39 protein-coding genes are annotated in these 44,463 nt (G+C 71.7%); 20 read left to right on the top strand and 19 right to left on the bottom strand.

All coding sequences use genetic code 11. The features are described 5' to 3' along the window. Nucleotides 1-63: 63 nt before the first annotated feature. Nucleotides 64-3,090, bottom strand: coding sequence for an excinuclease ABC subunit UvrA (uvrA, locus tag ACFV6E_RS37495; RefSeq protein ID WP_385467828.1), 3,027 nt, complete (start codon nt 3,088-3,090; stop codon nt 64-66). 221 nt (nt 3,091-3,311) lie between these two features. On the opposite strand from uvrA, the gene ACFV6E_RS37490 reads away from it, so the two are divergent. From ACFV6E_RS37490 to ACFV6E_RS37470, 5 genes are all read left to right on the top strand, one after another. Continuing rightward, nucleotides 3,312-4,001 (top strand): maleylpyruvate isomerase family mycothiol-dependent enzyme, encoded by a 690-nt coding sequence (locus ACFV6E_RS37490; protein WP_385171560.1) that lies wholly within the window; start codon nt 3,312-3,314, stop codon nt 3,999-4,001. A 9-nt stretch (nt 4,002-4,010) separates the two neighbouring features. Next, nucleotides 4,011-4,667, top strand: a complete 657-nt coding sequence (locus ACFV6E_RS37485; RefSeq protein WP_385171557.1) for an MBL fold metallo-hydrolase — start codon at nt 4,011-4,013, stop codon at nt 4,665-4,667. Between the two features lie 584 nt (nt 4,668-5,251). Continuing rightward, a complete protein-coding gene (locus ACFV6E_RS37480) occupies nt 5,252-6,136 on the top strand; it encodes an ABC transporter substrate-binding protein (protein WP_385171554.1) in 885 nt (294 codons plus the stop codon). Then, complete coding sequence (locus ACFV6E_RS37475) at nt 6,133-7,050, top strand: amino acid ABC transporter permease (protein WP_385171551.1); 918 nt, start codon at nt 6,133-6,135, stop codon at nt 7,048-7,050. The genes ACFV6E_RS37480 and ACFV6E_RS37475 overlap by 4 nt, the downstream gene beginning before the upstream one ends. 20 nt (nt 7,051-7,070) lie before the next feature. Beyond that, on the top strand, nt 7,071-7,799 hold the full coding sequence (locus ACFV6E_RS37470) for an amino acid ABC transporter ATP-binding protein (RefSeq protein WP_385171602.1): 729 nt from the start codon (nt 7,071-7,073) through the stop codon (nt 7,797-7,799). A gap of 138 nt (nt 7,800-7,937) precedes the next feature. On the opposite strand, the gene aroQ is transcribed toward ACFV6E_RS37470, so the two are convergent. Then, nucleotides 7,938-8,411, bottom strand: coding sequence for a type II 3-dehydroquinate dehydratase (gene aroQ / locus ACFV6E_RS37465; RefSeq protein WP_385467826.1), 474 nt, complete (start codon nt 8,409-8,411; stop codon nt 7,938-7,940). 183 nt (nt 8,412-8,594) lie between these two features. Between aroQ and ACFV6E_RS37460 the strand changes: the two genes are divergently transcribed. After that, nucleotides 8,595-9,914, top strand: a complete 1,320-nt coding sequence (locus ACFV6E_RS37460) for an MFS transporter (RefSeq protein WP_385467823.1) — start codon at nt 8,595-8,597, stop codon at nt 9,912-9,914. Between the two features lie 33 nt (nt 9,915-9,947). Here the strand turns inward: ACFV6E_RS37460 and ACFV6E_RS37455 are convergent, their stop codons facing one another. The 6 genes from ACFV6E_RS37455 to ACFV6E_RS37430 all read right to left on the bottom strand — a co-directional run bounded on the left by ACFV6E_RS37455 (nt 9,948) and on the right by ACFV6E_RS37430 (nt 18,446). Next, nucleotides 9,948-11,048 (bottom strand): calcium:proton antiporter, encoded by a 1,101-nt coding sequence (locus ACFV6E_RS37455; protein ID WP_385467820.1) that lies wholly within the window; start codon nt 11,046-11,048, stop codon nt 9,948-9,950. A 262-nt stretch (nt 11,049-11,310) separates the two neighbouring features. Then, complete coding sequence (locus ACFV6E_RS37450) at nt 11,311-12,288, bottom strand: TerC/Alx family metal homeostasis membrane protein (RefSeq protein WP_385166670.1); 978 nt, start codon at nt 12,286-12,288, stop codon at nt 11,311-11,313. Nucleotides 12,289-12,572: 284 nt separating this feature from the next. After that, complete coding sequence (locus tag ACFV6E_RS37445; RefSeq protein ID WP_385467817.1) at nt 12,573-14,606, bottom strand: TerD family protein; 2,034 nt, start codon at nt 14,604-14,606, stop codon at nt 12,573-12,575. 48 nt (nt 14,607-14,654) lie between these two features. After that, the gene (locus tag ACFV6E_RS37440) at nt 14,655-15,233 is read right to left on the bottom strand and encodes a TerD family protein (RefSeq protein ID WP_385166667.1); all 579 of its coding nucleotides are present in this window, start codon (nt 15,231-15,233) and stop codon (nt 14,655-14,657) included. A 149-nt stretch (nt 15,234-15,382) separates the two neighbouring features. Beyond that, nucleotides 15,383-17,515, bottom strand: coding sequence for an excinuclease ABC subunit UvrB (gene uvrB / locus ACFV6E_RS37435; protein WP_385467814.1), 2,133 nt, complete (start codon nt 17,513-17,515; stop codon nt 15,383-15,385). A gap of 40 nt (nt 17,516-17,555) precedes the next feature. After that, on the bottom strand, nt 17,556-18,446 hold the full coding sequence (locus tag ACFV6E_RS37430) for an MHYT domain-containing protein (protein WP_385166664.1): 891 nt from the start codon (nt 18,444-18,446) through the stop codon (nt 17,556-17,558). 277 nt (nt 18,447-18,723) lie between these two features. On the opposite strand from ACFV6E_RS37430, the gene ACFV6E_RS37425 reads away from it, so the two are divergent. The 5 genes from ACFV6E_RS37425 to ACFV6E_RS37405 all read left to right on the top strand — a co-directional run bounded on the left by ACFV6E_RS37425 (nt 18,724) and on the right by ACFV6E_RS37405 (nt 23,683). Continuing rightward, complete coding sequence (locus tag ACFV6E_RS37425; RefSeq protein ID WP_385166663.1) at nt 18,724-19,593, top strand: glycerophosphodiester phosphodiesterase; 870 nt, start codon at nt 18,724-18,726, stop codon at nt 19,591-19,593. Between the two features lie 108 nt (nt 19,594-19,701). Further along, nucleotides 19,702-20,256: a methylated-DNA--[protein]-cysteine S-methyltransferase gene (locus tag ACFV6E_RS37420; RefSeq protein ID WP_385166661.1), complete on the top strand. Its 555-nt coding sequence runs from the start codon at nt 19,702-19,704 to the stop codon at nt 20,254-20,256. A 146-nt stretch (nt 20,257-20,402) separates the two neighbouring features. Further along, a complete protein-coding gene (fdhA, locus tag ACFV6E_RS37415) occupies nt 20,403-21,629 on the top strand; it encodes a formaldehyde dehydrogenase, glutathione-independent (protein ID WP_385166659.1) in 1,227 nt (408 codons plus the stop codon). Between the two features lie 123 nt (nt 21,630-21,752). After that, complete coding sequence (locus ACFV6E_RS37410; RefSeq protein ID WP_385467811.1) at nt 21,753-22,658, top strand: pseudouridine-5'-phosphate glycosidase; 906 nt, start codon at nt 21,753-21,755, stop codon at nt 22,656-22,658. Between the two features lie 95 nt (nt 22,659-22,753). Continuing rightward, nucleotides 22,754-23,683 carry a carbohydrate kinase family protein gene (locus tag ACFV6E_RS37405; RefSeq protein ID WP_385467836.1) on the top strand — a complete coding sequence of 310 codons (930 nt, stop codon included), beginning with the start codon at nt 22,754-22,756 and terminating at the stop codon, nt 23,681-23,683. A 92-nt stretch (nt 23,684-23,775) separates the two neighbouring features. On the opposite strand, the gene ACFV6E_RS37400 is transcribed toward ACFV6E_RS37405, so the two are convergent. After that, complete coding sequence (locus ACFV6E_RS37400; RefSeq protein WP_385166655.1) at nt 23,776-24,570, bottom strand: methyltransferase domain-containing protein; 795 nt, start codon at nt 24,568-24,570, stop codon at nt 23,776-23,778. 228 nt (nt 24,571-24,798) lie between these two features. On the opposite strand from ACFV6E_RS37400, the gene ACFV6E_RS37395 reads away from it, so the two are divergent. Continuing rightward, nucleotides 24,799-25,926, top strand: coding sequence for a magnesium and cobalt transport protein CorA (locus tag ACFV6E_RS37395; protein WP_385166653.1), 1,128 nt, complete (start codon nt 24,799-24,801; stop codon nt 25,924-25,926). Nucleotides 25,927-25,960: 34 nt separating this feature from the next. Here the strand turns inward: ACFV6E_RS37395 and ACFV6E_RS37390 are convergent, their stop codons facing one another. Then, the gene (locus ACFV6E_RS37390; RefSeq protein WP_385467808.1) at nt 25,961-26,593 is read right to left on the bottom strand and encodes a uridine kinase; all 633 of its coding nucleotides are present in this window, start codon (nt 26,591-26,593) and stop codon (nt 25,961-25,963) included. 154 nt (nt 26,594-26,747) lie between these two features. On the opposite strand from ACFV6E_RS37390, the gene ACFV6E_RS37385 reads away from it, so the two are divergent. Beyond that, nucleotides 26,748-27,461, top strand: coding sequence for a DUF2293 domain-containing protein (locus ACFV6E_RS37385; protein ID WP_385467833.1), 714 nt, complete (start codon nt 26,748-26,750; stop codon nt 27,459-27,461). A gap of 125 nt (nt 27,462-27,586) precedes the next feature. Then, nucleotides 27,587-28,066 carry a DUF1772 domain-containing protein gene (locus ACFV6E_RS37380; protein ID WP_385166650.1) on the top strand — a complete coding sequence of 160 codons (480 nt, stop codon included), beginning with the start codon at nt 27,587-27,589 and terminating at the stop codon, nt 28,064-28,066. A gap of 10 nt (nt 28,067-28,076) precedes the next feature. On the opposite strand, the gene ACFV6E_RS37375 is transcribed toward ACFV6E_RS37380, so the two are convergent. Next, the gene (locus ACFV6E_RS37375) at nt 28,077-28,571 is read right to left on the bottom strand and encodes a carboxymuconolactone decarboxylase family protein (RefSeq protein ID WP_385166648.1); all 495 of its coding nucleotides are present in this window, start codon (nt 28,569-28,571) and stop codon (nt 28,077-28,079) included. Between the two features lie 47 nt (nt 28,572-28,618). On the opposite strand from ACFV6E_RS37375, the gene ACFV6E_RS37370 reads away from it, so the two are divergent. Then, complete coding sequence (locus ACFV6E_RS37370) at nt 28,619-30,037, top strand: PLP-dependent aminotransferase family protein (RefSeq protein ID WP_385166647.1); 1,419 nt, start codon at nt 28,619-28,621, stop codon at nt 30,035-30,037. 108 nt (nt 30,038-30,145) lie between these two features. Here the strand turns inward: ACFV6E_RS37370 and ACFV6E_RS37365 are convergent, their stop codons facing one another. The 3 genes from ACFV6E_RS37365 to ACFV6E_RS37355 all read right to left on the bottom strand — a co-directional run bounded on the left by ACFV6E_RS37365 (nt 30,146) and on the right by ACFV6E_RS37355 (nt 32,241). After that, entirely contained in the window at nt 30,146-30,949 is an 804-nt protein-coding gene (locus tag ACFV6E_RS37365; protein ID WP_385467805.1) for an SAM-dependent methyltransferase, read from the bottom strand. 174 nt (nt 30,950-31,123) lie between these two features. Next, nucleotides 31,124-31,381, bottom strand: a complete 258-nt coding sequence (locus tag ACFV6E_RS37360) for a DUF397 domain-containing protein (protein ID WP_385166645.1) — start codon at nt 31,379-31,381, stop codon at nt 31,124-31,126. Next, nucleotides 31,381-32,241, bottom strand: a complete 861-nt coding sequence (locus tag ACFV6E_RS37355; protein ID WP_385166644.1) for a helix-turn-helix domain-containing protein — start codon at nt 32,239-32,241, stop codon at nt 31,381-31,383. Before ACFV6E_RS37355 ends, ACFV6E_RS37360 begins: the two co-directional genes overlap by 1 nt. A gap of 353 nt (nt 32,242-32,594) precedes the next feature. On the opposite strand from ACFV6E_RS37355, the gene ACFV6E_RS37350 reads away from it, so the two are divergent. The 3 genes from ACFV6E_RS37350 to ACFV6E_RS37340 all read left to right on the top strand — a co-directional run bounded on the left by ACFV6E_RS37350 (nt 32,595) and on the right by ACFV6E_RS37340 (nt 36,020). Then, complete coding sequence (locus tag ACFV6E_RS37350; protein WP_385467802.1) at nt 32,595-33,356, top strand: ATP-binding protein; 762 nt, start codon at nt 32,595-32,597, stop codon at nt 33,354-33,356. Beyond that, nucleotides 33,347-33,793 carry a hypothetical protein gene (locus ACFV6E_RS37345; protein WP_385166641.1) on the top strand — a complete coding sequence of 149 codons (447 nt, stop codon included), beginning with the start codon at nt 33,347-33,349 and terminating at the stop codon, nt 33,791-33,793. The genes ACFV6E_RS37350 and ACFV6E_RS37345 overlap by 10 nt, the downstream gene beginning before the upstream one ends. 331 nt (nt 33,794-34,124) lie before the next feature. After that, on the top strand, nt 34,125-36,020 hold the full coding sequence (locus ACFV6E_RS37340) for an ABC transporter ATP-binding protein (protein ID WP_385166676.1): 1,896 nt from the start codon (nt 34,125-34,127) through the stop codon (nt 36,018-36,020). Between the two features lie 71 nt (nt 36,021-36,091). Here ACFV6E_RS37340 and ACFV6E_RS37335 read toward each other — a convergent pair whose 3' ends face one another. The 3 genes from ACFV6E_RS37335 to ACFV6E_RS37325 all read right to left on the bottom strand — a co-directional run bounded on the left by ACFV6E_RS37335 (nt 36,092) and on the right by ACFV6E_RS37325 (nt 38,624). Beyond that, entirely contained in the window at nt 36,092-36,265 is a 174-nt protein-coding gene (locus ACFV6E_RS37335; protein WP_385166640.1) for a hypothetical protein, read from the bottom strand. 122 nt (nt 36,266-36,387) lie between these two features. Further along, complete coding sequence (locus ACFV6E_RS37330; protein ID WP_385166638.1) at nt 36,388-37,080, bottom strand: DUF899 domain-containing protein; 693 nt, start codon at nt 37,078-37,080, stop codon at nt 36,388-36,390. A gap of 104 nt (nt 37,081-37,184) precedes the next feature. Then, nucleotides 37,185-38,624 carry an amidohydrolase gene (locus ACFV6E_RS37325; protein ID WP_385166636.1) on the bottom strand — a complete coding sequence of 480 codons (1,440 nt, stop codon included), beginning with the start codon at nt 38,622-38,624 and terminating at the stop codon, nt 37,185-37,187. 173 nt (nt 38,625-38,797) lie between these two features. Here ACFV6E_RS37325 and ACFV6E_RS37320 point away from each other — a divergent pair, with 173 nt between their 5' ends. Next, on the top strand, nt 38,798-39,754 hold the full coding sequence (locus ACFV6E_RS37320) for an endonuclease/exonuclease/phosphatase family protein (protein WP_385166634.1): 957 nt from the start codon (nt 38,798-38,800) through the stop codon (nt 39,752-39,754). A gap of 501 nt (nt 39,755-40,255) precedes the next feature. On the opposite strand, the gene ACFV6E_RS37315 is transcribed toward ACFV6E_RS37320, so the two are convergent. Next, entirely contained in the window at nt 40,256-42,010 is a 1,755-nt protein-coding gene (locus tag ACFV6E_RS37315; RefSeq protein ID WP_385467831.1) for an FUSC family protein, read from the bottom strand. Nucleotides 42,011-42,542: 532 nt separating this feature from the next. Here ACFV6E_RS37315 and ACFV6E_RS37310 point away from each other — a divergent pair. Continuing rightward, on the top strand, nt 42,543-43,532 hold the full coding sequence (locus ACFV6E_RS37310) for an expansin EXLX1 family cellulose-binding protein (RefSeq protein WP_385467799.1): 990 nt from the start codon (nt 42,543-42,545) through the stop codon (nt 43,530-43,532). A 23-nt stretch (nt 43,533-43,555) separates the two neighbouring features. Here ACFV6E_RS37310 and ACFV6E_RS37305 read toward each other — a convergent pair whose 3' ends face one another. Continuing rightward, nucleotides 43,556-44,329 (bottom strand): nucleotidyltransferase domain-containing protein, encoded by a 774-nt coding sequence (locus ACFV6E_RS37305; protein ID WP_385467796.1) that lies wholly within the window; start codon nt 44,327-44,329, stop codon nt 43,556-43,558. Between the last annotated feature and the right edge of the window lie 134 nt (nt 44,330-44,463).

Below are 44,463 nucleotides of genomic sequence, written 5' to 3'. Positions count from 1 at the left end.
GCGCCCCACGGGAAGTTCCCGTGGGGCGCCGTGCGTGCCGAACCCGGTCGGTGACCGGGCCCGTCAGGCCTTGCGTGCCCGCGTGGTCTTCTTCGCGGGAGCCGCCTTCTTGGCCGTGTTCTTGGCCGACGCCGTCTTCTTGGCGGTGGCGATGGCCTTGGTGGCCGTCTCCTTCGCCGTCGCGCCGGCGGCCACCGTCTTGGCGGCCTTCTTGCGCGTGGCCTTCACGGGCGCGCCGTCGCTGACCCGGTCGGCGCCCAGGACCTCGCGCAGGAACTTGCCGGTGTGGCTGGCCGGAACCGCCGCGACCTCCTCGGGCGTGCCCTCGGCGATGACGAGGCCGCCGCCGCTGCCGCCCTCGGGACCCATGTCGACGACCCAGTCGGCGGTCTTGATGACGTCGAGGTTGTGCTCGATCACGATGACCGAGTTGCCCTTGTCGACCAGGCCCGAGAGCACCTTGATCAGCTTGCTGATGTCCTCGAAGTGCAGACCCGTGGTCGGCTCGTCGAGCACGTACACCGTGCGTCCCGTGGAGCGCTTCTGGAGCTCGCTGGCGAGCTTGACGCGCTGTGCCTCACCGCCGGACAGCGTCGGCGCGGACTGGCCGAGCCGGACGTAGCCGAGGCCGACGTCGTTCAGCGTCCTCAGGTGACGGGCGATCGCCGGGACGGCCTCGAAGAAGTCGAGGCCCTCCTCGATCGGCATGTCGAGGACCTCGGCGATGTTCTTGCCCTTGTAGTGGACCTCCAGGGTCTCCCGGTTGTAGCGCGCCCCGTGGCAGACCTCGCAGGGGACGTACACGTCCGGCAGGAAGTTCATCTCGATCTTGATGGTGCCGTCACCGGAGCAGTTCTCGCAGCGGCCGCCCTTGACGTTGAAGGAGAAGCGGCCGGGCTGGTAGCCCCGCACCTTCGCCTCGGTCGTCTCGGCGAACAGCCTGCGGACGTGGTCGAAGACTCCGGTGTACGTCGCCGGGTTCGAGCGCGGTGTGCGACCGATGGGCGACTGGTCGACGTGCACGACCTTGTCGACGAGGTCGTCGCCGTCCACGCGCGTGTGCCGGCCGGGGACACTGCGCGCACCGTTCAGCTCGCGGGCCAGGTGCGTGTACAGGATGTCGTTGACCATGGTCGACTTGCCGGAGCCGGAGACGCCGGTGACGGCCGTGAGCACGCCCAGCGGGAACGACACGTCGATGTCCCGGAGGTTGTTCTCCCGGGCGCCGTGCACCGTGAGTCTGCGGCCCGGGTCGACCGGGCGGCGGACGTCCGGGAGCGCAATCTCCTTCTTGCCCGCCAGGTACTGGCCGGTCATCGAGTCGTCGTTGTCGAGCAGCTCCTTCAGGGAGCCGCTGTGCACGACCTTGCCGCCGTGCTCGCCGGCGCCGGGGCCGATGTCGACCACCCAGTCGGCGACCTTGATCGTGTCCTCGTCGTGCTCGACCACGATCAGCGTGTTGCCCATGTCACGGAGCCGGACCAGGGTCTCGATCAGACGGTGGTTGTCGCGCTGGTGCAGGCCGATGGAGGGCTCGTCCAGAACGTACAGGACGCCGACGAGTCCGGAGCCGATCTGGGTGGCCAGGCGGATGCGCTGGGCCTCGCCGCCGGAGAGGGTGCCGGCCGCGCGGTTGAGCGACAGGTAGTCGAGGCCGACGTCGACCAGGAAGCGCAGCCGCTCGTTGACCTCCTTCAGGACGCGCTCGGCGATTTTCTTGTCACGGGCGTTCAGCGTCAGCTCGCCCAGGAAGTCCGCGCAGTCGCTGATGGACATGGCGGAGACCTCGGCGATGGACTTGTCCATGACCGTGACCGCGAGGACGATCGGCTTCAGCCGCGTGCCCTCACAGGTGGGGCAGGGCACCTCGCGCATGTAGCCCTCGAAGCGCTCGCGGCTGGCGTCGCTCTCGGCCTCGCTGTGCCGCCGCTTCACGAACGGGACGGCGCCCTCGAAGGGCGTCGTGTAGACGCGCTCGCGCCCGTACCGGTTGCGGTAGCGCACCTCGATCTGGGTCTTGTGGCCGTACAGCAGAGCCTTCCTGGCGCGCTGCGGCAGGCCCGCGAAGGGGATGTCGGTGCGGAAGCCCAGCGCGTCCGCGAGGGCCCCGACGAGCCGCCCGAAGTATTCCTTCGTGTGCCCATGGGACCACGGGTGGATGGCGCCCTCGTCGAGCGACTTGTCCTCGTCGGGGACGATCAGCTCGGGGTCGACCTCCATGCGCGTGCCGATGCCGGTGCAGTCGGGGCAGGCACCGAAGGGCGAGTTGAAGGAGAAGGAGCGGGGCTCCAGCTCCTCGAACGACAGGTCGTCGTACGCGCAGTACAGGTGCTCCGAGTACATGCGCTCGCGCTCGGGGTCGTCGGCGGGGAGGTCGACGAAGTCGAGGACGACCATGCCGCCGGAGAGCCCGAGGGCCGTCTCCACGGAGTCGGTCAGGCGGCGCTTGGCGCCCTCCTTGACCGTGAGGCGGTCGACGACCACCTCAATGGTGTGCTTCTCCTGCTTCTTCAGCTTCGGCGGCTCGGTGAGCTGGATCGTCTCGCCGTCGACCCGGGCCCGGCTGTATCCCTTGGTCTGGAGGTCGGAGAAGAGGTCGACGAACTCGCCCTTGCGCTCGCGGACCAGCGGCGACAGCACCTGGAAGCGGCTTCCCTCGGGCAGCTCCAGGACCTTGTCGACGATGGCCTGCGGGGACTGGCGGGAGATCGGGCGCCCGCACTCGGGACAGTGCGGCTTGCCGATGCGCGCGAAGAGCAGACGCAGGTAGTCGTAGACCTCGGTGATGGTGCCGACCGTCGAGCGCGGGTTGCGCGAGGTCGACTTCTGGTCGATGGAGACGGCCGGGGAGAGACCCTCGATGAAGTCGACGTCCGGCTTGTCCATCTGGCCGAGGAACTGCCGGGCGTACGACGAGAGGGACTCGACGTAACGGCGCTGCCCCTCGGCGAAGATCGTGTCGAAGGCGAGGGAGGACTTGCCCGACCCCGACAGGCCCGTGAAAACGATGAGCGAGTCGCGCGGAAGATCGAGCGAGACATTCTTCAGGTTGTGCTCGCGCGCTCCACGGACGATGAGACGGTCGGCCACGCCGGTCCGCACCTTTCTTGAGAGAGATGACAGGGGCGAGGCCCCGTCTTCTTCAGACTAGGGGGAGCCACTGACAACGCCGGTCGCTTTCCCTGGGTGGTAACAATCCCGGCCCATCCAGCATGCCCGACGCCGCACCCGACCTTATAGCACGCGCATTCGATTTGCGGACCGGCTCGGCCACCTTCACCCGTTCGTATGGCGGGACTATCGTCGGACCCATGAACGATCATGTGCGCGACCTGGCGTCTGTACGTGACGCGACCGAGCGGCTGCTCAGCGCAGCCGCACATCTGGACAACGGATCAGTGACCGAGTCGTCACGGCTGCCCGGCTGGAGCCGCGGCCATGTCCTCGCCCACCTCGCCCGCAACGCGGACGCGCTCGTGGAGGTGCTTGCCGGGCGCCCCATGTACGCCTCCCCCGCCACCCGGGACGCCGACATCGAGCGGGACGGACCGCGCCCCCTGGACGTGCAGCTCGCCGATCTGCGTGAGAGCTCGGCCCGCTTCCAGGAGGCGGGGGCCGCACCCGCGGACTGGTCACGGACCGTCGAGCTGCGCAACGGCGTCACGGACGCGGCGTCCCGGGTGCCGTTCCGGCGGTGGATCGAGGTCGAGCTGCACCACGTGGACCTGGGCATCGGGTACGAGCTCGAAGACCTTCCCGCGGAGTTCACGGAGCGGGAGATCGGCTTCCTCGCCGAGCGCTTCACGGGCCACCCCGAGGTGCCCGCCACGCGCATCACCGACTCCACGCGCGCGTGGCGCACGGGACGCGACGTCCAGGGCGCCGCCGAGATCACGGTGACCGGCCCGGCCCCCGCGCTCCTCGGCTGGCTGTCGGGGCGCCGGGACGGGGCCGGACTGACCGTCGACGGCGGCCTGCTGCCCGGCCTCCCGCCGCTATAGGCTGCCGTCATGACGTACAGCGGAGCGGTGAAGGTCGGTGGTCCGGCCGACGTGCACGAGCTGCAGGATCTGATCATATCCAAGATCGCGGTCGGGCCGATGGACAACAATGCCTATCTGCTGCGCTGCCGGGCCACGGACGAGCAACTGCTGATCGACGCGGCGAACGACGCCTCGACGCTGCTCTCCATGATCGGCGCCGACGGCATCGCGTCCGTCGTCACCACGCACCAGCACGGCGACCACTGGCAGGCGCTCGCGGAGGTCGTGGCGGCCACGGGTGCGCGTACCTACGCGGGCCGCGAAGACGCCGCCGGCATCCCCGTACCGACCGACGTCCCCCTGGACGACGGCGACACCGTCCGGATCGGCCGGGTGACCCTTACCGCACGGCACCTGGTCGGGCACACGCCGGGGTCGATCGCCCTCGTCTACGACGACCCGCACGGGCATCCCCATGTGTTCACGGGGGACTGTCTCTTCCCGGGTGGTGTGGGCAACACACGTAAGGACCCCAATGCCTTCGCCAGTCTGATCCACGACGTGGAGACGAAGATCTTCGACGTGCTGCCGGACGAGACCTGGGTCTACCCGGGACACGGCAACGACACAACACTGGGCGCCGAGCGTCCCCACCTGCCGGAGTGGCACGCGCGCGGCTGGTGACACGCATGGGCAGGTGACACGCACGGGCAGGTGGGAGGCGAGCCGGTCAACCGGACGCCTCCCGCCGCCCGTTCACCACTACGCACCGCTTGCCGTTCACCATGACGCACCCCCGCCTGTGCACCATTACGCGCCGCTCCCCTGCCCGTGCACCAATACGCGCCGCTCCCCTGCCCGTGCACCATTACGCGCCGCTCCCCTGCCCGTGCACCAATACGCGCCGCTCCCCTGCCCGTGCACCGTTGCGCGCCCCTGCCCGTGCGCCAATACGCATCCCATGCCCGCTCATCACCACGCGCCCCGTGTGAAACAAACGCACACTCCTGTGCCCTGCGCGCCCTCCCGCACCGCCCGCCGATGCGGTCCACTGGGGACGGTTCCGCTCGGGAACGACGGCTCCTGCGCGGAGCGGGCCGCCGGCCATTCGATCCCCGCCCCGGCCGGCGGCCCCGCGAACGCCCTGGCCGGACTCATGGGCCCCTGCCCGCCGCCGTGTTCACACGCGTGCAACACCCGTTCCCATCATGCGGACAGTTGCCCAAATGACCTCGACAAACGGGACACGGCGCTGTCACTCTCCGGCCATGCCTTCCGCCCCGCGCGTTCTGCGCCGCGCCGCGTCCACCGCCACCGTCGCCCTGCTCGCACTCGCCGTGGGCTGCGCTCCGCAACCGGAGCAGAAGCAGGCCGATGCCACCGCCGGGACGACCGGTGCGGCGTGCACGAAGGGCGAGTTGGCGACCCGGACCAGCGGCAAGCTGACGATCGCCACCGACGAACCGGCCTACGAGCCCTGGTTCCAGGACGACGAACCGGCCAACGGCAAGGGCTTCGAGTCAGCGGTCGCATACGCCGTGGCGAAGCGGCTCGGCTACGCCCAGGGAGACGTCGTCTGGCAGACCGTCCCCTTCAACAAGGCGTTCGCGCCCGGCGAGAAGACCTTCGATGTCGACATCAACCAGGTGTCGATCAGCGACGAGCGCAAGAAGGCGGTCGACTTCTCCGCCGGCTACTACGACGTGCGCCAGGCCGTCATCGCGCTGAAGGGTTCCAAGGCCGCGAAGGCGACGGACGTCGCGGACCTCAAAGGCGTCAAGCTGGGCGCCCAGGTCGGCACCACCAGCCTCGACTACATCGACGACGTGGTGAAGCCGGCCGAGGAGCCCGCCGCGTACGCCAAGAACGACCAGGCCAAGTCGGCGCTCAAGAACGGCCAGGTCGACGCCATCGTCGTGGACCTGCCCACCGCCTTCTACATCACCGCGACCGAGGTGACGGACGCGGAGATCGTCGGACAGTTCGAGAACCGGGGCGACGCGGCCGAGCAGTTCGGGCTCGTCCTCGACAAGGGCAGCGCGCTGACCTCCTGCGTGTCGGACGCCGTGAAGGGCCTGCGCGAGGACGGCACGCTGGCGGGCATCGAGAAGCGCTGGCTGTCTGACGCCGTGGACGCGCCGGTGCTGAAGTGACCTCGCTGAAGGACGAGTTCACCGAGGATTCCGGCGGCGGGGACTCCGGTTCAGGAGATGCGCGCGACGCGTACGTCCCCTCCCAGCGGCGGATCGAGCGGGAACGGTACAAGCGGGCCCGGGCCCGCCGCGCGACGGCCCTCGCCGCGCTGTCCACCCTCGTCACCGGCGTCGTCCTCTACCTCGTGGTCGTCAACGCGCCCGGCTGGCCGCGCACCAGGGAGACCTTCTTCGACGCGCACTACGCGCGCGAGGCACTGCCCAAGGTCCTCGAAGGGCTCTGGCTGAACGTCCGGCTGCTCCTCGTCTGCGGCGCCGCGGTCCTCGTCCTCGGCATGCTGATCGCGGTGGCCCGTACCCTGCGTGGCCCGGTGTTCTTCCCCGTGCGGGCGCTGGCCGCCGCGTACACGGACTTCTTCCGGGGGCTGCCGCTGATCATCAACCTGATGATCGTGGTCCTGGGCGTCCCCGCGCTGCGCCTCCAGGGCGTGACCGTGGACCCGGTGCTGCTGGGCGGCACGGCGCTGACGCTGACGTACTCGGCGTACGTGGCCGAGGTGTTCCGGGCCGGCATCGAGTCCGTGCACCCCTCGCAGCGCGCCGCGGCACGCTCGCTCGGCCTCACCAACCGGCAGGCCCTGCGCTACGTGGTCCTGCCCCAGGCCGTACGCCGTCAGGTGCCGCCGCTCCTCAACGACCTGGTGTCGCTCCAGAAGGACACCGGGCTCGTGTCCATCGGCGGCGCCGTCGACGCCGTGCGCGCCGCCGACATCATCGTCGGCCGCAGCCTCAACTACACGCCGTACATCGTCGCGGGGCTGGTCTTCGTCGCACTGACCATTCCGATGACCCGCTTCACGGACTGGGTGACCGCCCGGATGGACCGGCAGCGTGCCCAGGGAGGGGCCCTGTGAGCGGCACACCAGTACTCCGGATGGAATCGGTCCGCAAGACGTTCGGCGCGTCGGTCGTGCTGCGTGACGTCGAACTGTCGGTCGCCCCGCACACGGTGACCGCCCTGATCGGCGCCTCCGGGTCCGGCAAGTCGACGCTGCTGCGCTGCGCGAACCTCCTGGAGGAGATCGACGACGGCGCGATCTGGCTGGACGACGAGGAGATCACCGACCCACGGGCCGACCAGGACGCGGTACGCCGCCGGATCGGCGTGGTCTTCCAGGCGTACAACCTCTTCCCGCACATGACCGTGCTGGAGAACGTCACGCTCGCCCCGCGCCGCGTGCACGGGGTGAGCCGCCCGGAGGCGGAGGAGCGGGCCCGTGAGCTGCTCGACCGGCTCGGGCTCGGCACCAAGGCGGGCGAGTACCCGGACCGGCTGAGCGGGGGCCAGCAGCAGCGGGCGGCGATCGTGCGCGCCCTGGCGGTGCGGCCCCGGCTGCTGCTCCTGGACGAGATCACCGCCGCGCTCGATCCCGAACTGGTGGGCGAAGTCCTCGCCGTCGTCCGTGACTTGAAGGACGACGGCATGACGATGGTGCTCGCTACGCACGAGATGGGCTTCGCCCGCGAGGTGGCGGACCAGGTCTGCTTCCTGGAGGGCGGGGTGGTCGTCGAGCACGGCACCGCCGAGCAGGTGCTCGGTCGGCCGCGGCACGAGCGGACGCGACGCTTCCTGCGGCGCGTCGTGGAGACGGGACGGCTCTGAGAGCGTGCGCCGGTGCCTGGACGCCGGTCGTTCGAGCACCGGCCGCGAGCCCGGCCGCCCCGTCCCGGAGCCGCTGCCGGTCAGGTGTCCGCCCTGGTACCGCTGCCGGTCAGGGTTCTGCCCTGGTACCGCTGCCGGTCAGGTGTCCGCCCGAGCCGGTCCCGCCAGGGCCGCCACCCGCTCCACCCCGAACACGTACCCCTGCACGCCGCATCCCGCGATGACTCCGTCGGCGCGGGCCGAGACGTACGAGTGGTGCCGGAACTCCTCGCGCCGGTGGATGTTGGAGATGTGCACCTCGATCACGGGCAGCCCGTCGCAGGTGTTGAGCGCGTCCAGGATCGCCACGGAGGTGTGCGAGTAGGCGGCGGGGTTGATGACGATCCCGGCGTGGTTCAGGCGGGCCTCGTGGATCCAGTCCACCAGCTCGCCCTCGTGATTGGACTGACGGAAGTCGACCGTGCCGCCGTGCGCGGCCGCCGCCTTGACGCACAGCGCCTCGATGTCGGCGAGGGTGTCGGAGCCGTAGATCTCCGGCTGGCGCTGCCCGAGGAGGTTCAGGTTGGGCCCGTTGAGGATCATGATCGGGGCGTTGGCGAGGGTGCGGGGCACGGTTCCTCCGGTCCTTGCGGGATCTGCCGGCCCTGGATGGACCGCTGCTCAGCGTCCGGTCTATCACGGTGCGCACGCCCGTTCGGCCCCGGCTTCGGCACGGTGCAATCGTCGTACGGGCCGGCTCACACGCACCTCCACGCGCCCCCGTAACCGGCCGTCACTGTGGGTAGTTGAGGCAGCATGCACGACGCACGCTCCGTGAGGGCACCCTCCATGTTCCGGCTCGCCACTGCGTCCCTCGTCGGCACGGCCGTCGAGTTCTACGACTTCTTCGTCTACGGGACCGCCGCCGCGCTGGTCCTCGGACCGCTGTTCTTCCCGACGTTCTCGCCCCTGGCGGGGACCCTGGCCGCCTTCGGCACGTTCGGGGTCGGCTTCATCGCCCGCCCGCTCGGTTCCGTGCTCTTCGGGCACATCGGGGACCGGCGCGGCCGGCGGCCGGTGCTCATCGTCTCGTTGCTGCTGACGGGCGCCTCGACGGTCGCCGTCGGCTGCGTGCCGACCTACGGGTCGATCGGGATCGCCGCTCCCGTGCTCCTCCTGGTGCTGCGCTTCCTCCAGGGGCTGGGGCTCGGCGGGGAGTGGGGCGGAGCGGTGCTGCTGACCGCGGAGCACGCGCCCGACCACCGGCGCGGGCTGTGGTCGAGCTTCCCGCAGATCGGCCCTTCCCTCGGGTTCCTCCTGGCCAACGGCGTGATGCTGGTTCTGTCGGCTGCCCTGACCGAGGCGCAGTTCGCCTCCTGGGGCTGGCGGGTGCCCTTCTGGGCGGCGGGGGTGCTGGCCGCGGCGGGGCTGTGGCTGCGCGGTTCGCTCGCGGAGAGCCCGCGCTTCCTGGAACTGCGCGAGCACGCGCGCGTGCCGCTCGCCGAGGTGGTGCGCGGCCACTGGCGTCTCGTCCTGCTGACGGCCGGCGGCCTGTCGGTCGGCTACGCGGTCTTCTACGCGGTGACGACCTGGGGCCTCGCCTACGGCGTCGAACAGCTCGGAGTCGGCCGTACCGTCATGCTGGCCTGCATCATGGCCGCCGTCGTGGTGAAGGGGGCGCTGACGCCCGTGGTGGCGGTGCTCGGCGACCGCTACGGGCGGCGCCCGCTGTGTCTGGCGGGCTGTGCCGCCACCGCGCTGTGGATGTTCCCGATGATCGCGCTGCTGTCGACCGGCGAGCCGCTGCTGATGTTCCTCGGCTTCCTGGTGGCGCTGCTCGCCTTCATCACGATGTTCGCCGTGATCGCCGCCTATCTGCCGGAGCTGTACGAGCCCAGGGTCCGCTGCACGGGCGCCGCGGTCGGCTACAACCTGGGCGGCGTCCTCGGCGGCGCCCTCACCCCGATCGTGGCGACCGCGGTGGCACACGGCGAGCGGGTGCCCTGGGGCGTGGCCGCCTATCTGACGGGTGTCGCGCTGCTGAGCCTGGGCTGTTTCGCGCTGCTGCCCGAGACGCGGCCGGTGCTGGCCGCCCCCGTCACGCCGGCCGCCGAGCGACCGGCCGCCAGAGGCTGACCAGCAGGGCGGATCACTGGCTCCCCGCCGCCCCTACGGGTTGACCGCGAGTTCCAGATACGCCGCGAACAGCACCAGGTGGACGCCGCCCTGGAGCAGGGTGGCGCGGCCCGGCACGACAGTGAGGGAACTGACCACCACGGTCAGCGCGAGCAGCACCATGTGCAGGGAGTCGAGGCCCAGCACGAGCGGTCCGGAGAGCCAGACGGACGCCAGGGCGACCGCGGGGATGGTCAGGCCGATGCTCGCCATCGCCGAGCCTAGCGCGAGGTTGAGACTGGTCTGGACTCTGTCGCGGCGGGCCGAGCGCAGTGCGGCGATGGTCTCGGGGAGCAGCACGAGGAGCGCGATGACCACACCGACCACGGCCTGCGGCATCCCCGCCGCCTGCACCGCGGACTCGATGGTGGGCGACACTCCCTTGGCCAGGCCCACCACACCGACCAGGGCCAGGCCGAGCAGGCCCAGGCTGACGGCGGCCGTACGGCCCGACGGGGCGTCCGCGTGGTCGTCCACGTCGATGACCTCGCCCTGCCGGGTGATCGGCAGGAAGTAGTCACGGTGCCGCACGGTCTGGGTGGCGACGAACAGCCCGTACAGGACGAGTGAGGAGATCGCGGCGAAGGTGAGCTGCGCCGTGGAGAACTCCCGGCCGGTCTTGCTGGTGGTGAACGTGGGCAGCACCAGGCTGAGCGTGGCCAGTGTCGCGACCGTCGCGAGCGCGGCGCCGGTGCCCTCGGCGTTGAACACCGCGAGTCTGTGGCGCAGGGAGGCGACGAGCAGGCTGAGACCGACGACGCCGTTACACGTGATCATGACGGCGGCGAAGACCGTGTCGCGGGCCAGGGTGGAGCTCTTGTCGCCGCCGTCCGCCATCAGCGTGACGATCAGCGCCACCTCGATGATCGTGACCGCGACGGCGAGGACCAGTGAGCCGAAGGGTTCCCCGACGCGGTGCGCGACCACCTCCGCGTGGTGCACCGCGGACAGGACGGAGCCCGCGAGGACCAGCGTGACGACCGCCACGACGAGGCCCGGCAGATCGCGTCCCCAGGTGAAGACGAGCAGGACGACGGCGAGGACCGGCACGACGGCCGTCCACTGCGTCGTGAGTGACCGGAGCCTGACGATCATGCAGCGATCGTCCCAGACACACTCGGGGCCCGCACTCCGGTGGCACGGGGACCGGGGCTGGACGACGGGACCCGCCATGGCACGGCGCGGGCGCCGGGCCACTCGGTCTTGTTCTGCATGATCTGCACAGGTACCTCCATCCGGTCCCGCGGTCGGGACCGGCACGCTCCGGACCGGGGCGGGCCCGCGGGCCGCGGTGGCCGGCTGTCCGCCGCCCACCGCTTTGGGGTCCGCTCCCTACGGCTTGCTCCTCTGCTCCGGGTCAGACGTCGACGCTGTCCTTTCCGGCCTCTTCCGCGGCCTGCTTCTTCGAGGCGATCAGGCTGGTGACGGTGGTGACGATCAGGACGGCGCAGATGACGCCGAGCGAGACCGGTATGGAGATCTCGGGGACGTGGACCCCCGACTCGTGCAGCGCGTGCAGCACCAGCTTGACGCCGATGAAGCCGAGGATGACCGACAGCCCGTAGCTGAGGTGGACCAGCTTCTTGAGCAGGCCGCCGATGAGGAAGTAGAGCTGCCGCAGCCCCATCAGGGCGAACGCGTTGGCCGTGAAGACGATGTACGGGTCCTGTGTGAGACCGAAGATCGCGGGGATCGAGTCGAGCGCGAAGAGCACGTCGGTGGTGCCGATCGCCAGCATCACCACGAGCATCGGCGTCATGACGCGCTTGCCGTGCTGCTCTATCCAGAGCTTGGTGCCGTGGTACCGGTCGGCCACGCCGAAGCGTCGTTCGGCGGCTTTGAGCAGCCGGTTCTCCTCGAACTCCTCGTCGTCCTCGTCGGCCCGCGCCTCCTGGATCAGCTTCCAGGCGGTGTAGATGAGGAACGCGCCGAAGATGTAGAAGACCCACGAGAAGCTGGCGAGGATCGCGGCGCCGGCGGCGATGAATATCGCCCGCAGCACGAGCGCGATCAGCACACCGACCAGCAGCACCCGCTGCTGGTACTGCGAGGGCACCGCGAACTTCGTCATGATCAGGACGAAGACGAAGAGGTTGTCGACGCTCAGCGATTTCTCGGTGATGTAGCCCGCGAAGAACTCGCCGGCGGGTGCGCCGCCGGAGAAGAGGAGCAGGCCGAGTCCGAACAGGGCGGCCAAGGCGATCCAGACCACGGTCCAGATCCCGGCTTCCTTGATGCTCACGTCGTGCGGTTTGCGGCCGATGAAGAAGTCGACCGCGATCAGGGCGGCCAGGCCCACGATGGTCAGGACCCACAGGGTCACGGAAACATCCACTGCGCCTCCGGCAGTACGTAACGGCAAGAACCAGCGTCGTCGCTACCGGAGGTCTCTTCCACCCGGGGCTCCTGCGGCGCGCAAGGCGCCCGGTGCCGCGGGCCGACGCCCCGGGATCAGGTCTGATCCGTATTGACGGGTACGCCGCAATAGGTAGGGAGTACTCCCCTCCGTACGGAAAAGAGTACTCGAAACACCAAGGGAAGGTAAAGGGATCGGTAAAGCAATCTCCAAGTGCGCTGTTCAGCGGCCTTTACTAGTGCTTGACGCGGGTCTCGCCCGGCTCAGCGCTTCCACTCCTGGCGCGCCCTGGCGACCTGCGCGAGCACCTGCTGGAGCACCTGGCTCCCGGCCGGGACGACGGACGGCTTGTACGTCCACGCGTGCCCGACCCAGGGGTCGGCGAGGTGGTCCTCGGGCACCGGTGTCAGGCGCAGCAGAGAGCGCCAGAGCGGGTCGAGCAGCGGACCGTAGCCCGCCGCGTCCTCGCGGTCGGCGACCATCATCAGATGCACGCCCACGGCCGGGCCCTCGTCCGCCAGATAGCGCAACTGGTTCACGGCGCGGTCGTCGAAGCCGTGCGGGAAGTCGTTGACGATCAGCAGCTGCTCGGCCGTGTCCAGGCCGGGAGGCAGGGCGTCGGCCGCGCCGCCGCGCAGCGCCATCTGCACCAGGTCCACGCGCTGGGTCAGCCGCGCCAGGACATCGGCGACACCCGCGGCGCCGGCAGCGGGCGGCGTGCCGAGCACACCGGACTGCGTCAGCGGGGCCAGCGAGGACGTCCCGGAGCCCGCCGGGTCGATGACGTGCGCGGTGAAGTCACCGGCGGGATAGACGGCCAGCAGCCGGGCGGCGATCGCGACCGCCGTGTCCATGGCGAGCCGGCGCAGCTCGTGCGCGTCGGCGAACGAGTCGCCCGTGCCCGAGCGGCCGCTGTCGATCCACAGGCCGCGCTCCAGGGGCAGCCGGACCAGCATCGGAACGCCCAGTCCCTCGCTCTCGGGCAGATGGAGGTCGCCCAGGCGCAGGGCCATCGGGATCTCCATCGGCACCCGGTAGCCGTGCCAGACCGGGTTGTCCCAGCGGGCGTAGGCCAGGGGCAGGGCGGGCTCGACGACCTCGGCCTCCGCCGTGAGCTGGGCCAGGTCGCGGTCGAAGGCGGCTCTGGCCTGGTCGACCAGTTGCGCGTGCTTGGCCTGCGCCGCCTCGCGCGCCGCGTCGCCCTGGCCGCCGATCCGGCTGCGCGGGTCGGACAGGACCGAGTCCAGCTCCCGCTCCATGCGCGAGTCGGCGAAGTCGACGGCACTGCGGTACGCGGCCGCGGAGCGGGCCAGGTCCTCGAACATGCCCCACACCTGGTTGTAGAGCCGCTCGTCCATGGACCAGCCGGTGGCGTCGCCCGCGACGGGCGGTGCCGGCTGGCCGGGCGCGGCCGGCGGCACGGGCGGCGGGGGCGTGGGCGGTGCCGCGTTCTGCCGGCGGGGGTGGCTGTAGTCGACCGGGCCGCCGGCGGTGGGCGCCGTCGGCTGGGTGACGGCGGAGGGGTCCGGCTGCGGCAGCCCTGGGGAGGAGCCGCCCTGCGAGCCGGACGTGTCGTACGGCGAGGCGGGAGACGGACCGGCCGGGCGGCCCTGCGGCGGGGACACGTCCCCGGAGGAGCCCTGGGGGCCGGCGTACGGCTGGTCCGGTGCCGTCGCCGAGGCGGCCGTCTGCCGTGAGCGGTCCCCCTCGGACGTGCGCGGCGGAGGAGGAGCGACGGACCGGGCGAGCCCCTGGGCCACCGCCTCGTTGATGCTGCCCGCGAGCTGGTGGGCCTCGGGCAGTCCCTGGTCACGCAGCAGCTCGGCGAGGCCGCCGGCGTACCCCTGGCCGACGGCGCGCACCTTCCAGGCGTCCTGCCTGCGGTAGAGCTCCAGGGCGACGACGGCCGACTCGGCGTCCAGGCCCGTGATCGTGTAGCTGGCGATCTCCGAGCCGTCGAGCCCGGTCACGGCGACGAAGGGGGCGGCGACGGAGCCGAACCGGACCGGTCCGCCGACGCCCGACGGGAGCGCCAGCAGCACACTGACCCGGTGCACCTCCTGCGGCAGGGCCCCGAGGTCGAAGGCGAGACGGTGATCGGCCGCCGCCTGCTTGGAGACCTCGAGTCCGGGGAGTGTGGGCGCACCCGGGTGGGCCACCCACTCCACACCGCGGACCCTGCCCTGCTCGTCGCTGAGCGTGGCCCCCGCCACGATCGGCTTGCCGACCGCGACGCGGACCTCCAGACGGACCTGGGGAAGCGGATGGTTCTGCCCCCGGACCAGCTCGGCCGTCATCGCCTTGCCCCCCTTGTACGACTTCGCTCGGTGTACGCGTCCGGCCGGTTACAGGTGCGGCAGGATCGCGGGCATCAGGTCCTGGAACGTACGGCCGTTGGTCGGCGTACCGATGGCCGTCATCTGCCAGCCCGAGCCCGCGCGGTGCACCTTCGCCATGACCTGGGCGGTGTACTGGCCGCCGCCCGCCAGCGTGTAGCGGGCGAGCTCCTGGCCGTTGGTCTCGTCGACCAGCCGGCAGAAGGCGTCCTGGACCTCCTGGAAGGTCTGTCCCGTGAAGGAGTTCACGGTGAAGACGATCTGGTCGATGTGGACCGGGACCCGCTGGAGGTCGACGAGGATCGCCTCGTCGTCCCCGCCCTGGCCGGCTCCGCCGACCAGGTTGTCACCGGTGTGCCGCACGGAGCCGTCGTCACTGACGAGGTGTCGGAAGAACACGACGTCGACGGGCTGCTTGTCCGCGAACAGCACGGCCGAGGCGTCGAGGTCGATCTCCCGGGTGCGCGACCCGAACAGGCCGCGCCGCGGGGCCGCCTGCCAGCCGAGCCCCATGCGCACCGCGGTCAGGGTGCCTCCGTCGTTCTTCTGCAGACTGATGGCCTGACCCTTGGTCATGTTGACCGTCACGCGCTGTTCCCCTCTCGAGCGTCCCCTGTTGCCGCGGAGTCCGCGGATGACTCGAACCCTACGCAGCGGCACTGACACTGCCGAACCCTGGGGCGAACTTTGTGTCGGTCTTGCAACACAGCGCACATGCCCGGAGGGTCCGGACACCGTCAGGCCAGTCCCGCCTCCTTCATCTGCCGCAGCTCCTTCTTCATCTCGGAGACCTCGTCGCGCAGCCGGGCGGCGATCTCGAACTGGAGGTCCGCCGCGGCGGCGCGCATCCGCTCGGTCAGCTCCTCGATCTGCTCGGACAGCGCGGCCGCGGGGCGGTCGGTCGGCACCGCTTCCTTGCCCTTGCCCTTGCCCTTGCCCTTGGCCGCCTTGCCGCCGAGCGCGGGCACCGGGGCCTTCGCGGGCTTGCCGTCCTTGCCCTTGCGGTAGCCCGTGCCGAGCAGCTGCTCCGTGTCGACGCCCTCGCGGGCGATCTGCGCCACGATGTCGTTGATCTTCTTGCGCAGGGGCTGCGGGTCGATGCCCCGCTCGGTGTTGTACGCGATCTGCTTCTCCCGGCGGCGGTTGGTCTCCTCGATGGCCTTCTCCATCGCCGGGGTGATCTTGTCGGCGTACATGTGGACCTGGCCGGACACGTTGCGCGCCGCGCGGCCGATGGTCTGGATGAGGGAGGTGCCCGACCGCAGGAAGCCTTCCTTGTCCGCGTCGAGGATCGCCACCAGGGAGACCTCGGGCAGGTCGAGGCCCTCGCGCAGCAGGTTGATGCCGACCAGGACGTCGTACTCGCCGGCGCGCAGCTCGCGCAGCAGTTCGACACGGCGCAGCGTGTCGACGTCGCTGTGCAGGTAGCGCACCTGGATGCCGAGCTCCAGGAAGTAGTCGGTCAGGTCCTCGGCCATCTTCTTGGTGAGGGTGGTGACCAGGACGCGCTCGTCCTTCTCGGTGCGCTTGCGGATCTCGTGCACCAGGTCGTCGATCTGTCCCTCGGTGGGCTTGACGACGACCTCGGGGTCGACGAGGCCGGTGGGGCGGATGATCTGCTCGACGTGCCCGTCCGCGCGCGAGAGCTCGTACTGCCCCGGGGTCGCCGACAGGTAGACGGTCTGGCCGATGCGCTCCTGGAACTCCTCCCACTTCAGCGGGCGGTTGTCCAGCGCGGAGGGCAGCCTGAAGCCGTGGTCGACGAGCGTGCGCTTGCGGGAGGCGTCGCCCTCGTACATGGCGCCGATCTGGGGCACGGTGACGTGCGACTCGTCGATGACGAGCAGGAAGTCCTCGGGGAAATAGTCGAGCAGCGTGTTCGGCGGGGAGCCGGGCTCGCGGCCGTCGAAGTGCATCGAGTAGTTCTCCACGCCGGAGCAGGAGCCGATCTGGCGGAGCATCTCGAGGTCGTACGTCGTGCGCATGCGCAGGCGCTGGGCCTCCAGGAGCTTGCCCTGCTTCTCGAGGATGGCCAGGCGCTCGCCGAGCTCCTTCTCGATGTCGTTGACCGCCCGCTCCAGGCGCTCGGGGCCCGCCACGTAGTGCGTCGCCGGGAACACGTAGAGCTGCTGGTCGTCGCTGATGACCTCGCCCGTGAGCGGGTGCAGCGTGGAGAGGGCCTCGATCTCGTCGCCGAACATCTCGATGCGGACGGCCAGCTCCTCGTAGACCGGGAAGATCTCGATGGTGTCGCCGCGGACCCGGAAGGTGCCGCGCGCGAAGGCCATGTCGTTGCGCGTGTACTGGATGTCGACGAAGCGGCGCAGCAGGTCGTCGCGGTCGACCTCGTCGCCGACCTTGAGGCTGACCATGCGGTCCACGTACTCCTGGGGGGTGCCCAGGCCGTAGATGCAGGAGACCGAGGCGACCACGACGACGTCCCGGCGGGTGAGCAGCGAGTTGGTCGCCGAGTGACGCAGCCGCTCGACCTCCTCGTTGATCGAGGAGTCCTTCTCGATGTACGTGTCCGACTGGGGGACGTACGCCTCGGGCTGGTAGTAGTCGTAGTACGAGACGAAGTATTCGACCGCGTTGTTCGGCAGCAGCTCGCGGAACTCGTTGGCCAGCTGGGCGGCCAACGTCTTGTTGGGCGCCATCACGAGCGTGGGGCGCTGGAGCTTCTCGATCATCCACGCGGTGGTGGCGGACTTGCCGGTGCCGGTCGCACCGAGCAGGACGACATCCTTCTCACCTGCGCGGATGCGCTTGTCCAGCTCGGTGATCGCCGCTGGCTGGTCACCGCTCGGCTGATAGGGGCTGACGACCTCGAAGGGCGCCACCGAACGTTCGATCTTGGAAACGGGCCGCATGCCATCAACCGTACGACCCCCCACTGACAAAGCGGTCGGATCAGCGGTTCTGCGGGGTGCGGGAGCCGCGGTGGCCGGGGCGCGGGACGCCGCTGAGCGGCGGGCGGTGACCGGAGTACCCGGGGTGGCCGGTGTATCCGGACGGAACGGCAGTCCGGGCCGGGACGCCCGGCTTCTGCTCGGCGGGGGTCCAGTCGGGCCTGCCCATCACCATCAGCGGGTCGAACATCACGACCACGCCCGCCAGGCACAGGAAGACCAGCGGGCCGATCATCATCGGCGCGAGCAGGGCGGCGGGCGAGTCACCGGGCGGGCTGCTGGCCGTGCCGTGCAGATGCACGGTGAGGGCGGCCATGCCGGTGTAGTGCATGCCGCTGACGGCGAGCCCCATGACCAGGCTCGCGCCCACGCTCCACAGGAAGCCGCGCACCTGCCCCGCGGCCCACAGGGCGGCGATGGCGGCCACCACCGCGATGACGACCGAGACGGAGACCGTGAAGGTGTTGTACTCGAGCTTCCCGTTGAGGCGCATGCCCGCCATCCCCAGGTAGTGCATCGAGGCGACGCCCAGGCCGGTGATGGTGCCGCCGGTGAAGAGCGCCGTCCCGGTGGCGCCCCGGTAGCCGACGATGAAGATGCCCACGCCGACCATGACGATGGCGACGCCGAGACTGGCGAAGGTCAGCGTCTTGTCGTAGTGGACGGGGGTCTCCTCGACACTGAATCCCATCATCGCGATGAAGTGCATGGTCCAGATGCCGGAGCCGATCGCGGCCGAGCCGAGCGCCAGCCAGCCCGCGCGCCACGAGTGGGCGACGAGCATCGACCTCGTGGTGCAGCGGAGTCCCAGCGCGCCTCCCAGGCACGCCATGAGATAGGCCACCACAGGGGTGACGAGCCCGTAACTGAAGCCGTCGACCGTGCCCTGCATGCGCGGCTGCCCTCCCGCCCCATACGTCCCGGATTTCCCTGGCGTCCCCCGTCCCCCGGCCGCCGGTACGGCTGAGGTGTGACGCAGAGAGTATGACCTGTACCTGAATGGTCGAACGATTTTCCGGCAAAGAAACACGCACTTGCCCCAGTTGTGCGCCACCTGTGCGCGGATTTGGACAACTCCATTCAATCTGCGGCCATCCTGCACCCCCCTCAGGTTGACCGTCTGCTGCCAGTCTGGTGCTGACCGTGATCGTCGACACAAGGGAGTACGTATGCACGCGCGCGTTGCCGCCGCCACGACCGCCGCGCTACTCGGAGGCGCGGTCCTGGTACTGCCGGTCTCCACGGCCGAGGCCGCGACGGGGGACCCGGTGATCGTCGCTCACCGTGGTGCCTCCGCGTACGCGCCGGAGAACACGCTGGCCGCCATCGACAAGGCGGCCGACTTGGGCTTCGACTGGGTCGAGAACGACGTTCAGCGCACCAAGGACGGCGTGCTGGTCGTCATGCACGACACCACTCTGGCGCGCACCACCAATGTGGAGGAGCTGTACCCCGGCCGCTCCCCATGGAAGGTGGAGGACTTCACCTCGAAGGAGATTTCGCGCCTGGACGCGGGGAGCTGGTTCGGCTCCGCCTACGCGGGCGCGCGCGTGCCGACGCTGAAGCAGTACATGAACCGCGTCTCGCGCAACCACCAGAAGCTCGTCCTGGAGCTCAAGAGCCCCGAGCTGTACCCGGGCATCGAGCAGGAGACGCTCAAGCTGCTGAGCAACGAGGGCTGGCTCGACCGCGACCACCTCAGGCACCGGCTGGTCGTCCAGAGCTTCGACGCGGACAGCGTGCGCACGGTCCACGAGCTGCGCCCCGGGGTCAAGACCGCCTTCCTGGGGACGCCGGCGGTCGCCGACCTGTCCGCGTACGCGCAGTTCGTCGACCAGATCAACCCGTCGTACGGCACCATCTCCGCCGGCTACATCGCCGCGGTGCACGCGTTCACGGGTGCGCACGGCAGGCCGCTGGAAACCTACACCTGGACCGTGAACGACGCGGACACCACCCGGCGCGTCGCCGGCTACGAGGTGGACGGCATCATCACCAACGCACCCGACGTGGTGCGGGACGCGCTCGAAGGACAGTGAGCGAGCGGGCGCGTTCCCTGCGCGCCCGGCCGCCGCGGCCCGTGGTGCGGACGCCCGTCGGCGGCCGCACCACGGGCGTTGTCAGTGGCGCGCCGTACGGTGGACCGCATGAGCAGCCACGGGCAGTACGAGCAGCAGGTCGTGTGGGCGGTCGTCGGCACGGACATCGGTCCGCTGCTGCTGGCGGCCACGCGCGAGGGCCTGGTGAACGTCGTGTTCCACGCCACGGACCCGGCGCGCGACAAGGCACTGGAGCGGCTCGCGTCCCGGCTGGGCGCAGAGCCCGTCGAGGATCCCGGCTCCCCGCTCCTGGCGGAGGCGATACGGCAGCTCGCGGCGTACTTCGCGGGTGACCGCCGCGACTTCGAGCTGCCGCTGGACTGGTCGCTGATCTCCGGGTTCAACCGGCAGGTGCTGCGCGAGCTGGCCTCCGGCGTCCCGTACGGGGCGGTCGTCGGGTACGGGGATCTGGCCGGCCGGGTCGGCCAGCCGGGCGCGGCCCAGGCGGTGGGCATGGCCATGGGGGCCAATCCGCTGCCGGTCGTCGTGCCGTGCCACCGGGTCGTCGAGAGCGACGGCGGCATCGGAGGGTTCGGCGGCGGACTCGAGACCAAGCGGAAGCTGCTGGCCCTGGAGGGGGTCCTGCCGGAGCCGCTGTTCTGAGCCGACCGGATCTCCGGGGCGCTTCCGGCGCCGCCCGAAGTGGTTCCGCGCGAGGGCTGGCGGGACGGCAGGGGCGGTAGCAGACTCCGCCACGCGCACAGCCACTGGCATGCGAAGTCACGGATCCGAAGGGACGGCGGTCACGCATGAGCGGAAACAGGGCAGTCGCGTATCTCAAGCCGGGCGCGGTGGAGGTCAGGACCATCGACTACCCGTCTCTCGAACTGCGGGACGGGCCGGGGGTGGCGTCGGAGAACGTGGGCCGGATGTGCCGGCACGGGGTCGTCCTCAAGGTGCTCGCCAGCAACATCTGCGGCAGTGACCAGCACATGGTGCGCGGCCGTACGACCGCACCCGAGGGGCTGGTGCTGGGGCACGAGATCACCGGGGAGGTACTGGAGCGGGGCCCGGACGTCGAGTTCGTCGAGGTCGGGGACATCGTCTCGGTGCCGTTCAACATCGCCTGCGGGCGGTGCAGGAACTGCAAGGAGCGGAAGACCGGCATCTGTCTCAACGTGAACCCGGCCCGCCCGGGGGCCGCCTACGGCTACGTCGACATGGGCGGCTGGGTCGGCGGCCAGGCCGAGTACGTCATGGTCCCGTACGCGGACTTCAACCTGCTGCGGTTCCCGGACCGGGACCAGGCGCGCGAGAAGCTCCTCGACCTGACCATGCTGTCGGACATCTTCCCGACCGGTTTCCACGGCGCCGTCTCCGCGGGCGCCGGAGTCGGCTCGACGGTGTACGTGGCCGGAGCCGGTCCGGTGGGTCTCGCCGCGGCCGCGTCGGCGCAGCTCCTCGGCGCCGCCGTCGTCATCGTCGGGGATCTCAACGCCGAACGCCTCGCCCAGGCACGCAGCTTCGGCTGCGAGACGGTCGACGTCTCCGCGGGCGCCGTGGCGGACCAGATCGCCCAGCTCCTCGGGGAGCCGGAGGTCGACGCGGCCGTCGACGCGGTGGGCTTCGAGGCACGCGGCCACGGACGGGACGCCGAGGAGGCACCGGCGACCGTCCTCAACTCCCTGATGGACGTCACGCGCGCGGGAGGCGCGCTCGGCATACCCGGGCTGTACGTCACGGAGGACCCCGGCGGCATCGACCAGGACGCCCGCTCCGGCACCCTGAAGGTGCGCCTCGGCCTCGGGTGGGCGAAGAGCCACCGCTTCACCACCGGACAGTGCCCGGTGATGCAGTACCACCGCGCGCTGATGAAGGCGATCCTGCACGAGCGGGTGCACATCGCCAAGGCCGTCAACGCGACGGTGATCTCCCTGGACGACGCACCGCGCGGCTACGCCGAGTTCGACCAGGGCGCCAGCCGCAAGTACGTGCTCGATCCGCACGGGGCCCTGGACGGCGTTCGTCCCGTCTGACGCCCGCTGCCGTGAAAGGGGTGCCCCGCGCGCGTGGGGCACCCCTTTCACGCGGTCACTGGTTTGACCGGGCGCGCCGCCCGCCAGGGTATGGGGAGACGACCTACGAACGGAGGCAGGCGCGTGCTCGTGGTGTCCGAAGAGGTCCGGGAGGCGCTCGCCGCGCACCGGCCGGTGGTGGCCCTGGAATCGACGATCATCGCGCACGGGCTGCCGCGCCCGCGCAACCTCCAGGTGGCCCTGGAACTGGAGGACGTCGTACGGCAGGAGGGCGCCGTCCCCGCGACGATCGCCGTGCTCGACGGCCGCCCCCATATCGGCCTCGAAAAGCAGCAGTTGGAGCGGGTCGCCAACGAGGACGGTATCCGCAAACTGGGACACCGCGACGTCCCGCTCGCCGTGGCCACCGGCGCGAGCGGTGCGACGACCGTCTCGGCCACCGCGCAGCTCGCCGCCCGCGCGGGCGTGCGGGTGTTCGCCACGGGCGGCCTCGGCGGAGTCCACCGGGAGTGGACGGTGACCCAGGACGAGTCCGCCGACCTGGGCCTGCTGGCACGTACCCGGATCACCGTGGTGTGCGCGGGCGTGAAGTCCATCCTGGACGTGCCGGCGACCCTGCAACGCCTGGAGACCCTGGGGGTCGCGGTGGCGGGCTACGGCACGGAGCGCTTCCCCGGCTTCTATCTGTCCGACTCCGGGTATCCGGTCGAGTGGACGCTCCGGTCGCCGGACGAGGTGGCGGGCGTGATGCGCGCCCAGGACGCGGTCGGCGGACCGGAGTCGGCGCTCGTCGTCGCCCGTCCCGTTCCCGAGGACGAGCAGCTGGATCCGGTCCTCCACGCGCGCGTGCTCACCGACGCGCTGCACGCGTGCGAGACGGAGGGGGTGACCGGCCAGGCCGTGACACCGTTCCTGCTCGACTACCTGGTGCGGCACACGGACGGCGCGTCCCTGCGCGCCAACCTGGCCGCGGTGCGCGGCAACGTACGGCTCGCGGGGCGGATCGCGGCGGCCTGGGCAAGACCGTGAGCCGGACGGCGGACGGCGGCAGCGCATCGGGCGGGAACGCGGCCGACCGGGGTGCCGCACCGGACGTGAACGCGGCCGACCGGGGCCCGGCCCCGGTGGGCGGACAGGCCGCCCTGCGGGTGGGCGGGCAGGCACTGCTGGTGGTCGGTGACGTCGTCACGGACATCGTGGTCCGGCACCGGGGCCCTCTCGCTCCGGGCACCGACACGGCCGCCGTCGTCAGGACCCTGCCGGGTGGCGCGGGCGCCAACGTGGCCTGCTGGGCGGCCCACCAGGGGTACGCGGACGTACGGCTGCTGGGGCGGGTCGGGGCCGATGCGGCCGCCTGGCACGAGCGCGAGCTGACGGCCTGCGGTGTACGCCCTCACCTCGTCGTCGATCCGGAGGCGCCCACGGGGACGGTGGTCTGCCTGGTGGACACGGGAGCGGAGGCGGAGCGCACGTTCCTGACCGACAGCGGGGCCTCGGTGCGGCTGGACGCCGGTGACTGGTCGCCTTCGCACCTCGACGGGGTGGCCCGGCTCCACCTGTCGGGCTACCTGCTCTTCCCGGAGACCGGCCGGGCGCTCGCCGGGGCGGCTCTGGCATCCGCACGCGCGCGTGGGGTGCCGGTGAGCCTGGATCCGGCGTCCGCCGGGTTCCTCGTGGAGCTGGGTGTGGACCGGTTCCTCGGGCTCATCGACGGGGTGGAGGTACTGCTGCCCAGCCGCGACGAGGCGTGTCTGCTGACGGGGCTGCCCGATCCGGCGGACGCGGCGGCCAAGTTGAGCCGCCATGTCCCGCTGGTGGTCGTCAAGCTGGGCGGTGCCGGAGCGCTGGTCGCCCAGGAGGGCGAAGTCCTCGCCAGGGTCCCTGCCGCGCCGGTCGTGCCCCGGGACACGACCGGTGCCGGTGACGCCTTCACCGGGGCGTTCCTCGCCGTGCTCCTCGCGGGCGCGCGGATCGAGGACGCGGTCACGGCCGGCTGCTCGGCCGGCGCGACGGCGGTGCGGCACGTGGGCGCGAGGCCGCCCCGGACGCCCTGACGCAACGCAGGCCGACCAGCCAGCCAGAAGGCAGACAGACGCACCAGTCCGCAATCCCAGCCTCCCCGCGACCCGTTGCTCCTGTCGTCGCGCTACGCCTTGCGTCCCCAGGCCGAGATCATCGGGGCCGTGGCCAGGTCCATCGAGCCGGTGGCCACATGGGCCAGGTGACGGTCGATGTCCTCGTTCGTGGCGAGGCCCGCCCCCACCAGTTCGTCGCGGATCTGCCGGATCGTCGCCGTCTCCACAGCCGCGCACGCGGACGAGGTGACGGGGAAGTGCGCGTCCGCCTCCACGCGTCGCAGACCGGCCTCACGCAGCAGCCTCGGCAGCTTGCGCCCGTACGACAGGTCCGCGCCGCGATCGGCGAGCAGCGAGCGGAAGCCGGTGCGCAGCCGGTTCGCCAACTGCTGCTCGGGGCCGTGTTCGTCGGGACAGATCAGGGGTTGCAGGGCCGGATCGGCGTCCTCCACGAGGAGCCGGCCACCCGGCCGCAGGGCCTTGACCATGGACCTCAGCGCCCGCTCGCGGTTGGTGACGTGGACCAGGACGAGCCGCGCGTGCACGAGGTCGAAGCCCTCCTCCGGGGGGTTCTCCTCGCTCACGTCGTGGACGCGCACCTCGACCGGCGACCGGTCGGCCAGGGAGACCCACGAGGTGTCGATGTCGGTGGCGAGGACCCGTCCGGTCGGCCCCACCTTCTTGGCCAGCCACGACACCACCGACGTACCGCCCGCGCCGACCTCCCAGCAGCGCCACCCGGACCCGATGCCGAGGCGTTCCATGTGCCGGAAGGTCGTGGGGTCGAAGAGGGTGGCGAAGGCGTCGAAACGCTGTCCCGCCTCGGCCTGCCGGTTGTCGAGGAGATATCCATCGGTTCGCGTCATGGGGCGATCATCCCATTTATCCATCTTGTCGGTCCTCGGCGACGCGCGACGCACCGTCACAGCCGGTCCCCACTCACCACTTCCGGCAAGCCCAGCCGCTTCATGGCCGCCCTACCGAAGCGGAAGATTCCGTTCCCACAGGCTTCTCCGGCGTCCGGATCTCCCTGGCAGACTTGCCGCAGCAAGGCGCAGAGCGCGGCGCAGGGAGATCCACGCAAGGAGATCCAGATGTCCATGGCAGGGAATCTGCGGAAGGTCACCAGCCTCCGCAAGGTCGGCGGCCTCCGCAAGGTGGCGCGTCTCGCACGGCGGCGCCCCAAGGTCGACCTGAGTCATCCCGCCCGCTCCCCGCTGGGCTCCGCCGTGGTCAACTGCGTGACGTACAAGGACGGCATACGGGTTCCCGGAGGCCGTGACGTCATCGACGCGGTTCGGCAGGTCCGCAGGCGCGACAGCGGTTTCGTCTGGCTGGGTCTGCACGAGCCGACGGACGACGAGTTCGCGGGCATCGCCGAGCTGTTCGACCTGCACCCGCTGGCGGTGGAGGACGCGGTGCACGCGCACCAGCGGCCGAAGCTGGAGCGTTACGACGACACGCTGTTCGCGGTGTTCAAAACGGTCTGCTACATCGACCACGCGGAGCTGACCGCCACCAGCGAGGTGGTCGACACCGGCGAGCTGATGGCGTTCGTCGGCCGCGACTTCGTCATCACGGTGCGGCACGGCCGGCACGGGTCGCTCGGACCCCTGCGGGAGGAACTGGAGGCGAATCCCGACCAGTTGGCGAAAGGGCCCGCAGCGGTGCTGCACGCGATCGCGGACCAGGTCGTCGACGACTACCTGACCGTTTCCGACGCCGTGCAGGAAGACATCGACCAGGTCGAGACGGATGTGTTCGCGGACAACGGCGCGCGCGTCGACCCCGGGCGGATCTACCAGCTCAAGCGCGAGCTGCTGGAGCTGAAGCGGGCCGTGGTCCCCCTCGGCCGGCCTCTCACGGAGCTGGCCGGCCGGCCGATACGGGTAGTCGACCCGGAGATACAGACCTACTTCCGCGACGTCTCCGACCATCTCCAGCGGGTGACCGAACAGATAGCCGCGTTCGACGAGCTGCTCAACTCGATCCTGCAGGCGCACCTCGCGCAGGTGACGGTCGCGCAGAACGAGGACATGCGGAAGATCACGGCATGGGCCGCGGTCATCGCCGTGCCGACCATGGTCTGCGGGATGTACGGGATGAACTTCGACCACATGCCCGAGCTGCGCTGGCGCTTCGGCTATCCCCTGGCGATAGCCGTGATCAGCGTGGCCTGCCTGGTCCTCCACCGGGGCTTCCGGCGCAACGGCTGGCTCTGAGCGCCGCGTGGCGCTGTCCCCGTGCTCTCCCGGCTCAGCCGCTCCAGGCCGGGTGGCGGGGGTCGTCGGCGCGGACCAGGACGTCGGCCGCGGCGCCCGGGTCCATGTCGTCCTCGTACCGCTCGAAGGCGGGGAGGGTCCAGTGCTCGTCCTCGGGTGTGCGGCGGCGGAGGGCGCCCGGCGAGAGGCGGACGTGGACGGTCAGATCGAAGGGGAACCAGTGGCGCATGAGAAAGGGGCCGTGCAGCAGAAGCAGTCCGCCGGGCGGTAGTCGGGTGTAGGAGCTGCGGGTGGCGCGATCGGCGACCGGGTCCCAGAGGTCGGGCAGTACACGCCCGTTGCCGTCGGCCTCCAGGGGACCGAAGACCTCGCGCCACAGTGCGCCGATGTCGAACCAGCCGTCGTAGTACGCGTCGACGTCCCGGTGGCCGTACTCCAGGCGGAGCGAGGCGGGCCGCAGGAAGTCCTCCGCGCCGACGACCAGCGACGACCGGCCCCGCAGCCGCAGTTGCTCGGACACGCGGTGCGCGAGGTCGCCGGGGCGGGCGGCGGGTGCGCCGTCGAAGGCGATACGCGGCCAGGGGCTGCCGTCGTCCGGCTTCAGATCGAGCAGGCGCTCGGTGAGCCGGTCGGCAAGCCGTTCCCAGGTGATCGCTTCCAGTCGCACAGAGCCATGATGCCGCGCCCACCGGGATGACCCGCGGCACGACGGAAGGAGAGAGACGGAAGGAGAGAGGGGGGAGAGATCAAGGGTCGCGGACACACGGCCCGGTACCGACGTAAAGCTCCCGGCGGTCGGGAAGGAACCGCCTATGGCGCGGATGGCACGGACGGCGGTTCCTCCGCCGGGCAGCAGGCTGCTGGTGGTGCAGCCGCTCAACAGGCGGTACTGCACCGAGTGCCGGACCGGGCCGCTGTCGCTGCTGGTGCTCGAAGAGGGCACACCGCGGTGTCTGGACTGCGCGGACCTCGGGCATCTGGTGTTCCTCCCGCGAGGCGACGCCGCGCTGACCCGCAGATCGCGTGAGGCGAGCGCGCTGTGGGCGGTGGTGGTGCGGTTCAACCGGAGGCGGAGCCGGTACGAGCGGCAGGGGGTGCTCGTCGAGGAGGAGGCACTCGCGCTGGCCGAGGAGCGGTGCCTCGCGGACGCGGAGGCGCGGCGACGACGGCGGGCGCGGGACGCGCGGCGGCGGGCGGCGGAGGACCTGCGGTTCACGGGGGTGTTCGCCGGGGAGATACGGCGGCTGTTCCCGGGCTGCCCGGCCGGCCGGGCGGACGCGATCGCCGCGCACGCCTCGGCCCGTGGCAGCGGACGGGTCGGACGGAGCGCCTCGGGGCGTGCGCTGTCAAAGGCCGCGGTCACCTCGGCGGTCCGGGCCGCCGTGCGCCATACGGAGACGCCGTACGACCAGTTGCTGATGAGCGGGGTGCCTCGGCACGAGGCGCGTCGGCGGACAGCGGGACAGGTGGAGGAAGCACTGAGCGGTTGGCGCCGGGCGCCCGGCGCCGCACCGGAGGGAGGCCCGGCACCCTGACTACCCGACTCGCGCACGGTTCTGCGCGGTCGGGCCATGGTCACTGTGCTCGCAGGGGTTTTCACTTGTGGTGACGGGTGGTGCCGTGCAAGATCTTGGCTCGGCGCCGGGAAGCGGGAGTTGACATGATCGATGGGCCGTACTTCGTGCTGACGGTGCTGGGGGTGCTCGGTACCGGGCTGGTGGCAGGGGTGTTCTGCGGATTCTCGGCGTTCGTGATGAAGGGGCTGGCCACGCTGCCGCCGGCGCAGGGCATAGCCGCCATGAACGCGATCAACGTGGCCGCGGTGACGCCCGCCTTCATGCTCCTGTTCGTGGGTTCGGCCGTGCTGTGCGCGGTGCTGGCGGTGGTCACGTTCGTGCTGTGGCCGGACGAGGGCACGGTGGAGCTGTTGCTGGGCAGCGCCCTGTACCTGTTCGGCTCGTTCGGGGTGACGGCCGTGGCGAACGTGCCGCGCAACGACAAGCTCCTCAGGATGGACCCCGGCACCCCGGAGGCCGCCGCGTACTGGCCGACGTACGTGGGTGAGTGGACGACGTGGAACCACGTCCGCACGATCGCCTCGGCCGCCGCCGCGGTGTCGTACGTGATAGCCCTCGCCTGATCCCGTCCGCTCAGGCGCGTTCGTCCGTGCCGGCCGTCTTCGCGGTCGACAGGGCGACCCGGTTCCACGTGTTGATCGTGAAGATCAGGGCGAGGACGTGGGCCAGTTCGGCGTCGTCGAAGTGGGCGGCGGCCTCCGCGTAGACGTCGTCGGGCACGCCCGTGTCGGCCACCAGGGTGACCGCCTCCGTCAGGGCCAGGGCGGCGCGCTCCTTCGGGGTGAAGAAGTGGCGGGCCTCGCGCCACACCGCGACCATGTGCAGCCGGTCCTCGCTCTCGCCGGCCTTGCGCGCGTCGTTGGTGTGCATGTGGAGGCAGTAGGCGCAGTGGTTGAGGTGCGAGGCGCGGATCTGGATCAGTTCGACGAGGGCCGGGTCGAGCCCCTGCCGGACCGCCGCGTCGAACCCGACGAGGGCGCGGAACACCTTGGGTGCGGTCTTCGCGAAGTCGAGGCGGGAGCCGGAGCGGAGGTCGGAACGGGAGGTGTCGATCGTGTTCGTCGTCATGACCATGAATCTACGAGCTCGAAAGACCGACTGTAGGGTGCATTTCTGTGGCTGAATCATGGGTCAATTCGGCGGAGCGGATCGGGGTCGATCTGCATCTGGAGCTGCCCGGGGCGGGTGGGCGGCGGGCCGCGCTGATCCGCGCGCTGCGTGAGGCGGTGCGGTCGGGCCGGCTCGCGCCGGGCGCCCGGCTGCCTCCGTACCGCTCGCTCGCCGCCGATCTGGGCGTGGCCCGGAACACGGTCGCCGACGCGTACGCCGAGCTGGTCGCCGAGGGCTGGCTGACCGCCCGTCAGGGCTCTGGCACGCGGGTCGCCGAGCGTGCCGAGCCCGCGGGGCCGCACATGCGCGCGCCCGGTGAACGCCCGGCACGCGCCGGTGGGCCGCGGCACGATCTGCGGCAGGGCACCCCGGACGCGTCCTCGTTCCCGCGCTCGGCGTGGCTCGCGTCGTACCGGCGGGCGATGCAGCAGGCGCCCAGCGAGGCGTTCGGGCCGGGCGATCCGGCGGGGCGGGCCGAGCTGCGCGTCGCCCTCGCCGCCTACCTGGCACGCGCGCGCGGTGTGCGCGCCGAGCCCGAGCGCATCGTGATCTGCTCGGGTTTCGCGCACGCGCTGCGGCTGCTGTTCACCGGCCCCGGCGGTGTCCTGCGCGGCCCTCTGGCCGTGGAGTCGTACGGTCTCGGCTTCCACCGTGAGCTGCTGGCCGCGGCGTCCGTGCGGACCGTACCGCTGGCGCTGGACGAGGACGGGGCACAAGTCGGCGGGCTGGGACGGGAGCGGGCCGTGCTCCTCACGCCCGCGCACCAGTTCCCGACGGGCGGGCCGCTGCATGCCTCGCGGCGTTCGGCCGTCGTGGACTGGGCACGCGCGCGTGGCGGCGTGATCATCGAGGACGACTACGACGGCGAGTTCCGCTACGACCGCAGACCCGTCGGCGCCGTGCAGGGTCTGGATCCAGAGCGGGTCGTCTACCTCGGCTCGGTCAGCAAGAGCCTGTCGCCGGCGCTGCGGCTGGGCTGGATGGTCCTGCCGCAGCGGTACGTCGCCGGAGTGCTGGCGGCCAAGGGCGACCGGGAGGCGTGGGCGAGCGTCCCGGACCAGTTGGCCCTGGCGGACTTCATCACCTGCGGGGCGTACGACCGCCAGGTGCGGCGCATGCGGCAGCGCTACCGCAGACGGCGTGACCGGCTGGTCGCCACGCTCGCCGAGCACGCGCCGCACGTCGGGGTCACCGGGATCGCGGCCGGACTCCACGCGGTGCTGCGGCTGCCGGCGGGCACCGAGGAGTCCGTGGTGAAGGCCGCCGTCTGGCGGGGGATCGCCCTCGACGGGCTCGGGGAGTTCCGCCACCCGCGGGCGACCATGCCCGCGCCGGACGGGCTCGTCGTGGGGTACGCGACGCCGGCGGAGCATGCCTACGGAGCGGCGCTGGAGGCGCTGTGCGGGGTGCTGCCACCGGACTGACGCCCGACGGACAGCCCCCTCCCGCCTCGCCGCCCCGGCCCTACGACTTGCGCGCCGCCCTCGCAGCCCCGGCCCTACGGCTTGCGCGCCGCCCTCGCAGCCCCGGGCCTACGGCTTGCGTGCCACCCCGGCGTAACCGGGGAGCCGCTGGTCGCCCTCGACCGGGACGGCTTCGCCCAGTTCCGGCTTCCAGTCGGGGACCATCGACACACCCGGCTCGACCAGTTCCAGCCCGTCGAAGAACCGGGCGATCTCCTCGCGGCCGCGCAGCGCCATCGTGAGCCCGCGCCTGCGGTACATCTCCGTGGCCGTGGCCGCCTTCTCCTCGTCGAACTCGCCGGACGCGTGGGAGATCATCAGGTAGCTGCCGGGGGCCAGGACGGCCATCAGCCGCTCGACGAGTTCGTAGGCGCCGTCCTCGTCGGAGACGAAGTGGAGCAGGGCGACGAGCGAGAGGGCCACCGGCCTGTCGAAGTCCAGGACCTTCCCGGCCTTGTCGAGGATGGCGGCCGGATCGCGCGCGTCGGCCTGGAGGTACTCCGTGACCCCCTCGGGCGTGCTGCGCAGCAGGGCCGCCGCGTGGGCCAGCACGATGGGGTCGTTGTCGCAGTAGACGACACGCGCGTCGGGCGCCACCTGCTGGGCGACCTGGTGCAGGTTCGGCTCGGTCGGGATGCCCGTACCGATGTCGAGAAACTGCCGGACGCCGTTCCGCGCGAGCCAGCGCGTGGCCCGGTGCATGAAGGCGCGGTTGACCCGCGCCAGCGTCGGCACCCTGGGATCGAGGGCGAGGAGCTGCTTTCCCAACTCCTCGTCCACCGGGTAGTTGTCTTTCCCGCCGAGGAACCAGTCGTACATGCGCGCGGGGTGCGGCTTGCTCGTGTCGATCTCTAAGGGGGCCTGCCCGGTCATAACGGTCTCCGTAAGTCCGTACCACGGTTGTCAATCAATTCAGCACCACAATTAAGAAGCAGAGGAGAGAGCATAAGAATCAGCGGGTGAAGGAAATGGGGGCGGATGAAGCGCGGCAATGAATGGGGCAATGTGCGGCACAGCCGGCAATGAAGACGTCCGAATGGAAGGACGTCAGGAGAGGAGAAAGTCTGCCTCCCCCGCTTTGGCGCCCTCGATGAACGCGGTCATCTCGTTGTGCGTGTAGATCAGCGCGGGTCCGTCCGGATCCGAGGACTGACGGACCGCGATCCGGCCGTCTTCGAGTTTCATGGCCTCCAGGCAATTGCCGCCATTGCCGCCGCTCCACGGCTTGTGCCAGCCCTCGCTGCCCAGTTCCCGGGCGGGCATGCCGTTCCGCACATTGCGGTTCCGCGGCTTGATGCGTTCCATTAGAGCTCCTTGCGGAGATCCCGGAGAATCTCCTTCGTGCGATGTGCCGTAGCGGCCTGGGCCGCCATGCGGTCCATGACCTCGAGGTGGGTCGCCACCTCGGTACGCGCGTCCAGATAGACGGCGCCGGTCAAGTACTCGCTGTAGACCATGTCCGGAAGTTCCGGCATGGCGAATCGGAAGAGCACGAACGGCCCGTAGGTGCCCGGATGCGGCCCCGAGGAGAACGGGGCGATCTGGAGGGTCACATTGGGCAGTGTCGTGGCTTCGAGCAATTTGTCGATCTGCTCCCGCATGACGTCCGGGCCGCCGACCTGGCGGAGCAGGACCGTCTCGTCCAGCACCGCCCAGAGCCGGGGCGCGTCCTCACGGGTGAGCAGATTCTGGCGTTGCATGCGCAGCGCGACGTGGCGCTCTATGTCCTCGGGCTTGGTCTGGCCGACCGCGCCCGATTTCAGCACGCCTCTCGCGTACGCCTCGGTCTGGAGCAGTCCGGGTACGAAATGGGGTTCGTAGGACCGGATCAGGGCCGCGGCGCCCTCCAGGCTGACGTACATCGAGAACCAGCCCGGCAGGATGTCGTGGAACCGCTGCCACCAGCCCGGCTTGTTGGCCTCCTCGGCGAGCTGGACGAACGCCTCGGCCTCGTCGTCGGAGACGCCGTACGACTTCAGCAGGAGCTGGAGGTACGGAATCTTGAGGGAGACCTCGGCCATCTCCATACGACGGACGGTCGCAGGCGCGACCCGCAGGATGCGGGCTGCCTCCTCCCGCTTGAGACCTGCGTGTTCCCGCAGGTCCAGCAGTCGCCGGCCGAGGACGACCTGGCCGACTGTCGGCGCGGACCGCGGTTCGCTCACGTCTCACCTCCACAAGAGTCCTGACAGCCCGGGCGGCGCCACTCGGGTCCGTTTCTCAGAGACCAACTGGCGCCGCTCGACATGCTGTTGCGAGCAGTGTGCCATGGCGCCTCTCGGAGTCACACCGCACTCTGCAATTTTCAGAGTGACTCTTGCCAAGTGTTCACGGCGGGGCGATAGTGGCAAGCGTGACTCCGCCTGCGCCCTTAGGAACAGACGCCGCCGCGGACCGCCTCGGTCTTCGTGCCGCCACCGGGCCACGTCCCGATGCGGCGCCCGAGCGCCGGTTCCGCTTCGAGCTGGCCGCACACCCGGGCTCCGTGCGACAGGCCCGGCGCCTGACCCGTGCCTGGTTGTCCGACTGGGGGGTCTGCGCCGACACCTGCGACACGGCGGGCCTCGTCGTGTCCGAGCTGGTGACCAACGCCATCGTGCACACCGCGAGCAGACGCGTCGTCTGTGAGCTGCACGACAGCGGCGACCTGGTGCGGATAGCCGTCCGCGACGAGGGCTGCGCTCCGGGTGAGCCGCGTCCCGTCCCGGTGGAGGCCGAGGAGGAACACGGCAGAGGGCTGCTGCTCGTCGAGGCGGTCTGCACCGCCTGGGGCGCCCAGGAGACCGGTCCCGGTCTGCGCGTCTGGGCCGAGCTGCCGCGCACCGCTGAGGCCGGCGCCGAGGACGCGGCGGCGGACGCGTACGGCCTCGCCGACCCGGCGGACCCGTACGACGCCGCCGTCCTGGACCTCGACCTGGACAGCGGCCCGGACGACGACGCCGGTCAGGACGGAGACAGCGGCCCGGCACCGGCGAGCGCGTACGGCACCGCGGGACCGGCGGGCGCGTACAGCACTGCGGTCCCGGCGAGTCCGTACGACACCACGGGACCGGCGAGTCCGTACGACACCGGGGTCCCGGCGGGAACGGCCATGGCGCCGTGCCCCGGGACGGCGGTCCGCCCGGCCCATCCGGTACATCCGGCCCGTCCGGACGGCCGGGAGCGGAAGACGAACACCGAAGTGCGCTCGGACCTCGGGTGGAGCGCGAAGAAGCCGCCGGCCGACGGCCGGGGTTCCGGAGCACAGGCGTTCCAGGGAACGGGGGCCGAATGGGTGTGAGGGCGACGTCGACCGGGGCGGCCGCTGTGCTGAGCCTGGACACGCTGGTCCGCCTCAAGCGCGGGCGACAGCAGTCCGACACCCCCAGACGACTCCCCATACCCGCGGACATGACGATGCCCCTGGGCTGCGACGCGGTGGCCGTTCCGGCCCGCTTCGGCCCGGTGCTGCTGTCCCGGCTGCCCCGGGCGGGCTGTGTGTACGCCGACGCGGCGCACTGGTGGTGGATCGTCCCCTCCGACTCGGACGTGGCCCTGGAGTGGCCGGCCCCCGCGCACTACGCCACGGGAGCGGTCGTGCCGGACGCACCGCAGATTCCCGGGCTCATCCACAAACCGGACGGCACGTTTCCGTACACGCCGCCGATCCCGCTCTACGTCGCGGTCTGCCGTGTCATGGGCACACCACCGGCCTGGTCCCGCCCGGTCAGCGCCTGAGCCCACGCGCTTCCTGATCCCACGCAGTGCCTGAGCCCACGCACTGCCTGAGCTCGCGCGCTGCCGGAGTCCCCGCTGCCGGGTGTCCGGAATTGCTCGGTCCGCGCCGCGTGCGCTCGACCGGCGCGGGTGGAGGGCGGCATTCCTGGGGAGGGCACCGTGGGTGCACTCTCGGGGGAGGCCAACAGTGGGGTCATCGGTGAGGTCGTCGCTCAGGACCGGGCTGCGAAAAACCAGGTCGCGGAAGACCGGGTCACGGAAGACCGGAGCGCGGGCAACCGGGTCGCGAAAGGAGCGCGCCGTCGTCGACGCGGCGCCGTCCGAGTCGGAGCTGCTGCTCTTCGGCGGCCCGCTGCGCTACGACACCGGCTGGTCGCAGCACGCGGACGCGTTCCTCGAACTCGGCTTCCGGGCGATGGTGAAACGGCTGCCGTCGCTGCTCGCCTCCAGTTTCGGGCTGGCCTGGCGGGCGGACCGCCGCGCCGCCCGGATCGTACTGGCCGCCGAGGTCCTCCGGGGCGTGGCGCAGGCCGTCGGCCTCCTCGCGGTCAACAGCGTGCTGGCCCGCCTGATGACCCCGGGTCCGGTCGAGGACCGGCTGCGCGGCGCGGTACCGGCGCTGGTCACGGTCGCCGCCGTGATGCTGCTGGCCGCGCTGTTGCGGGCGGCGTCGACGTACGCCACCGGCCACCTCGAACCGAAGGTGGAGCGGGTGGCGACGGAGCTGTACCTGGAGCGGGCGGCGGCCGTGGAGCTGTCCGCGATCGAGGACGACGCCTTCCACAAGCTGCTGGACACCGCGCAGTACGGCGCCGCGTCCGCCCGGCGCATGATCTCGATGGCCACCCAGGTCGTGAACGCGATGATCTCGCTGATCGCGGCGGCGGGCGTGCTCGCCGTGCTGCATCCCGCGCTGCTGCCGCTGCTCATCCTCATGACGCTGCCGAGCGCGTGGAGCGCCCTGACGATCGCGCGGCGCCGGTACGAGTCGTTCCACGCCTGGGTGCAGCACGCACGGGCCGGGCGGCTCATCGGCAGCCTGCTCACCGAACCGGCGGCGGCGCCCGAGATCCGCGTGCACGGCGTGGGCCCGTTCCTGCTGCGTCACTTCCATGCGATGTCGGAGACCGCCGAGGCGGAGCAGGCGCGGCTGGCCCGGCTGGCCGCGCGGACCGGTCTGTACGCGGCGGCCTGGACGGGGCTCGCCACGGTGGCCACGTACGCGACGCTCGGCGGGCTGCTGCTGGCCGGCACGATGGCGCTGTCGGTGGCCGGGACGGCGGTGATCGCGATCCGCACGGGCTCCGCGAGCCTGGACTCCCTGGTCCTGGAGCTGAACGGGCTGCACGAGGAGGCCCTCTTCGTGGGCGATCTGGAGCGGCTGTACGTCGAGGCGGCGCGGCGGGCGATCCCCGAGGGCGGTGTCCCGCTCCCCGACGATCCGCGGGAGATCCGCTTCGAGAACGTCACGTTCACCTATCCGGGCGGCGCCGGCCGTCCGGCCCTTGACGATGTGACGCTGGCACTGCCGCTCGGCCGGATCGTGGCGCTGGTCGGGGAGAACGGTTCCGGCAAGACGACGCTGGTGAAGCTGCTCGCCGGGCTGTACCAGCCGGACCGCGGGCGCATCATGTGGGACGACACGGACGCGGCGACCGCGGACCGGGCGCTGCTCGCCGAGCGCATCGCGATGGTGGCGCAGGACTTCAAGCGGTGGCCGTTCACTGCCCGCGTCAATGTGGCGGTGGGCCGCGCCTCCGCGCCGCTCACCGACGAGCGGCTCGCCTCGTCGGTCGCCGAGGCGGGTGCGCAGGACGTGGTGGCGGATCTGCCGCGCGGTCTCGACACGCTGCTGGCCCGCGGCTTCAGCGGCGGCCACGAGCTGTCCGGTGGTCAGTGGCAGCGCCTGGGGATCGCGCGGGCGGCGTACCGGCGGGGGCGGATCCTGATCGTGGACGAGCCGACGGCGGCCCTGGACGCGCGGGCCGAGCTGGAGGTCTTTGAAAAGATCCGGGCGCTGGCCGGCACCGGTCAGACGGTCGTGCTGATCACGCACCGGCTGGCTTCGGTGCGCCACGCGGACCTGGTGCACGTCCTGGAGCAGGGCCGTCTCGTGGAGTCCGGCAGCCCGGAGGAACTGCTGGCCACGGGCGGTGTCTACGCGGAGCTGTACTCGCTCCAGGCGGAGCAGTTCACGGCGGAGGTCCCCAGCCGCGGGGCGGGCTGACCGGCCGCCGGATCAACTGGCCGGGATCTGCTCCACGCCTGATCCGGATCTACTGCACGCATGGTCGGGATCTACTCCACGCCGTCGGCGCGTCTCACGATCACCAGGAACGCGTCCGTGGCGAGATCCATGACGACTTCCGCGGCCTGGCCCTCCAGACGGCGTGCCTGCGCGAACTCCTCCGCGGGCCAGGACCCGCGAGGCCCACCGGCGGGAAAGCGCTCCAGCACCGTATGCCCGTTCATCCTGCACCTCCATGTCGCGCCTACTCGTAGAGTTAAACGCCAACCATGGGGCATCCGGCTCGCGAAGTGACGGTACTGAGACGTAGCCGACACTCGTTCACCGCTTCGCAGTGAGTGTTCTCTCAATCGTCGTACTCGTCGTGATAGCGGATGCGGGCGCTGCCCGCCGGGGCGCCCAGCGCCGACGCGCGCCCCCTGGGCTCCTCCCAGGCCTCCTGGCGGCCCAGGGCGGTGAGGTCGAGCAGCGTGGTCGTCGAGCCGAGTCCGTCGAGTCCGCGCTCGTACGTCGAGTAGGTGTGGAAGACCCGGTCGCCGTCGCGCAGGAAGCAACTCATCCCCGGCCGCTCGTAGGTCTCGTCGTCGTCGCCGGTGAAGGACGCCTGGAAGTCGTGGTTGAAGTCGGTGCCGTAGGACGAGTACCAGGGCACTGTCCAGCCCATCCGCGCCTTGAACGGCAGGATTTTGGTGTACGGCGCCCGGGACACGGCGGCGAACGAGGTGCCACGGGCCCGCAGATGGGCGAGGTGGCCGAGCTGGTCGAGGAACGCGGAGCAACTGCGGCACCCGGCGTCCCACTCGGGCGCGAACATGAAGTGGTAGACGACGAGCTGATGGCGCCCCTCGAAGAGGTCGAAGAGGGTCGCCTTGCCGTCGCCGCCCTCGAACACGTACTCCTTGTCGATCTCGACCATCGGCAGGGCGCGCCGCTCGGCGTTGAGCGCGTCCCGCGCCCGGGTCACGGCCTTCTCCTTGGCCAGCAGTTCCTCGCGGGCGAGGCGCCACTCCTCGCGCGAGACGATCTGCGGAAGCGTCATGTGCTCCTCCTCCTACCGGTCCTTGTCTGGGTGGACCGGCCGAAGCGGCGGAACTAATCGGCGCGCGGGAAAGAAACTTCCGGCGGTTGCCGGAAGAGCGCGGCTCAGGCGTCGTACCGCTGGATCCGCCGACCGTGGCCGCGGTCGGTCAGCGCCGGCAGGAGTGCGTTCAGCCGTCCGACGATCTCGGGCAGATCGAGGGTGAGCAGCCGCCGGTCCCGCATCAGGACCCGTCCGTCCACGACGGTCGTGCGGACGTCGGCGGACCGGGCGCTGTGCACGAGGGTGGCGGCGGGGTCGTGCACGGGCTGGGTGTGCGCGCCGGTGAGGTCGACCAGGACGATGTCGGCCCGCCGCCCGGGGGCGAGGCTGCCGATGTGTTCGCCGAGACCGACCGCGCGGGCGCTCTGGAGCGTCGCGTGGTGCAGCGCCTGACGGGCGGTCAGCCATCGCGGGTCGCCCTCGGCGGACTTCTGCACCAGCGCGGTGAGCGCCATGGACTCCCAGACGTCGAGGGAGTTGTTCGAGGCGGCGCCGTCGGTGGCGAGCCCGACCGGGACGCCGATGCCGCGCAGGGCCCGTACGGGGGTGGGATCCCAGGCGAACTTCAGGTACCCGCGGGGTGCCGTGGCGACGGCGACCCGGTCCGCCGCGCGCTCGAGCAGCGGCAGGTCGGACGCGACGATGCCGGTGCCGTGGGCGATCAGCAGTCCGGCCTCGTTGCCGAGGAGACCCGCGCGGTCCAGGACCTCGATCGGCGTCCGGCCGTGCCGGGCGAGGCTGGTCTCGGTCTGCTCGCGGCTCTCGGCGGCGTGCAGGTGCACGGGGAGCCGGTGCTCGCGGGCGAGGGCGGCGGTCGCGGCGAGGTCGTCGTCGGTCACGGTGTACGGGGCGTGCGGGGCGAGGGCGGTGGTGATGCGGCCGCCGGCGGCGCCGCGCTGCCGGAGCGCGAAGTCGAGCGACCGCTCCCGGCCCTCGGCGCCCTGTCCGGCCCCCGCCGAGAAGAACGCCTCGCCGAGATGGGCGCGCAGGCCGCACTCGTCGACGACGGCGGCGACCGTGTCCATCGAGAAGTAGTGGTCGGCGAAGCAGGTGACACCGCCGCTGATCATCTCGGCGCAGGCGAGGCGCGCGCCGAGTTCGACGATCTCGGGGGTGAGGTTGGACTCGATGGGCCAGACCCGTTCGTTGAACCACTCCTCCACCGGCAGGTCCTCGGCGATGCCGCGCAGCGCGACCATCGACGCGTGCGTATGGCAGTTGATCAGGCCGGGCATCGCCACCTGACCGCGCCCGTCGATGCGCTCGACGGCGTCGATGTGCTCGGAGACGTCGGAACCGGTACCGGTATCGGTACCGGTACCGCCCGACGCGGGACCGGTCACCGTCTCGATGACCCCCGCGCGGACGACGATCGTGGCGTCCCGCACGAAGCCGGGCACTTCGTGGTCGTCGTGCACGAGGGCGGTACAGCCCGTGATGACGAGATCGGCGGGGCCCGAAGTCACCGTGCCCCGCGTACGACGGTCGGGGGAAGGAGTCACCGTGCCAACGTACGACGGTGTCGTGTCCCCGTGTGACGTGAACCGGGGATCCGGTCCCGGCCCTGTCCCCGGCCCCGTCCGGCGCGCACGCTGGCCTCATCGACGCCTCGGCGTCGGCGCCCCGGCACTGACGCGTCCGCCGCGCCGGCGCCCCGCCCGGGAAGGAGCCCGGCATGCTCCTCGCCACCTGGAACCTGGAGAACCTGTACCGGCCCGGCAGCCCGTACGGCCCGAAGGACAAGGCCGCGTACGAGGCGAAGCTCGCCGCGCTGGCGTCCGTCGTCAGGGCGCTCGACCCGGCGCTGCTGGCCGTGCAGGAGGTCGGCGACCCCGGAGCGCTGGAGGATCTGGCCGGTCTGCTGGGCGGCGGCGACTGGCACATCACCCTGTCCGGGCACCCGGACGGCCGGGGCATCCGGGTCGGCTTCCTCAGCCGGCGGCCGGTGTGGGTGCTCGCGGACACCACCGCGTTCCCGCCGCTGCTGCGGCCGGTGCAGGGCGCGGACGTCGGGGAGCCGGTGCGGCAGGCGGGGCGCGGCTTCCTGGCGGTGGAGGTCTCGGTGGCGTCGCTGGTGCTGCGGGTGGCGGTCTGCCATCTGAAGTCGAAGCTGCTGTCGTACCCGGGCGGCCGGTTCCGGCCGGTCGACGAGGGCGAGCGCGCCCGGTACGGCGCGTACGCCCTGTACCGGCGGACCGCCGAGGCGGCGTCGCTGCGGGCCCTGGTCGACGAACTGCTGGCGGGCGACGGCCGGACCCGTGACGTGGCGGTGCTCGGCGACCTCAACGACGAGGTGCAGGCCGCGACGACGCAGATCCTGCTGGGGCCGCCCGGCTCGGAGATCGGCACGCCCGGTTACGGGCAGCCCGACAGGGGGGACGCGGCGCGGCTGTGGAACGTGGCGCCGCTGATCCCCGCCGAGCGGCGCTTCTCGCGGGTGAACTCGGGCCGCCGGGAGCTGATCGACCACCTTCTGGTGAGCCACCGCCTGGTCCGCCGGGTCACGGCGGCCGGCACGGGGACGCCCGAGGCCGACGCGCCGCGGCTACCCTCGGTGGGTCCGGACCCGGCCGCGCGACGGAGCGCCGCGGGCTCGGACCACGCGCCGGTGTGGATACGGGTGCGGGACTGACGGCCCCGTCAGCGGATGCGGGACCGGCCGCCCTGCCATCGGGTGCGGGACCGACCGCCCTGGCATCGGGTGCGGGACCGGCCGCCCTGCCATCGGATGCGGGACCGACCGCCCCGTCAGCGGATACGGGACCGACCGCCCCGTCAGCGGATACGGGACCGACCGCCCTGCCATCGGATGCGGGACCGACCGCCCCGTCAGCGGATACGGGACCGGCCGCCCTGCGGGCGAGCGCGGGAAGACGGTGCCCGCGCTCGCACGGCGGCGGCCCGGCACTCAGGGCGGCGGTCACCCGACGTTTGCGCCCCGCTGTCGATGGTCAGGCGGCGGCGGGCACCCGACGCTTGCACCCCGCCGCCGACAGTCAGGCGACGACGGCCACCCGACGCTTGCACCCCGCCGCCGACAGTCAGGCGACGACGGCCACCCGACGCTTACACCCCGCCGCCGACAGTCAGGCGGCGGCGGTCACCCGACGCTTACGCCCCGCCGTCGGCGGGGTCATGCCGCCGCGGCCAGCTCGATGGCCGGCAGGCCCGCCCGGTCCCGGTGTCGGGCGAGTTCTTCGAGGAGGTCGGCGATCCGCTGGGTGTGGCGGGCGGTGAGGCGGCCGGTGTCGTCCAGGTGTACGGCGCACGCGGTGGTGGTGTCGAGGAGCCGTTCCAGAGTGAGCGCCGCCTCGTCGGTGCCCTTCGTGTACCGCGCCAGGGCGGGCAGCTCGGCGGCGGCAAGGGCGATCGCCGCCCGGGCCTCGGCCAGCGAGCGGTACGCCTCCCGGCGCAGGGTCCAGCGGCCGGCCCGGTCGTCGGAGCCGCTGAGCACGTGCGCGAGGTAGGACTGCGCGGCCTCGGTCGCCCTGACCAGCCGCGCCCGTACTCCCCCGCCACGCCGCAGCGGGGTCGGCAGATGGCCGACGACCAGCACGATCGCGCACGCGAGCAGCGTCTCCGCGACACGGTTCCAGGACGTCTGGGACGCCTGGACGGCCGCGGACGCCTGGAGTTCGCCGCCCACCATGATCAGGGCCAGTACGAGCACCGTGACGACGGCGGTCTGCGCGGCGAAGTGCCGGGCGGCGACGGGGATCAGCCCGCAGCACAGGGCGACCAGCGCGATCAGCCCGGCGGGCCGGGGCAGCAGCGCCGCGAACGCCGCGAAGACGAGCGCGCCGAAGGCCGTACCGGCCGCCCGGCACAGGATGCGCGAGGCCAGCGGGCCCAGGTCGGGCTTGACCAGGAAGACGGCGGTCGCGGGCAGCCAGTACCAGTGCTCGTCCACGCCCCACCAGCGCAGGTGGTGCAGGGCCTGCGCCACGGCGACGGCGGCACCGAAGGAGAGCGCGACCCGGATGCCGTACTCGCGGCCGCCCGAACCGAGGAGGGTGCGCAGCACGGCTCCCGCGGTGCCCCGCCGCCGGGCGGGCGTGCCGCGGTGCGACGTGCCCGCGCCCCGGTCGAAGGCGTCGGCGGCGCCCAGCAGCGCGTCGTCGAGGGCACGCAGCGCGGGCGCCGAGCGGGCGGGCGCGGGCAGCGGTCCGGCGCTGCCGCCGGCGCGTACGGCGGCGGCGAGCCTCCGGGGGCCTTCCGCGGCCCGCGCGGGTACGGGGTCACCGGCCCAGGCCAGCGCGGTCGCGGCCTCGGCGAGCGGCAGCGCGGCGGTGAACTGCGCGTGCAGCCGCCGCTCGGTGCGGGAGCCGGGCCGCCGCCGCAGCCGGGGCCCGGACAGCGCGTCCTGCGCGTGGTCGAGCGCGGCGGTCAGCGCGGCCCGCCGGGCGGCGGCCTCGGGACCGCCGGTGGCCGTGAGCAGCGCGGAGATCGCCTGGTAGACGGCGGCGACGGCGGTCCGCTCGCCGTCGAAGCGGTAGTCGCCCGCCCCGAAGCGGGTGGCCGGCAGGGCGACCCGGAGCACGATCAGCCAGCCGGCCCCGGCGAGGAAGAACAGCACCCGCTGCCAGCCGGGCTCCGGCAGCCCCATCCCCGCCCCGATCGCGGCGGTGACGAGGAGTTGCGTGCCCGCACCGCTGGCCACCGGACCGATCGCGCTGACCGACCCGGCGACCAGGCCGAGCCCGGTCAGTACGAGGGTGAGCACCACGGGCCCGGTGTACGCACCGGCGTAGGACCCGACGAGCAGCCCGCAGGCACCGGCCAGCGCGGGCAGCCCCTGTCGCTTGATCGCGGCCCGCCTGCTGCCGGGCCGGTCCTGGAACGCGGCGAGCATGGCGCCGATACCGGCGACGACACCGGCGCTGCTCATCCCGGCGAGCCAGGCCACGAGCAGCACGGAACCGGCGGCCAGCGCGCCCCGCGCGAACGCGGCCCAGGGCACGGGCCCCTTCTGCGCACGCAGGGCATGGGCGAACCAGGGCGGCAAGGTGACGCCGGGGAAGGGCAACGGGGCTCCTGTCGGTCGAGGGCGAGTGCGTATGCGCTTGCGCTTGTGTAGCGGTAGCGGTAGCGCTGCGGATGCCTTCGGGCGACGTCGGCCGGGCTGTCACTCCACGATAGATCGCGAGACGGGCGTACCGGAAACGGCGACGTTTCAGCGGTGTGACGCGTGCCAGGCGCACCCGGCGATCGCCCCGGCGATCGCCGCCCAGGGGTCCGGCGCGAGGCCGTTTACGTGACCCGCCTCGCCCGCGGTCCGGCACAGCGACAACCTGTCCGCTCGCACGACAACCTTTCCGCTCGCACGACAACCTTTCCGCTCGCACGGCAACCTTTCCGCTCGCTGTGACCACTGGAGGCGGAAGCCGTGTCTCCTGACCGCCCGACGTGAGGACTCATCCGTGGCAGCCCCCACCCACCGCCGTCCGTTCCGTGTGCGGCGCCGTACCGCTGTCGTCTCCGTGGCCGCCGTGGCGGTCGCGGTGCTCGTCGTCTCGCTGGTCGTGGCGCTCCGGCCCGGCGGGGGCGCCGGTTCGGTGCGGGCCGACGGAAAACCCGTGGCCGCCGACGGCCGAGGGAGCGATGCCCCCACGCCGTCGAAGCCGAAGCAGTCCTCGGCGTCTCCGACGGCTCCGACGGCTCCGGCATCCACGGCCTCCTCGTCCGCCGCCGCCACCGCCACCGCCTCACCCGCCGCCCGGTCGTCGGCCACGCGGTCGTCGGCCGGGGGCGCGCCCGGGTCCGCTCCCCGGTCGGGGTCCGACTCCGCGCCGCTGGCCGGGCGGATCAAGCCCGGCGTCGGCTACGAGGGGGTCGCCACCCACTACGACGCGGCGGACGGCGACGGGGCCTGCACGTACGGCCCGAGCCCCGATCTCATGGTCGCGGCGATGAACACCGCCGACTACGAGACGTCCAAGGCGTGCGGCGCGTACCTGCTCGTCCGGGCCGGGGGCGGCGCCTCCGTCACGGTGCGGGTCACCAACGAGTGCCCGGCGCCCTGCGCGGCCGGACAGCTCGACCTCAGCGAGCAGGCGTTCGCGAAGCTCGCCGCGCTCTCCGCCGGCCGGATCCAGATCACCTGGAGCCTGCTGAGCCCGGACACGTCCGACACGGTCTCGATCCGGTACAAGACCGGGTCCACCCGTTACTGGTGCGGCATCCAGGCGATCGGCCACCGCAACCCGCTGGCGCGCCTCGAGGTCGGTACGGGCGGCGGCTGGACCAGCCTCACCCGTACCGAGTACAACTACTTCCTCTCCCCCGACGGCACCGGCTGCGGCGGCCCGATCCGGCTCACCGACATCTACGGGGAGCAGCTCACCGTCGACGCGCTCGCCGTACGCCCGGACACCGTCCAGCAGACGGGCGTCCAGTTCGCCCGGCACTGACATGGAGGGGGCCGGCCCGGGGATCACTCCCCGCCGCTCGCCCGCCCCCGGCCCACCGCCACCTCGAAGAGTTCCCCCGTCGCCTCGACCGCCGCCGCGAGGACGTCGGGGTCGGGCGTCAGCCGTTGGACGACCGCGTCGACGTCCCGCAGGCCCGCGCGTTCCAGCAGGCGCTTCTCGTTGGTCACCCACTCCCCGCGCGCGGCGAGCACCGCGTGCGCGGCCTGGGCGGCCGCCGTGGCGAGGGCCCCGGCGACCTCGGTGACGCGGCCCGTGGGGGCATGATTGGCCTGCGCGTACCCGAGGGTCATACGGGCCGTGTCGTGCCAGCGCCGCGCGGCGGAGGCGCGCAGCTTCGCCGGGTACGCCGCCGGGCGGGGCAGTTCGCCGTGCAGGACCCGGTTGACGGCCAGCTCGGCGACGACCAGGTAGCTGGGGATCCCGGCGAGGTGGAAGAGCAGCGGCTCCACCCGGAAGCGGCCCTCCTCGGCCTCCGCCAGCTCGTGCTCCACGACGTCGAGATCGCGGTAGTGGACGTCGACCCGGTTGCCCTCGACGGTGAGCCAGGCGCCCCCGTTGAAGACACCGCCGCCCCAGCCGCCGAGCTCGGACACCTCGCCCTCCCAGCCGACGGCGCGCAGATCGTCCGGGTCGAAGTCGCCCCGGTAGTAGATCGCCAGGTCCCAGTCGCTGTCGGGCCGGTGGGTGCCCTGCGCGCGGGAGCCGCCGAGGGCGACGGCCCGGACACCGGGAAGTCCGGCGAGCCGGTCACCCACGCGATCGAGGAAGGTCGTCATACGGTCAGCCTCCGGCAGAAGGGGCTCGTGGGTCGGTCAGCCCATTACCTTCCAAGTAGAGCCCGAACGGGGCTCGTGGCCTCCGGGGCCGGTATGGCTCTTTGCCCCTGTCGTGGATGATCCGGGGGGTGCTG

The sequence above is a fragment of the Streptomyces sp. NPDC059785 genome, from assembly GCF_042732375.1.
In the GTDB taxonomy this organism is placed as follows: domain Bacteria; phylum Actinomycetota; class Actinomycetes; order Streptomycetales; family Streptomycetaceae; genus Streptomyces.
The sequence above is the reverse complement of the archived record's forward strand: the minus strand, read 5'-3'. Positions and strand labels throughout refer to the sequence as shown.

Coding starts and splice junctions, on each gene's coding strand:
- ACFV6E_RS37490 (WP_385171560.1), top strand. CDS start 3,312: ATGAACGATCATGTGCGCGACCTGGCGTCTGTACGTGACGCGACCGAG.
- ACFV6E_RS37430 (WP_385166664.1), bottom strand. CDS start 18,446: ATGCAGGGCACGGTCGACGGCTTCAGTTACGGGCTCGTCACCCCTGTG.
- ACFV6E_RS37335 (WP_385166640.1), bottom strand. CDS start 36,265: ATGAACGGGCATACGGTGCTGGAGCGCTTTCCCGCCGGTGGGCCTCGC.
- ACFV6E_RS37480 (WP_385171554.1), top strand. CDS start 5,252: ATGCCTTCCGCCCCGCGCGTTCTGCGCCGCGCCGCGTCCACCGCCACC.
- ACFV6E_RS37375 (WP_385166648.1), bottom strand. CDS start 28,571: ATGACGACGAACACGATCGACACCTCCCGTTCCGACCTCCGCTCCGGC.
- ACFV6E_RS37455 (WP_385467820.1), bottom strand. CDS start 11,048: ATGATCGTCAGGCTCCGGTCACTCACGACGCAGTGGACGGCCGTCGTG.
- uvrB (WP_385467814.1), bottom strand. CDS start 17,515: ATGCGGCCCGTTTCCAAGATCGAACGTTCGGTGGCGCCCTTCGAGGTC.
- ACFV6E_RS37425 (WP_385166663.1), top strand. CDS start 18,724: ATGCACGCGCGCGTTGCCGCCGCCACGACCGCCGCGCTACTCGGAGGC.
- fdhA (WP_385166659.1), top strand. CDS start 20,403: ATGAGCGGAAACAGGGCAGTCGCGTATCTCAAGCCGGGCGCGGTGGAG.
- ACFV6E_RS37345 (WP_385166641.1), top strand. CDS start 33,347: ATGGGTGTGAGGGCGACGTCGACCGGGGCGGCCGCTGTGCTGAGCCTG.
- ACFV6E_RS37460 (WP_385467823.1), top strand. CDS start 8,595: ATGCACGACGCACGCTCCGTGAGGGCACCCTCCATGTTCCGGCTCGCC.
- ACFV6E_RS37385 (WP_385467833.1), top strand. CDS start 26,748: ATGGCACGGACGGCGGTTCCTCCGCCGGGCAGCAGGCTGCTGGTGGTG.
- ACFV6E_RS37365 (WP_385467805.1), bottom strand. CDS start 30,949: ATGACCGGGCAGGCCCCCTTAGAGATCGACACGAGCAAGCCGCACCCC.
- ACFV6E_RS37445 (WP_385467817.1), bottom strand. CDS start 14,606: ATGACGGCCGAGCTGGTCCGGGGGCAGAACCATCCGCTTCCCCAGGTC.
- ACFV6E_RS37485 (WP_385171557.1), top strand. CDS start 4,011: ATGACGTACAGCGGAGCGGTGAAGGTCGGTGGTCCGGCCGACGTGCAC.
- ACFV6E_RS37330 (WP_385166638.1), bottom strand. CDS start 37,080: ATGACGCTTCCGCAGATCGTCTCGCGCGAGGAGTGGCGCCTCGCCCGC.
- ACFV6E_RS37420 (WP_385166661.1), top strand. CDS start 19,702: ATGAGCAGCCACGGGCAGTACGAGCAGCAGGTCGTGTGGGCGGTCGTC.
- ACFV6E_RS37380 (WP_385166650.1), top strand. CDS start 27,587: ATGATCGATGGGCCGTACTTCGTGCTGACGGTGCTGGGGGTGCTCGGT.
- ACFV6E_RS37470 (WP_385171602.1), top strand. CDS start 7,071: ATGGAATCGGTCCGCAAGACGTTCGGCGCGTCGGTCGTGCTGCGTGAC.
- ACFV6E_RS37320 (WP_385166634.1), top strand. CDS start 38,798: ATGCTCCTCGCCACCTGGAACCTGGAGAACCTGTACCGGCCCGGCAGC.
- ACFV6E_RS37400 (WP_385166655.1), bottom strand. CDS start 24,570: ATGACGCGAACCGATGGATATCTCCTCGACAACCGGCAGGCCGAGGCG.
- ACFV6E_RS37315 (WP_385467831.1), bottom strand. CDS start 42,010: ATGAGCAGCGCCGGTGTCGTCGCCGGTATCGGCGCCATGCTCGCCGCG.
- ACFV6E_RS37305 (WP_385467796.1), bottom strand. CDS start 44,329: ATGACGACCTTCCTCGATCGCGTGGGTGACCGGCTCGCCGGACTTCCC.
- ACFV6E_RS37395 (WP_385166653.1), top strand. CDS start 24,799: ATGTCCATGGCAGGGAATCTGCGGAAGGTCACCAGCCTCCGCAAGGTC.
- ACFV6E_RS37360 (WP_385166645.1), bottom strand. CDS start 31,381: ATGGAACGCATCAAGCCGCGGAACCGCAATGTGCGGAACGGCATGCCC.